Below are 56181 nucleotides of genomic sequence, written 5' to 3' on the forward strand. Positions count from 1 at the left end.
CGGGCAGGGGGGGGGGCGAGGCGGGGGGGGGGGACCTGTTCTCGGCGGGGAGGGGTTTGCCGGTCAGTCCTGTTGGGTTTGGGTGTTTTTTTCGCCGCCCCCCCCCCCCCCCCCCCGCGCCCAGCATCCCCCTCGACCTGATGTCGCAGGTGATGGCCACCGGAGTCACCCCGCTCGGCTACCTCGGCCCCGAGCACGCGCAGGCCCTCGACCTGTGCGGGGCACCCGTCCCGGTCGCCGAGGTGGCCGCCCAGCTCAGGCTGCCGGCGGTGGTCACCAAGGTGCTGCTGTCCGACCTGGTCGACTGCGGCGCGCTCACCACCAAGCCGCCCGCCTACCACCACACCCCCACTGACCGGTCTCTGCTGGAGGCAGTGCTCGATGGACTACGACGACAGCTCTGACCCGTTCCCGACCGCGCTGAAGATCCTCGTCGCGGGCGGGTTCGGGGTCGGCAAGACGACCTTCGTGGGCGCGGTCAGCGAGATCGCTCCGCTCAGCACGGAGGAGCTGCTCACCACGGTCGGCGTCGGCACGGACAGTCTCGACGGCATCGAGAACAAGACGGAGACCACCGTCGCCATGGACTTCGGCCGGATCAGCCTCGATCCGGACCATGTCCTGTACCTGTTCGGCACACCGGGACAGGAGCGGTTCTGGTTCATGTGGGACGAGCTGTCCGAGGGCGCGCTCGGCGCGGTGATCCTCGCCGACACCCGGCGCCTTCAGGACTGCTTCGCCGCCGTCGACTTCTTCGAGGAGCGCGGCCTCGCCTTCGTCCTCGCCGTCAACGAGTTCGACGGTGCCCACCGCTACGACCCCGAGGAGGTACGGGCCGCCATCGACCTCGACCCCGGGATCCCGATCGTGCGCTGCGACGCCCGGATCTCCAGCTCCGGAGTCCAGACCCTGCTCACCCTCGTCCGCCATCTGCTGGCCCTCGCCCCGGCGACCGCGCCCAGCCAGGGCGCCCACATGTGATCCCGACCCACCGTCCACGGAGTCCCTGTATGAGGTACGCCCACAGCACCGGAGCCCGGCGATGAGCTACGAGCCGCCCCGGCCGGTCCGGGGCCTGCTGCTCACCCCCGAGGACAAGGAGGCTCCCGCCCGTGTCCACCGGCTGCGCCGGCTCGGCCTGGCGGACCGGCCCGACCCGGCGCTCGACGCCTTCGCCGGCCACCTCGCCCGGCTCACCGGCGCGTGCTACGCCATGGTCAACTTCGTCGGCGAGGACCGCCAGTTCTTCGCGGGTCTGAGCGCCCCCCTCACCCCGGTCGTCCGCGAGGACGGCAGCAGGGCCGAGATGGGCCGGGTGCTGCCGCGCGACCACGGGTTCTGCCCCCATGTGGTGGTACGGCACAGGGCACTGGTCCTGGACGACGTCCGCGACTATCCGCGGTTCGCGGGCAACCCGGTCGTCGACGGGTTCGGCATCCGCTCCTACCTCGGGGCCCCGCTCATCGACAGCTCCGGCATGGCGCTCGGCACGGTGTGCGCCGCCGACACCTCCCCGCGTGCCTGGGGCAGGCCCGGTCTGGAGACCATCAAGGCGCTCGCCGCCGACCTCGTCGTACGACTCGAACGGAGCACGCCCGACGGGCCGCCCCGGTGAGGGTCCGCCGCCGGGGCCGGGCCCAAGGAAGGCGCCGCTCAAGGGACATGGGAAGCTCCGCGAGGCCTGAAGGAAAGCTGTGGCGCCGGTTAAGAAAAGCTCGATGGACCCCGGCGCGCGCATACGGCAGATTGCAGGGTGATTCCACCCCTCTGACCCGGTGCGGGCTCCTTCGGCGTGCCCGCGGGCCGGGCCTCACCCACAGGAGCCGTAGCGTTGAAGGCGCTGGTCAAGGAGAAGGCGGAGCCGGGGCTCCGGCTGACGGACGTCCCGGAGCCCGTCATCGGCCCCGGTGACGTCCTCATCAAGGTCATGCGGACCGGTATCTGCGGCACCGACCTGCACATCCGGGCCTGGGACGGCTGGGCCCGGCAGACGATCCGCACACCGCTCGTGGTCGGCCACGAGTTCGTCGGCCAGGTCGTGGAGACCGGCCGGGACGTGACCGACGTCCGCGTCGGCGACCGGGTCAGCGGCGAGGGGCACCTGGTGTGCGGCAAGTGCCGCAACTGCCTGGCCGGCCGCCGCCACCTGTGCCGGGCCACCGTCGGCCTCGGCGTCGGCCGCGACGGCGCGTTCGCCGAGTACGTGGCCCTGCCCGCGTCCAACGTCTGGGTGCACCGCGTCCCCGTCGACCTCGACGTCGCGGCGATCTTCGACCCGTTCGGCAACGCCGTGCACACCGCGCTGTCCTTCCCGCTGGTCGGCGAGGACGTCCTGATCACCGGCGCCGGACCGATCGGCCTGATGGCCGCCGCCGTGGCCCGGCACGCGGGCGCCCGCCACGTCGTCGTCACCGACGTCAGCGAGGAGCGCCTGGACCTGGCCCGCAAGATCGGCGTGAGCCTCGCCCTGAACGTCTCCGGGTCCACCATCGCCGACGGCCAGCGCGAACTGGGCCTGCGCGAGGGATTCGACATCGGCCTGGAGATGTCGGGCCGCCCCGAGGCTCTGCGCGACATGATCGCCAACATGACCCACGGCGGCCGGATCGCCATGCTCGGCCTGCCCGCCGAGGAGTTCCCCGTCGACTGGGCCCGGATCGTCACCTCGATGATCACCCTCAAGGGCATCTACGGCCGCGAGATGTTCGAGACCTGGTACGCGATGTCGGTGCTGCTGGAGGGCGGCCTCGACCTCGCCCCCGTGATCACCGGCCGGTACGACTACCGCGACTACGAGGCCGCCTTCGCCGACGCGGCGAGCGGCAAGGGCGGCAAGGTCATCCTCGACTGGACCGTCTGACCCCCTTCACCCGCGAGCACCTTCAGGAGCCCCCCATGTTCGACACCGTGCGCGACGACCTGCGCGCCACCCTCGACGAGATCCGCGCCGCCGGCCTGCACAAGCCCGAGCGGGTCATCGGCACCCCGCAGTCCGCGACCGTGAACGTCACCGCCGGCGGCCGTCCCGGCGAGGTCCTCAACTTCTGCGCCAACAACTACCTCGGTCTCGCCGACCACCCCGAGGTGATCGCCGCCGCCCACCAGGCCCTGGACCGCTGGGGCTACGGCATGGCCTCCGTCCGCTTCATCTGCGGCACCCAGGAGGTGCACAAGGAGCTGGAAGCCAGGCTGTCGGCGTTCCTCGGCCAGGAGGACACCATCCTGTACTCCTCCTGCTTCGACGCCAACGGCGGTGTCTTCGAGACCCTGCTCGGCGAGCAGGACGCGGTGATCTCCGACGCCCTCAACCACGCCTCCATCATCGACGGCATCCGCCTGTCCAAGGCCCGCCGGTACCGCTACGCCAACCGCGACCTCGCGGACCTGGAGACCAGGCTGAAGGAGGCGTCCGACGCCCGCCGCCGGCTGATCGTCACCGACGGCGTCTTCTCCATGGACGGCTACGTGGCCCCCCTGCGCGAGATCTGCGACCTCGCCGACCGCTACGACGCGATGGTCATGGTCGACGACTCGCACGCCGTCGGCTTCGTCGGCCCGACCGGCCGGGGCACCCCCGAACTGCACGGCGTCATGGACCGCGTCGACATCGTCACCGGCACCCTCGGCAAGGCCCTCGGCGGCGCCTCCGGCGGCTACGTCGCCGCCCGCGCCGAGATCGTCGCCCTGCTGCGCCAGCGCTCGCGCCCGTACCTGTTCTCCAACACCCTCGCCCCGGTGATCGCCGCCGCCTCCCTGAAGGTCCTCGACCTGCTGGAGTCCGCCGACGACCTGCGGGTGCGGCTGGGCGAGAACACCGCGCTGTTCCGCCGCCGGATGACCGAGGAGGGCTTCGACGTCCTCCCCGGCGACCACGCCATCGCCCCCGTCATGATCGGCGACGCGGCGAAGGCGGCCCGCATGGCCGAACTGCTGCTGGAGCGCGGGGTGTACGTGATCGGCTTCTCCTACCCCGTCGTCCCGCAGGGCCAGGCCCGCATCCGGGTCCAGCTGTCCGCCGCCCACACCACGGACGACGTCGACCGGGCGGTGGACGCGTTCGTCGCGGCACGCGCCGAGCTGGCGGCCTGACCAGGCCGTACGAGCTGGGATAATCGGGGACATGATCGAGGCACGGCGGCTCCACATCCTCCGCGCGGTGGCCGACCACCGCACGGTGACCGCGGCGGCCGCCGCGCTCTACCTCACCCCCTCCGCCGTCTCCCAGCAGCTGACGGCCCTGGAGCAGGAGACCGGCCACCGCCTCGTGGAGCGCGGCGCCAAGGGCGTACGGCTCACCCCGGCCGGCGAGATCCTGCTCGGCCACACCCACGTGGTCCTCGCCCAGCTGGAGCGGGCCGAGGCCGAGCTGGCCGCCTACGGCTCCGGTGAGGCGGGCACCGTCACCGTGGCGGCCTTCGCGACCGGCATCGCCCAGGTCGTGGCCCCGGCGGTGGCCCGCCTCGCCCACGGCGCGCCCGGCATACGGATCAGGGTGCAGGACGCGGAGGGGGACGCCAGCCTGCCCATGGTCCTGGACCGGCAGGTGGACGTGGCGGTCGCCGTCGAGTACCGGGGCGCCCCGTCCGCCGACGACCCCCGCCTGACCCACGTCCCGCTCTACGCCGAGCCGTTCGACGCGGTCGTCCCCCTCGGACACCGGCTCGCGGACGCGCCCGAGGTGCCCCTCGCCGACCTGGCGAAGGACACCTGGATCGGCCCGTACCCCGGCAATCCCTGCCACGACGTGGTCGTCCTCGCCTGCGAGAGCGCGGGCTTCCAGCCGCGCCTGGAGCACTCCTCCGACGACTTCCGGGCCGTCGTCGCGCTCGCCGCGGCCGACGCGGGCGTGGCCCTCGTACCGCGCTCCGCGCTGTGCGGCATGGACCTCGCCGGCGTGGTCGTACGCCCCGTCGACGGCGTCGCCCCGACCCGCCGCGTCTTCGCCGCCGTCCGCCGGGGAGCCGAGGACCACCCCCTGATCCGCCCGGTACTGGACGCGCTCGGCGAGGCGGGCACGGGTGTGAGGCGCCCGTAACACCGCCGTCTCACATCGGGGATAGCGTCCCGGATATGAGAAGCGAGGATCCCGTCGACCTCCTGATCGGTGCCCGGCTCGCCGAACTGCGCGCCCGGCACGGCTGGTCCCTGGGCGAGCTGGCGGAGCGCAGCGGAGTCAGCCGGTCCACCCTGTCCCGTGCCGAGCGCGCGGAGACCAGCCCCACCGCCGCCGTCCTGAATCGGCTCTGCCACGTCTACGGCCGCACCATGTCCCAGTTGCTCAGCGAGGTCGAGGCGGCCCCGGCGCCCCTGGTCCGGGCCGCCGACCAGCAGGTCTGGGAGGACCGCCGGGCCGGCTTCGTCCGGCGCTCCGTGTCCCCGCCGCACGCCGGGCTGCGCGGCGAACTGGTCGAGGGCCGGCTCGCCGCGGGCGCGGACCTCTCCTACGATCGTCCGCCCGTCCCCGGACTGGAACAGCACCTGTGGCTGCTGGCGGGGGCCCTGGAGGTCACCGTCGGCGAGCGGGCCCACCGGCTCGACGCGGGGGACTGCCTGCGGATGCGGGTGACCGGCGAGACCCGGTTCCGCTGCCCCGGTCCGGACACGGCGCGCTACGTCCTGGCGGTGGTACGGCCATGAGGGTGGAGCGCTGGAGCGGCGACCGGGTGCGCGGACGGGCCGACGGCCTGGCGGAGCTGCTGGCCGACACCGTGGCCTCGGGCGCCTCCGTCGGTTTCCTCGCACCGCTCGGGCACGCCGAGGCGGTCGCCTGGTGGCGGGAGCGGGCGGACGCCGTGGCCGCGGGCCGGCTCGCCGTCTGGGCGGCCCTGGACGCCCGGGACCGGATCACCGGCACCGTCGGCCTGGACTTCCCGGGCAAGCCGAACAGCCGGCACCGGGCCGAGCTGGTGAAGCTGATGGTGCACCGGAGCGCGCGCGGGCAAGGGCTCGGCCGCCGGCTCCTGGCCACCGCCGAACGGGCCGCCGCGGCCGACGGCCGCACCCTGCTCCACCTCGACACCGAGACCGGCAGCCCCGCCGAGCGGCTGTACCGTGCGGCCGGCTGGACCACGGCCGGCACCATCCCCGGCTACGCGGCGAACCCGGCGGGCGAACCGCGGCCGACGACGCTGTACTACAAGCGGCTCGGCGACTGAGCCCGCGGGCCGATTGTCAGTGGCGGGAGCTACCTTGCGTGGCATGCCCGACGCAGAAGACGTACGCCGAATCGCCCTGTCCCTGCCGGACACCACGGAGAAGGTCGCCTGGAGCATGCCCACGTTCCGGGTGGCCGGGAAGATGTTCGCGACCCTGCCCGAGAACGAGACGTCCCTCGCCGTGCGCTGTCCCAAGGTGGAGCGCGACGAACTGGTGCTGGCCGAACCGGAGAAGTTCTGGATCGCCGGCCACGAGGCCCAGTTCGCTTGGGTGAGAGCGAGACTCGCCGCCCTGGAGGACGAGGACGAGCTGCGGGACATCCTGGCCGACTCCTGGCGCCAGGCCGCCCCGACCCGACTCCTCGACGCCCACCCCGAGTTGGGGCTTCCGCCCGGGGACTGAAAATCCCGGTGGGCGGGGGCGGGAGGGTGGCATGATCCCGCGTCGGGGGGCACGGCGGGGAACACGCCCGGCCGGCCAGGCCGGTGGCGCGGTGACGTGACGACCCGGCGGAACCCCGCGGACGGGGGCGGTGAGGGGCCGCCGCGGAAGCCGGAGACGCCGGGGCCGCCGGAGGCGCCGGCGCCGGTGACAGGGTGACAGGGCGACAGGGAGGGGAGCGGTCGGGATGACCGGAGCGGATGCGCGGCGCGTTCTCGCCCCGCGGCGGTCGCGGGGAACGGGGGCCGGCGTCCCGGCCGTGTGGTCGCGGGACTTCGCGCTGTTCTTCACGGCCCGGGCCGTCGCCCGGCTCGGCGACACCATGCTGCCCGTCGCCCTCGCCGCGGGCCTGCTGGAGCACGGGTACGGCGCGGGCGCCGTCGGCCTCGCCATGGCCGCCACCGCCGCCGCGTTCGCCGGCCTGGTCGTCTTCGGCGGGGTCGTCGCCGACCGGTTCAGCACCCGCAGGCTGATGATCGGCGCCGACCTCGTCCGCCTCGGCACCCAGTCCCTCGCCGCCGGCCTGTTCTTCGCCGGGCACGTGGTGCTGTGGCAGATCTGTGCCGTCGGCGTCGTCAACGGCGTGGCCGGCGCGGTCTTCCAGCCGGGCGTGGCCAGCACCGTGCCCCGCCTCGCCACGGACGTGCAGGGCGCGAACGGCGCGATACGGATCGCCGAGTCCGCCGCCCAGCTCGCGGGCCCCGCCGTCGCCGGCGTCCTGGTCGGCCTCGCCTCGGCCGGCGGTGTCTTCGCCGCGCACGCCGCCACCTACGCGCTCAGCGCCCTGTGCCTGCTGCTGCTCCGGCTGCCCCCGCCGGCCGTGGGCGCCCGCGCCGCCACCGGCTCCGCCCCGCACCGCTTCCGCGCCGATCTCGTCGACGGCTGGCGGGAGTTCCGCTCCCGCACCTGGCTGTGGGGTGTGATCGCCGTCTGGTGCCTGTACATGATCGCGGTATGGGGCCCGACCGTCCCCCTGGTCGCGACGGAGGTCGTCCGGCACCACGGCCCCGGCGCCTACGGCCTGGTGAACTCGGCCCTCGGCGCGGGCACGGTGGTGGGCGGCCTGCTCGCCCTGCGGCTGCGTCCGCGCCGCATGCTCCGCGCCGGGGCGCTGTCCCTCTTCGCCTTCTTCGGTTTCCCGGCGACGGCCGGGGCGGGTCTCGGGGTGCCGGCCATGGCGGCGGGAGCCGCGCTCGCCGGCGCCGGCATGTCGTTCTGGGGCGTGATGTGGGCGACCACCGTGCAGACGCAGGTCCCAGCCGACGTCCTCAACCGCCTCCACGCCTACGACGTGGCCGGCTCACTCGCCATGATGCCCGTCGGCCAGGCCCTGGCCGGTCCGGCGGCCGGAGCGCTCGGCGCCGGACACGTCCTGCTGACCGCCGCCGCGGTGAGCCTGGCCGTGGCGGCGCTCCTGCTGGCCATACCGGCGGTACGCGACCTGCCCCGAGCCGAACCGCCCGCCCCCACCCGCCAAGGCCCGAGGGCACCGGCCCCCTGACACCCTCGGCGCACCGGGCCTCCCCTCGGCGCCTGGGCCTCCCCTCGGCGCACCGGGTCTCACCGGCCCGCCGGCACCCGCCCGGCCCCCACGAACCCGCCGATCCGCTCCCGCAGGCTCGCCGCGTCCAGGCCGTGCGCGGCCACGTGCTCCTCGATCGTGCCGTAGCGGCGCAGCTCGCGCCGGCCGACGCCGAGGCCGAGCACCCGGTGCGGCACGTCGGCCAGCGCCTCGGCGACCGCGGCCGTGGAGGTCCCCGCCAGACACGGCTCCACCAGCACGACGTCCGTACCGGCGGACTCGGTGGCCCGGCGCAGCGCGGCCGCGTCGAAGGGCCGTACCGTCGTGGCGTACAGCACGGTCACGTCCAGCCCCTCCGTGGCGGCGAGGACGGTGTCCAGCAGCGGGCCGACGGCGACCACGACGCCCGAGCGGCCCTCGCGGACCGTGCCGAAGCGCTGCCCGTCGACCAGCCGCCCGTGCCGGTTGGACTGCACGGACAGCCGTACGTACACCTTGTCGTCGCCCGCGGCGACCGCGTGCCGCAGCAGCGTCCCGGCCTCGTCCGGATGCCCGGGCACGTGCACGGTCCAGCCGTCCAGCGTGTCCAGGAGGGCCACGTCACCCGGCGCCATGTGGGTGAGGCCGCCGGCCGGCCAGTCGTAGGAGGCGGCGGCGCTCACCAGCACCGCGCCCGTGTTCTGGTGTCCCAGGTCCAGCTTGACCTGCTCGAACGGCCGCTCCACGAGAAAGCTGGCGAAGGTGTGCACGACGGGCCTGAGGCCGGTGAGGGCCAGCCCCGCCGCCGCCCCGACCAGCAACTGTTCGCGGATGCCGACGTTGATCACCCGGTCGGGATGGCGCCGCGCGGCGTCCCGGAAGCCGTCGAGGCCGATCTCGGCGAGGACGACGGCGACCCGCGGGTCCTCGTCCAGCAGCCGGGAGACGACGGGTGCGAAGCGGTCACGCATGGTGTCCATGACGGATGTGCCCTTTCGAGAAGCGGAGCGGGGGAGGGTCAGACGTGCTTCGGCTCGACGCGGGCCACGACGACGTGCGGCCGGCCCGGATGCGGCGCGGTGAACGCCGCGTACAGGGCGTCGTGGTCGCGGCCGTCCACGGTCACCGCGGACCAGCCGGCGGCCTCGAACCGGGCGGCGATGCCCCCGGGCAGCGCGTGGCTGGCGGAGGAGTTGTCGATCACGACGGTGTGCAGCCGGTCCAGCCCGGCGGGTCCGGCGAAGGCGATCGCCTCGTGGTTGCTGCCCTCGTCCAGTTCGGCGTCCCCGATCAGCACCCAGACCGCTGGATCGGTCCGGCCCTGGGCGCGCAGACCCAGCGCGCTGCCCACGCCGATCGGCAGCCCGTGCCCGAGCGAACCGCTGCCGATCTCGGCGCCCGGCACCAGCACCCGGTCCGGATGGTGCCCGAGCGGGGAGTCGTACGCCCCGAATCCCGGCAGCCACTCCACGGGCACGAAGCCCTTCGCGGCCAGCACGGCGTAGTAGGCCATGGGGCCGTGCCCCTTGCTGAGCAGGAAGCGGTCCCGGCCGGGGTCGGCGCGCCGCTCGGGAGTGACGCGGAGCACACGGTCGTAGAGCACCCACAGCACGTCGAGCGTGGAGGTGGCCGCCGGCCCGTGTTTCTCGTCGCCCGTCATCAGTCCCATCAACCGGGGCAGGTCGTCGTAGCCGTAGGTGCGGTGCTGTTCCGCTGCGATCGTCATACGGTTGATCGTGCAACCTCAACCAAACTTGAGGTCAACGCCGAAAGGGGCGCGCGATCACCGAGCCGAGTGCGGTATTGTTTCCCTGCGCGTTCGGCCGGGGAAACCCCAGGTCAGACCGCACCGGGACGTGGCGCAGCTTGGTAGCGCACTTGACTGGGGGTCAAGGGGTCGCAGGTTCAAATCCTGTCGTCCCGACTCGTGAGAGTCGCAGTTCAGGGCCGGGTTCGGAGGCTTCCGAACCCGGCCCTAGGTCATTTCCGGGGCCAGTCGGGGACCACCCCTTGCTTGACCGGTGTCAGCGGGTCATGACGATCGGGCTCGGGAGCGGGCGGGGGCGCGGATCGGGCTTCCGCCGCCCCGGGAGGCATCCACCCGCCAGTTGTCGGCGTCAGGCGAGGCGAGTCATTCCTGCAGGCAGGAGACGTGCAGCAGCCACGGCCCGCGGCCGCCGGCGGTGATCAGCGAACGCGCCAGCCGAACCGGGGCGTAGAAGCGGTAGACCACCCCGCCGCTCTTGGTGGGAGTGGCGGCGCCCGGTGCGGATGGTGTCACCGGTGGTGAGCACCCCGCTTCCTGGCAGGGCGACGGTGTGGCCGGAGGCCGGCTGTTGTCGTAGGTGCCCGTGCCGAGCTTTGGCAACGTGATCGTCGCAGCCGTATATGCTCTCCGGGTCTTCATGCCTTGACCAGCCGACCGGAGTGCACGATGTCCACAGCCCGGAAGCCCACAGGCATTTCGATTCTCACGGTCGTTGCGGCCGGCACGCTGCTCCTGGGCTGCTCGACTTCCGTCGAGGTCAAGAAGTCCACGCCGCCGAAGCTGTCTGCGGAGAAGCTCTCCAGCACCCTGTCCCAGAAGCTCGCCGACGCCACGGGGCAGCCCAAACCACATGTCTCTTGCCCCGAGGACCTCGTCGGCAAGGTGGGTACCACCTCGCGATGCACGCTCACGGCGGACGACGGCAGCACCCTGGGCGTGACGGTCAAGGTCACCTCTGTCAGCGGAGACCGGATCCACTACGACTACAAGGCCGATGACAAGGCGTCTCCGGCGTCCTGACGCGGTGTGCTACAGGGCGGACAGGACGTGCCGCTCGCAGTCGGTCGGTCCGGAGCCGTCCGCCGGTGACCACCGCGGCGCGCACCTGATGGCCCGGTTCGGCTCGTCGGCCCGTGCGCGGCTGCACGTCTCCGCCACGGCTCCTCTCCTTCTTCGGCCGTGCGCCGGTCGGCCGCAGCCCTGAACGCGACGGTCCGCCGCACTCATCGCCGAGGCCGGCCGCCCCGTACCTGACGAGTCATCGCCAGCCGCGTCCCGGCCGCGTCGTGAGTCGTTCCTCGATGCCGACCTCGTCGATACCATGCATGTCGTGGTCTCGTCGGCATAGCTCGGGTCCGGACTACGATTCCGGGAATCTCCCGATGCGCTGCGCGACCGGTTCCATCTGAACGTCGTGCCCAGCCAGAGTGGCGTGACGCACCACCTCTGAGGAAGGTGACGAGAGCGTCCACTCCGGTTCAGGCCGCGGTGGCGAGGGGGCGTGCGCCCCATCGGACGCCCTTCTGACTGCGGATGCGGCCGCGTTCCTTGCGCTGGGCGGCGAGTACGTTGGGGTGACGGGCGTTGATGCTGCGCCGCAGGGAGCGGTGCAGGGCCTCGGCCTGCGCGGGATGGGTGCGGTGGCGGGAGTTGGCCTGCGCTCCTCAGCCATCCCGTAGGGCGACCGCCACCTTGCCGTCGAGGTACTGGGCTGGAAGCCGTACACGTCGGTGTTGCGTTCTTCAGCCGTCCCAGCGCGTCAATACGCGTGGTCATGATGTTGCGATCCTCGGCGATGCCGTCGGCGCTCGGGAGCGGGCGGGGGCGTGTCGGCGCAGGCGCTCGGACCGTGGCGGGGCCGCCCCGTGCGCAGGCCGCGGCGGCCGAGGGGAGCACCCGGTGACCCCGGGGAACCAGCCCCGCGGGCGCGGAGACCACTACGTGTAACGCTCATGGATTTGGCCATCCATATGTGCCCCGGCGGTGCCCCCGCCGTTCGCCGGCCGTCCATGTCCTGCCGTGCCGGGACGGCTGCCACGGGCCGGATCCGCGAGTGTCCCGCGCACCGGGCGACTCGCCCGCCGACCAGGCCCGATGCCCGCGGACGCCGGGCGGCGCGCGCCGTACGCGCCGAGGCGGCCGGCCCGCCGTGCGGACACCCGGACCGGCGCGCCGTCCGGCGGCCGCACACCCCTGTGGTGCTGGCGATTTTGCATCGGCCGTAACAACCGTTATGGCCGACGACGCTGGGGAGTGGGTACGATCGGCGATCGTCAAGGCGTGAACGGCGCTCGTCAAGGCGCGAAAAAGAGCCACATCATGTCGGCAAGACAGCCCTGATGACACGTTGAACTCCCAAGTCGCCGGAGAATGTACCGTGCAATCGGCAGACCATGAGGAAGTCAAGAAAAAGCCCATTCTCGACCAGCTTCTCAGCCTTGCGACGAGATCACCGAAATCCCAGGCGGTGTCGGACGCCACGGAGTCCCTGTCGTACGCGGAACTGTGGGACCGCACCGAGGCGATGGCCCGGATGCTGCGCGCCGCGGGATGCCGGCCCGGTCGCCCGATCGGTCTGTGTATGTCACCGACGGTTTCCAGGCTGGCGGCCATGCTGGGCACCATGGGTATCGGCTCGCCGTATGTGCCGATCGACCCCAACTTCCCGGACAGCCGCATCCGCTCGATCATCGAGGGAGCCGGGGCGGACCGTGTGATCGTCGACGAAGTCACCGCGCGCAGGTTCTCCTCGATGCCGTACGAGACCGTGGACGCGTCCGCGCGTCCGCCGGCCGGGCCGGCGGATCCGGCAGGCCCGGCGCTGACCGAATTGAGCGACTCCGATCTCGCCTACATCCTTTACACCTCGGGATCGACGGGCGACCCCAAGGGAGTCGCCGTGGAACACGGCAGCGTGAGCCATCTCTTCCGTGCTCTCGACCGCGTGCTGCCGCGCTTACCGGAGCGGTCGGCCCCCTGCTGGCTGGCCGCGGCCAACTTCTGCTTCGACATGTCGATCGTCGACCTGTTCTGGCCGCTGACCCGGGGAATCCCCGTCGTGATCGCCGACATCGACTCCCTGGCCGGGAGGTCCCCGGAAGGCGCCGAGTTCCTGACCGGTGTCCTGGCCGGTGGCCGGGTCACCCACTTCCAGTCGACCCCCTCCCTGATCCAGCTGATGCTGCGCGATCCCGTGCTCGCCGCCGCGATCCGCGGACTGCACGTACTGGTCATGGGCGGCGAGATCGTGCATCCCGAACTGGTCGCCCGGCTCAGACCGGTGCCGCACGTCTACAACGGGTACGGGCCCACCGAGACCACCGTCTACACGACACTGCACGAGTGCTCCGACGAGGACACCGAACAGGTGCCCATCGGGCGGCCCCTGGACGGTGTGCGGCTGCGGGTCGTCGACGAGGCCGGGCACGACTGCCCGCCCGGCACCCCCGGCGAACTGCTGATCGGCGGCCCCGGGCTGGCCCGGGGGTACCTCAACGACGAGCGGCTCACGGCCCGGAAGTTCCCGGTGCTGGGGGAGGGGGCGGACCGTCGGCGCTGGTACCGGACCGGTGACCTGGTCACCATCGACGCGGACTCCACCGTGCGGTACCGGGGGCGCATCGACGGCCAGGTCAAGGTGCGCGGCTTCCGCGTCGAGCTGGGCGAGGTCGAAGCGGCCATCCGCGCGGTCCCCGGCGTCGACGAAGCGGCCGTGTTCCCGGTCCGCGACCCGAGCGCCCGGGTGACCGGACTGACCGCGGCCGTGAAGTCCACGGCCGCCGGGATCCGCGAGGCGGTCGTCATCGACGAGATCGCCCGGGCCCTGCCGTCGTACGCGATCCCGCACACGGTCACCATCCTGCCGGAACTGCCGATCGGCGTCACCGGGAAGCTGGACCGGAAGGCGCTGGAACGCCGGCTCGCCGACCGCGCGCCGGCCACCCCCCTCGTGCCCCCGCGAGCGGTGAACGGGGAACCGGACCACTCCCCTGGCGCGAGTCACGAGCGGATCGTGGCCGAGGCATGGAGTTCGGTCCTCGGCGAGGACGTGGCGGCCGACACCGACAGGAACTTCTTCGACATCGGAGGCAACAGCGCCCTGCTGGGCCAGGTCCTCACCCGTCTTCGTGAGCAATTCCCCGAAGCGAACCTGCAATTGGTCGAGATGTACCGGTATCCCACGGTTCCGGCGATGGCGGCACGGCTCAGAACGGGGTCGCCCGCAGCGCGCGCGGGGCACGCGGCGCCCGCTCCGCCCCAGCCGCCGGCCGGCGGCTCCCTCCGGACGGACGAGAGCCGGCGCACCCGGCTCGGCGCGGCGGAGCGCAGGCGGCTGGCCCGCCGAACGAAATAGCCGGGGCAACGTCACAGAAGGTAAGGATTCGCGACGTGAGTCAGCACGACGTGAGTGAAAGCGGTCGGCTGGAAGACATAACGCGGGACCCGTCCGACGAGTACGTTCACGGTGCCGCGCAGAGCGTGGCCATCATCGGCATGGCCTGTCGGTTTCCGGACGCGGACTCCCCGGCGCGGTTCTGGTCGAACCTGGTCGACGCGGTGGAGTCGGTCAGAGTCGAGGACGACGACCCCTCGGCCGGACGGCTGCGGGCCGGATCCACCCTCGACGGCATCGACCGGTTCGACGCCGAGTTCTTCGGCTACAGCCCGCGGGAAGCCGCTCTTCTGGACCCGCAGCACCGGCTGTTCCTGGAGGTGTGCTGGGAGGCGCTGGAGGACGGCGGCGCCGCCGGCCGGCGGCGCATCCCGGACATCGGGGTGTACGGCGGCAGCGGGACAAGCCTTTACCTGATGCACAATCTGAGCGGTCAGGCCAGCAGATCCCTGCCGAACTACCTCGATTCCGCCGACGACCTGCACCTGCTGATGGCCGCGGACCGGGACTACCTGACCAGCAGGGTGTCGTACAAGCTCGACCTCAACGGCCCCAGTGTCAACGTCCAGGCGGCCTGCGCCACCTCTCTGTACGCCCTGCACCTGGCGTGCCAGGCGCTCATGGCGGGGGAGTGCGACATGGCGCTGGCCGGCGGAGCGCATGTGCCCGTCCCGCAGATCGACGGCTACCGACCGGAACCCGGGCTGGTCCTGTCGCAGGACGGCCACTGCCGGGCCTTCGACGCGGGGGCCACGGGAACCGTCTTCGGCAGCGGCGTCGGCGTCGTGCTGCTCAAGCCGCTGGAACGGGCGCTCGCCGACAACGACCGTGTGTACGCGGTCATCCGCGGCACGGCGGTCAACAACGACGGTTCCGGCAAGCCCGGTTTCAGCACGCCGAGTGTGGCCGGCCAGGCGGCCGTGATCCGGCAGGCGCTCGCCGCCGCCGACGTCGATCCCGCCTCGATCTCGTACGTCGAGGCCCACGGCACCGCGACACCGACCGGCGACCCCATCGAGGTCGCGGCCCTCACCGAGGCCTTTGACGGGGTGCCGCCCGGCTCCTGCGCCCTGGGCTCGGTCAAGACGAACATCGGGCACCTGAGCTGGGCCGGCGGCATCGCCGGGCTCATCAAGGTCGCCCTCTCCCTGTGGCACCGCAAGCTGCCCGCCTCCTTGCACTTCCAGGAGCCCAACCCGGCGATCGACTTCGCCGGATCACCGTTCTACGTACAGGCGAAGACCACGGACTGGGAGGTCCACGACGGACCGCGCCGCGCCGGAGTCAGCGCCTTCGGGCTCGGCGGCACCAACGCGCACGCGATCCTGGAGGAGGCGCCGGCCGCGCTCGCCGGCCGGGACACCGCCGACCGCGACACGGCGCCCGGCGTCCATGTGCTCCCGCTGTCCGGACGCACCGAGTCCGCGCTCCGCGACCTGGCGGCACGCGTCGGCAGGACGCTGCTGGACGACGCGGCCCCGCGGGTCGCCGACGCGGCGTTCACCCTCGGGGAGGGGCGCCGGCACTTCGCCCACCGGGCGGCCGTCGTCGGTTCGGACCGCAAGACGCTCGCCGCGCTCCTGGAGGCCGTGGCGGACGGCGAGACGGACGCCTCCGACAGGTTCGAGGGCGAGATCGGCCTCGTCTCCGGGCGGGCGCCCGGGACGCCGCCCCGGCTGACCATGCTGTTCTCGGGGCAGGGGGCCGAGTACCTGGAGGCGTGCCGCGACCTGTATCTGACCGAACCCGTCTTCCGGGAGTTCCTCGACGGCGTCGACCCGGACTTCCACAAGCACACCGGCCACCGCGTCTCGGAGTTCCTCTACCAGGACAGCGCCCGCCGCGGCATGCCCATCACCGACATCCGCATGGCCCAGCCGGTCGTCTACGTCCTCCAGGTGGCGCTCGCACGCCTGTGGCGCGCGTGGGGAGTCACACCGGACACGCACATCGGCCACAGCCTGGGGGAGTACGCCGCCGCCCACAGTGCCGGAGTGTTCGACTTCGAAACCGGGCTGTACCTCGTGTGCGAACGCGCGAAGCTGCTCGGCACCCTGCCCGAGTCCGGTGCCATGGCGGCCGTCTTCACCGGCGAGCGTGACGTGCTCGACCTGCTCCGGGGCCAGGACCGGGTCGGGATCGCGGCGGTCAACGCCCCCCACCGCACCGTGATCTCCGGTGACCGGGACGCCCTGGACCGCGTCCTCGCCGCCGCCGGCCGACGCGGCATCACCTGCAAGAGACTGCGGATCAGCCGGGCCGGGCACTCGGCACACATCGACGCCGTCCTGGACGACTACACGGCCGTCCTGGAGTCGGTCGAGATGCGCCCGCCGACGCGGCCGATCATCTCCACGCTGACCGGAGCACCGATCGGCGAGGAGATCGCCACGCCCGGGTACTGGCGGCGGCAGCTCAGGGAGCCGGTGCGGTTCCTCGAAGCGGTCCGCGCCGCCGCCTCCGGCGGCTCCGGCGTGTTCCTGGAGATCGGCCTGTCCAACACGGTCGCCAACCTGGCCCAGCTGACACTGGGCGACGGCGGCGAGAACGAGCCGGTGTGCCTGGAGACACTGCGCTGGGAGCGCGACGACATCGCCTCCACCCGGCTGGCACTGGCCGGGGCGTACACGGCCGGCGTGGCGGTTGACTGGGCGGCCGTGACTCCGGGCGGCCGCACGGTCGGCCTGCCCACCTACCCGTTCCAGCGCGGTCGCCACTGGGTCGCCCCGGCCCGGCCGGCCGGCGAGACATCGGCCGAACGCGTCGACAGCGACTCCATGGGAGCCGTCGACACGGCTGCACCGGACGAGCAGCCGGGGGAGAGCGGCGTAGGCCCCTACGTGGTCACCTGGGCCGACGCCCCACCGGCCGAGCCGGAGCCCACCGCCCGGCTCCTGGCGGACGAGCGGTGCATGCTCCTCGTGCCGTCGGCCACCCCCGTCGCGGAACTGACCCGGGAGCTGGAGCGGCTCGGCGCCCGGGTGCTGGTCCACGTCCTGCCGGACCGGCCGGAGGCGGTGGCCGACGCCGCGCGGGCGATGGCCGGCTTCAGGCCCACCACGGTCGTCAACGCCGTACCGGCCCTGCGCAAGCGGTACGCCGACCTCGGTGGCCTGCCGCTCGCCACGGAGTCGGTGTCCGACGACGTGGCCGCCGCCGGCGGCCTGGCCACGTTGCGGACCTTCCAGGCGGTGTCCGCGGCGAACCTGCCCGAGGTCACCGTCTGCACGGTCACCTCGGGCGCGCACCGGGTCCTCACCTCGGACGACGTGATCCCGGCGCAGGGAGCCGTCGTCGGTGTCGCGCGGACCGCGCGGACGGAGTTCTCGACCATGCGCCACGTCCTCGTCGACCTCGGCGCCGCCGACACCAAACACCGGTGGGCCACGACGGCGGCACGGCTGGCGGCGGCCATCGGCGCGGCGGACGGCGGCGACAGCGAGCTGGCGCTGCGCGGCGACCGCGTCCTGCTCCCCCGGCTCCGCCCCGCGCGCGTTCCGGCCGGAGGCGGGCGCGTCCGCGTCTCATCCGACGGCTGGTACATCGTCACCGGGGGCCTGTCCGGGGTCGGCCTGGAGTGCGCGCACGCGCTGCTGGAACTGGGCGCGAGGAAGCTGGTCCTGTGCGGTCGCAGCGTCCCCGGACCCGACCGCGCCGCACAGGTGCGGCAACTGCGCGAGAGGTTCGGCGCGGACATCCGGACGGAGACGGTCGACGTCAGCTCGCGGCGGCAGGTCGCCCGGCTCTTCACCGACTACGGCAGCGGGGACCGGGTCGTGCGCGGCGTCGTCCACGCCGCGGGCATCATCGACGACGCCATCATCGACCGGACGGACTGGAGCCGGATGGCCCGCGTGCTGGCACCGAAGGCGCAGGGCGCGTGGAACCTCCACCAGTGCGCCACCGAGCAGGCGCCCCACCTCGACCTGTTCGTGCTGACCTCGTCCTACGGCGGCCTGTTCGGCAACCCCGGGCAGGCCGGCCACGCCGCGGCCAGCACGTTCCTCGACGCGCTCGCGGCCCACCGCCGGGCCGTCGGGCTGGCCGGCCTCTCCCTGGACCTCGGGTCCTGGTCGGACGTCGGGTACCTCGCCGGCAACGAGGCATTCCTGCGCGGGCTGGAGGAACAGGGCATCGGCACCATCTCCAGTGCGGAGGGCCGCCCCGCGGTCCGCACCGCGATCGAGGGCTGGCCGGCGGGACAGGTCGCCATCCTGCCCACGCACTGGGACGACCTCGACCCGGACCACCACCTGGCCTCGAACCCCGTCCTCGGCCCGGTGGCCGGCGGCGCGGCCGCCCCGCCGCCCGCCGGCACGGACCGTCCGGCACCGGCGTCCCCGGCCGACATCACGGCCTGCTGCCGGGACGTGGTCTCCCGGGTACTGGGCTACGCCGACGAGGAACTGGACCGGCTCGACCTGACCGAGGCCGGCATGGACTCGCTCAACGCGCTCACCATCAGGAACAGGCTCCAGCGCCTCCTCGGCGTGCCGCTGCCGGCCTCGATCTGCTTCGACAGGCCGACCCTGAGCGAGCTGGCCGCCGACATCGAGAAGCGGATGACGGAGATTCGGGACTGACATGACGATCACGGTGGGACCACGCGACGGCCATGACGCCGTGTACGCGGAACACGTCACCGGTACGGTGGCGGAGGAATTCCTGCCCCTGGCGCAGGAGTTCGACCGGATCCACCGGGAAGGGGCCGACTCCAACGCCGAACTGTGCGTCTACGTGGACGGCGAGGAGCGGGTCGCCCTGCGTTCCCTGGGGCAGGAGCCGGACCGGTTGCAGAACCTGCGCTCGGTCGGCAAGGCCCTGCTGTCGGTCGTCGCCCACGCGCTGCACGAGCGGGGCGTCATCGACATGGATCGTCCCATGGCCGAGGTCTGGCCGGAATTCGCCGCGGCCGGGAAGGAATCCATCACCCTGGCCACCTTCCTCAGCCACCAGGCCGGGCTGGTCGGCGTCGACCGGCGGCTCTCCGTCGACGACGTGCTCGACTGGTACCCGGCCGTCGAGGCACTCGCCGCCCAGCACCCTTACTGGGAACCGGGAACCGATCACGGCTACCACGATCTGACCTTCGGCTGGGGCGTCGGCGAATACCTGCGGCGGGCGACGGGTAAGTCGGTGGACGAACTCTTCCGGGACGAGTTCCGCAAGCCGCTCGGCGCCGAGGTGCGCATCGGCATCGACGCCGAGGACTTCGCCCGTTTCGTGCCCTTCCAGGAGTCCCGCCCGGCGGGCAGCGGAACGGCTACCGAGATCCTGCACCTGCTGGGAGACAAGTCCTCCCTGCTGAGCAGGTCCCAGATGAATCCGAACCTGCTGAACGCCGAGAGAACCCTGCGGTATCTCGGCGCGGAGGTTCCCGGCTGCAACGCCGTCTCCACCGCCCGGCCGCTGGCCAGGATCTTCGCCGCGACACTCGGTTCCGTCGACGGCGTACGCCTGTGGAAGCCACAGACCCTGGAGCGGGCCCGCCGGCTGCGCAAGCGGGGCACCGACCGGGTGTTCGCCCGGGAACGCGCCTACGCGGAAGGGTTCATGCTGCCCGACCACAACCTTCCTCAAGCCGGCCTGGACGTCGCCTCGTTCGGCCACTACGGGCAGGACTGCGCACTGGTCTTCGCCGTCCCGGAAGACGGTCTGGCCTTCGCCTACACGTCCGCGCAGCTCAACCACCGGCTCGACCAGTACACACCGACGGACGACCGTTCGGCCCGGCTCGCCCGGACAGCCGTCGAGTCGCTGCGCCGGGCCCGCTGAGGCACGCGAGAGCAATTCACCCAGCGACGAATGGGGTTCTTGTCATGACGGACACCCTCATAGAAGAAAATCCGCGTCTCCTCGACATTCTCGACCGGCTGAGCGCCAAGTCGATCGAGGACTACTACAACCCGTACCAGATGTTCCAGTGGCCGGACACACTGCCCGAGAACATGTGGTGGATGAGCCCCGAACTGACCACGACGTTCGGCACGGAGGTCGCCGGAGAGCTGACGCAGGAGCAGCTCTACGCGCTGTCGAAGTTCGAGAGCGTCAACTTCTACAGCCTGAACGTCCACGGCATCCGCGAACTGCTGATCGAGGTCACCAAGCGCATCCACACCCCCGACTTCGCCAGATCCTCCGAGTTCTTCCACCACTTCATCGGTGAGGAGAACGAACACATGTGGTTCTTCGCGGAATTCTGCGAGCGGTACGGCCGGAAGATCTACAAGCAGATACGCGGCGGGGCGGAGACCATCCCGGCGGACAACGCGGCGAGCCTGCTCGTCTTCGCGCGCATCCTCATCTTCGAGGAACTGGTCGATCACTTCAACATGCGGATGGGGGCGGACGAGCGGCTGCACGACACCATCCGGCAGCTCAACCGCATCCACCACCAGGACGAGTCCCGGCACATCGCGTTCGGCCGGGAACTGGTCAAGGCGCTGTTCGAGAGCTTCCGCACCCGGGCGACCCCGGAGGAACTGGAGCAGGTGAGCGGCTACATCAAGCGCTACATGACCTACAGCTTCGAGTCGCTGTACAACCCCCAGGTCTACCGGGACGCCGGCATCCCGAACCCCCTCGCGGTCCGGCGGCGGCTGCTCGAAGGGCCCAGGCGCCGCGAGTTCGAGGCCCAGGTGTTCCGCAAGACGCTTCCGTACCTGACCAGGCTGGGCCTGGTCGCGGACGACGCACAGTCCGCCGAGCCGTCGGGGAGGGCAGCGCGGTGACCCTTCAGGGAAGCAGCCGGATCGCCGGGGGCCTCGCCATCCTCGGCCCCTCGGAGACGGCGTTGCTCCGGCTCCTGGACGACACGTTCCGCAGCTGGGGGACCGACGCCGGCGCCGGTGAGATCTCCGCACCGCCCCTCTATCCGGTGGACGAGCTGGCGAACCTGGACCTGTACGTCAACTTCCCCCATCTCGCCCTCGTCGCCGGCGGGCTCCGGACGCCCGCCTCCGGGCCGGCCAAGGGACGGTTCACGCCGGAGCAGGTGGCCGAACAGCACCTCGGCCTGTCCACCGCGACCTGCTTCGCCGCGTATCTGCTGTACCAGGACACGCGGGTGGCCCCGGACACCCTGGTGACACTCGTCAACCGGTGCTTCCGCAACGAGAGCCGGTTCGAGGGGCTGCGCCGGCTGCTCAGCTTCCAGATGCGGGAGATCGTCGCGATCGGGTCGTTCGAGCACACCCAGGCCGTGATCGCCCGGTTCCGGGAGCGGATCGAGGAGTTCCTCGGCCGGCTGTCGCTCGACGTCGAGGTGCAGGCCGCCACCGATCCGTTCTTCCAGGGCGGGGCGCGCGCGCTGCTCCAGCGCCTGGAACCGGTGAAGTACGAGTTCCAGGTCGACGGCGTCGCCATCGCCTCGGTCAACACGCACCGGAACTTCTTCGGCGAGCGGTGCCGGATCACCGTGGGCGAGGACGACACGGTCGCGTTCACCGGCTGTGTCGCCTTCGGACTGGAGCGGTGGGTGGGGGTCCTGACCGACCGCTACGGCACCGCCGAACGGGCCTGCGAACGAGTCGAACAGGCGCTCCATGCGGCCGGCTCCGCCTAGCGCGCCGCGCGTGGGGGTGGACATCGTGCCGCTCTCCCGCGCCGAGGAACTCGTCACCCCGGAACACCGGGCGGTGCTGAGCCGCATGCTCCTGCCGGAGGAGATCGCGGCCTGCACCCGGCAGGGCCGCCTGGATCCCAGCTCCGTGGCCGGTCTCCTGGCGGTCAAGGAAGCGGTGTTCAAGCTCTTCCACGTACGGGACAGGCCGGTGCCGTGGCGCTCCATCCGGGTGGAGAGCGGCGCGGGCACCTGGCCGGTCGTACACCTCCACGGGGTGGCCGCGGAACTCGCCGAGGCCGCCCGGATGCATCCCGAGATATCGGTCAGCCTCGCCCACGACGGCGCGTACGCCGTGGCGGTCGCGGCGGCCGTCCAGACATGAGGCCACACACGAGGAAGGTGTCACTGTGACCGAGTCGCAGGCAGCGGGGATCGCCGTCATCAAGAACTGGATCCTGGCCAGACACGAGGACAGGACCGACATAGACCTCGACGAGGACCTGATAGAGAACCGTCTGGTGGACTCGCTCTCCTTCGTCGAGTTCGTCTTCCTGATCGAGGAGACCAGCGGCGTGGAGATCGACATGGACTCCCTGGACATCAACGACGTGCGCACCCTCGCCACCATCGAGAAGCGTTTCCTGTCCGCCTGAGCGACAAGAGGAAGACATCCGCGTGGACGACATCTCCTACACCGCCCAGTGGACCGCGGCCGCACGCGCGCTGGAGAGCGAACGCCCGGACGGCCTGTTCCGCGACGACTACGCCCGGCCCCTGGCCGAACCCCGGGGGTTCGAGCTGCTCGACCGGTACCGGGGCGCGGGGGTGAGCGACTTCATCGCCGTGCGCACCCGCTACATGGACGACGCGCTCACCCGCGTCCTCGGCCGGTCCGGAATCCGGCAGGTCGTCCTGCTGGCCAACGGCATGGACGTACGCACCCACCGGCTCGACTGGCCCGACGGCGCCGCCGTCTACGAGGTCGACCACGGCCCGCTGCTGGACGAGAAGCAGCGGCGCCTCGCCGCGCTCGCGGCCGCGCCGAGGGTGCCGACGGTGCCCGTCCGGGCCGACCTGGCCGAGGACTGGCTGGAGGCGCTGAAGTCGGCCGGGTTCGACCCCGCCCAGCCCACCGTGTGGGTCGCCGAGGGGCTGGTCTTCTTCCTCACCGAGGAGCAGGTCGCGCGGCTGCTCGAAACGGTGGCCGGCGCCTGCCCGGCCGAGAGCTGGCTGATCGTCGACATGACCAGCGCGACCCTGCTGCGCCACCCGATGACCCAGCCGTTCCTGCGCTCCCTGCGCGAGGACGGCACGCCGTGGCGGTTCGGCACGGACGAGCCGGAGGAGTTCCTCGGCCGGCTCGGCTGGACGGTGCGCGACCTCAAGCAGCCGGGTGAACCGGGCGCCGGCGAGGGACGCTGGCCGTACGCCGTCCCTCCCCGCGAGGTGCGCGGGGTACCCCGGAACTGGTTGATCAGCGCCGTTACGGCAGCATAGGTACAACTACCGTTGAAAGAACGGTAGTTACGGCGAAACGGCGAGGCGAAGAGGACAGGCGAGGATGAACGCGCCGCCGGTGGGCGACCGGGAACCCGGCACGCGCACCGATGGGACGCTCGCCGCCGCGGTGTGCGGGGGTCCGTCCTCGCCGGCGTCCCGCCCCCGCCGGCCGAGCCGCTCGCGGACGCCGGCGCGGGCACCGCCGACGCGCGGTGTCCCGTGCCGCGTCAGGCCGACGCGGCCCGAGGCACGTCCGTCGCAACATCCGGAACAACGGCAATCATGACAACCGGTTTGGAGATCGCTCACGGTGGCGGAAAACGACACGTCCGCAGGCACCGCTCACTGGCGTGTGCCGACCGCGATTCTGGCGCTCGGCGCGTTCGTGGTCGGAACCGACGGATTCATCATCGTCGGCCTCTTGCCCGAAATCCGTACGACCTTGCACGTCAGCACTGGTGCTGCCGGCCAGTTGGTGAGTTTGTTCTCCCTCGCGTACGCGATCCTGGGACCCGTTCTCGCGGCGTTCACGGGCACGTGGTCACGGCGCCGGGTCCTCGTGACCGGAGTCGCCCTGCTTGCGGTGGGCAACGCGGTGACCGCGTCGGCGCACCAGTACGGGCTGGTCCTGGTGTCACGTGTGCTGGCGGGGGCCGGCGCGGCACTGTTCATGGCCAGTGCCGTGGCCACGGCCGCGTATCTCGCCGGTGAGGAACGGCGGGGCAGGGCGATCGCCATGGTGACCGCCGGAGCGACGCTGGCCCTGGTGCTGGGTGCTCCGCTGGGCACCCTCATCGGCGGGGCATGGGGCTGGCAGGCCGCGATCTGGTTCGTCGCCGCGGTCGCCGCCGTGGTGGCGACCGTCGTCGCCGTCCTGCTGCCGCCCGTCCGGCTCGACCAGGGCGCGACGCTGCGGCAGCGCATCGCGCCGCTGACCGACCGGCGGGTCCTGCGGATCCTGGTGGTCACCCTGCTGGCGTTCACCGGCATCTTCCTGCCCTTCACCTACATGAGCGCGGTCTTCGCGCCGGCCGTCGACGGTGAGCAAGCCCGGCTCGCGCTGCTGCTGCTGGTGTTCGGCGTCGCCGCGACCGGCGGCAACCTGGCGGCCGGCACGCTGGCCGACCGGTACGACCCGCGGCGGGTCGTCGTCGGCGCCACGGTGGGTGTCACCGCGGTGTTCCTGATCATGCTTCCGATCCGGGAGACCTTCGTGCTCGTGGCGATCGCCACGGCGCTCAGCGGTGTGGTGTCGTACTCGGTCATCGGGCCGCAGCAGCACCGGATCATCACCTACGCCCCGCCCGGCGGCGCCTCGGTCGTGACGTCGCTGAACACATCCGCCGCGTACCTCGGCAACTTCCTCTCCAGCGCCCTCGGAGCCGTCATCCTCACCCGCTCCGCGGCTCTGGTGCTGCCCGTCGCGGCGGGCTTCGCGGCCTGCGCGGCCCTCCTGACCTGGCTGCTGCGGGAAGGCGGGGAGGCCGTCGACGAGCCGGGCGAACTGCCCGCCACCGCGAAGTGACCCGCCCGGCACCACACCTTCGAGAGAACGGGACGCAAACGCATGGTCAGCATGTCGAAGCACAGCGTCGATGTCGCCGGCATACCCGTGGGCTACTACCAAGAGGGCCAGGGGCCGGAGATCGTCCTCCTCCATGGAGGCACCGGGCATCCGGAGACCAGCTTCGCCACCCTCCTGGACGAGTTCACACCGCACCGGACCGTGATCGTGCCCGGCTACTCGGGCAGCGACCTCACGCCGCTGCCCGACGGTGAGGTGGACATCGACCTGCTGGCCGATCAGGTGCTCGGGGTGGTGAAGGCCGCCGCGAAAGGCCCGGTGGACCTCTTCGGCATCTCCACCGGGGCCGTCGTCGCCGCGGCGGCGGCCGGCAAGGAGCCGGACCTCGTCCGCCGCATGGTGGTCCTGGGCGGCTTCGTGCACTACCGCCAGCCCTGGCAGCGGTTGCTGATGCGGACCTGGCGCCGGCTCGCCGAACTGGACGCGAACGCCTTCGCCGAGTACACGCTCCTGCATGTGCTGTCGGACGGCTTCCTGGACTCCATGAGCGCGGGCGACCGCCTGCGGCTGCGTGCCGGGCTGATGCCGACCGAGGGAATGGTCGCACTGATCGACCTGGTGGGACGGGTGGACATCAGCGACTACGTGGGCCGGATCAAGGCGCCCACACTGGTCGTCGGGATGAAGCACGACCAGTTGGTGCCCGTGCGTTACGCACGGCAGTTCCACGCCGCCATACCGGGCAGCGAATACGTCGAGATCGACTCGGGCCACGCGGCGGCGATCGAGAAGCCCGCGGAGCTGCGCAAGCTCATCACGGAGTTCCTCGCGTGAGAACGGGTGTCTCCGGGACGGCGCCGCCGTCCCGGAGACACCCGTTACCCGGTCAGCTCCCGGCGAGGAGTTCCAGCGTGTCCACCACGCGGTGGGAGAAGCCCCACTCGTTGTCGTACCAGGCGACGACCTTGACGTAACGCCCGTCGACGCGGGTGAGGGCGGAATCGAAGACGGACGAGGCCGGGTTGCCGGTGATGTCGGACGACACCAGCTCGTCCTCGGAGTATTCGAGGATGCCCGCGAGCCGGCCCTGCGCCGCGGCGCGGTAGGCCTCCAGCACCTCGTCGCGCGTCACGTCGCGGCGCACGTGCGTGTTGAGCTCGACGATCGAGCCCACCGGGACCGGGACGCGGATCGAGTCACCCGACAACCTGCCGTCCAGGCCCGGCAGTACGCGGCCGATCGCCTTGGCCGCGCCCGTCGTCGTCGGCGCGATGTTCACGGCGGCGGCACGGGCGCGGCGGGCGTCGCGGTGCGGGCCGTCCTGGAGGTTCTGCTCCTGGGTGTAGGCGTGCACGGTGGTCATGAAGCCGTGCTCGATGCCGGCCAGGTCGTCCAGGACCGAGGCCAGCGGCGCCAGCGCGTTCGTGGTGCAGGAGGCGTTCGAGACGATCGTGTGCGCGGACGGGTCGTACGCGTCGCTGTTGACGCCGTACGCGATCGTGACGTCGGCGCCGTCCGACGGCGCGCTCACCAGAACCTTCTTCGCGCCCGCGTCGAGATGGGCGCTCGCCGCCTTCGCGGCGGTGAACCGGCCGGTCGACTCCAGCACGATCTCGGCGCCCAGCTCGCCCCACGGCAGGTTCGCCGGCTCCCGCTCGGCCAGCACCTTGATACGGCGGCCGTCCACCACGAGGGTGTCGCCGTCGACCTCCACCGGGCGGCCGAGCCGGCCCGCCGTCGAGTCGAACCGGAGCAGCCGGGCCAGACTGGCGGGATCGGTCAGGTCGTTGACGCCGACGACTTCGAGCGAGCTGTCACGTTCGAGTAAGACACGCAGCACATTGCGGCCGATGCGGCCGAACCCGTTGATGGCGATACGAGTCATGTGTCCAGTAGTCCCTTCGAGTGTCCACGGGGCCGTGCGATGCGTCGGTTCCCCCTCCGCACCACACGCCGGCACGATCCCCGTCTTTCCTCTTCGGGAACAGGCTAACCAGGGCCCCGTCACTCCGGCGACACCGCCTCTGGCCGTCGTCCCATCGAAGTAGCGTCGGGGAGGACGGAGTTGACGGCTTCCTGACGAACCGGGAGCCCCGCCGGACGACGGATCACGGACGTACCGCGCCGAGCGGATGCGGGAGCGCGCCCGCCCCCGCTACGGAGCGGGGGGCGGGTTCGGGGAGCGGAGGACGAGCAGGGTGATCTCGCTGGGGGCGAAGACGCGGAACGGCGGCCCCCAGAAGCCGGTGCCGCGGCTGGTGTAGAGGAGGGTGCGGGGGCCGTGGTGGCTGAGGCCGGCGAGGGCGGGCTGGTCGAGGCGGACGAGGTGGTGGAAGGGCCAGATCTGGCCCCCGTGGGTGTGGCCGGAGAGCTGGAGGTCGACGCCGGCGGCTGCCGCCCGGTCGACGAACTTGGGCTGGTGCGCGAGGAGCAGGACGGGGAGGGCGGGGTCGGTGCCGTGCAAGGCGCCGGCGAGGTCGGCGCGGTGGCCCGCCAGGCCGGAGGACGCGGAGGTGACGTCGTCCACGCCGGCGACCACGAGGGTGTCGCCGCCGCGTTCGAGCAGCAGATGGCGGTTGCGCAGCGGCTCCCAGCCCAGTTCGTCCATCAGGTCGACCCAGCCCTGGGCCTCGCTGTAGTACTCGTGGTTGCCGGTGACGTAGACCCGGGCGCGGGTGGCCCGCACGGTACCGAGCGGGACGGCTTGGGCGCGCCGGCGTTCGGCCGTGCCGTCCGCGATGTCGCCGGTGTGGCAGACCAGGTCCGCTTCCAAGGCGTTCACCGTCTCGCACACGCGTGCCGACCAGCGGGCGCGGTCCAGCGGGCCGTAGTGGGTGTCGGTGACGAGGACGACGCGCAGGCCGTCCAGCCCGGGACCCAGCCGCGGGAGCCGCACGTCGAGCCGGCGCACGCGTGGCACGCGGCGGGCCTCGGCGTACCCCCAGCCGAGCAGCACGGCGGTGACACCGAGGACGGCCCAGGTGACGGTCCGGGCCCGGTCCTGGCCCTCGCCGACACCGGCGACGGTCAGGACGAGCCTCAAGAGGACCCCGAGCAGAACGGACCAGGTGAACAGGATCCAGCCGGTGCCCAGCAGGGTGTCGCCGATGATCGCCGCCCGGTCCTGCCGGCGCCGTCCGTGGCCGCGCGCCATCGCGAGCGGCATGCCGACGAGACCGAGGGCGAACAGGGCGGTGCCGGCCAGGACGACGGGCAGCGGCCAGTGCTGCCCGCCGTGCAGCAGTACCCAGCAGGGCACGGCCCACAGGAGGACGGGTGCGATCAGAGGGACGTACCGCATCAGAAGGCGCAGCCGGCCCTGCCCCGGCGCTCGCGCCTCGCCCTCCGCGGGCCGGGTGTCGCTGGTATCGGTCACGCTTCCCCTCCCCGGCCGGGCTGCCGTCCCGCGCACTGTATCCGGTCGCCCCGGGGCCGGTTCGGAGGGGCATCACGGCGGGCGCGCGTCAACCCGCCCGCGCGCTGCCCGCGTCGGCCGGGGATCAACGCGTCGCGCCGCCCGCCGCAGGCCCCTTCACCGGCCGTCCCGCCCCTTCGCGCTCCCGGTCGAGACCTCCTCGGGTCCGCAGCCGCGTGGCCGCCGACAGGCGTGCGGTGACCGGATCACCTATGGTGGGAGGCGGTGAGCCGAGGGAGGCCCACCCTCCCGGGGCCGGCTGGTTCGCGGTCCCGGCACAGCACCCCGTCCCGTGGGGCCGTGAGTACGCCGGCCACGTCACGCATCCCAGCGCATCCCGCCGGCCGCCCCTGTTCCGACCGGCCGCCGGCACCGATCGCGCCGTCCGGCTCCGCACCGATCGCGCCCACGGGGCCCGGTGCACCGGCGAATCGACAAACGGAGGGACCATGGCAGCACTCCGCCTGACTCTGAAAGCCGTGTGGTGCGCGGCCGTCACCTTGCTGATGGCCGCCGTCTGGACGCAGCCGGCGAACGCGTACACCTGGGCCAGGATGGTGACCGTGTACAACGGTTCCGGCCTGTGCGTCCGCGGGGACGCGGGAATCGACCACCTGCGGCCCGGCACGCTGTCCGGCAACCTCGCGTACTCCCACACCTACGCGCTCACCCAAGGGTGCGGAACCGGCCTGTCCCGGCCCGACGGCTGGGCCGCCACGCGGGTCACCGTCTACCGGTGGAACGGCTCCGCCTGGGCGGTGTGCCGCACCAGCGACTGGAAGTACGGCGCCACGGGCCAGACGGGCGGCGAGTTCCCCGGACCGTACGGGCCGGAACTGGTCTACGACTGGGGCGGGTGGCAGTCCTGCGGGCAGGGCTACTACGGGACCCTCGCCTCGGCCTACGTCTGGGACGGCTCCGCGTGGCGCGGCGGCGGCGTCTGGTCGGGCTCCGAGCAGGCCTCGCCCGCCGGGTTCCGCGGCGGCCGGCTGAAGGCGCCCGAGAAGGCTCCCGCGCGGCACGCCGCGCCGCCCGCCGTCCACCCGCCGGCGCAGCAGCGGACGCACTGACCGCCGCCCGCGGGCGACGGGCGGGCGTTCCGCCCCGGTGGCGGTGCGGGGCCGGTCCCGGAAGTGTCCGGGACCGGCCCCCGTCCGTACGGTGAACCCGGCACGACGCGCCCGGTGTTGTGGGAAGCGCGCTTTGCGGGCAGACGGAAGTGATCTTCATGTTCCGTCAGGGGAAGGGGGCGTCACCTCGTGACCATGCCCGCACGCCGCATACGACCACGCACCGGCCGCCGGTCGTTCGACCTCCGCGCGACCGCCCTGTTCTTCGTGCTGCTCGCCCTCGCCGTGTGTGTCCTCGGTTTCGCCGTCCGCACGCTGGCCGGAACCGCCGAACGGCGCCCCGCCTGGGTGGCCGTCCTGTGTCTGGTCGGTCTCGCCGCCGTCCTCGCGTGGGGGCGCCGGCGGCACCGACTCTCCGGCGCCCGGACCGCGCGCCGGGCCGCCGCGGCGCTGCAGGAAGGCGTGCACACGGCGCTGGAGGAGTGGGAGGCGCCCGCGCCGGCCGTCCCGGCCGCCGACGACCGGTACCCCGCCGGCGTCCCCGCGTACGACTACGACACCCTGGACGCCGACGAGTTCGAGCAGGCGGTGGCCGTCCTGTGCGAACGGGACGGCTGCACCGGCGTCGAAGTCGTCGGCGGCGCCGGGGACTTGGGCGCCGACGTGCTGGCCGTGGCGCCCGACGGGCGGCGGATCGTCATCCAGTGCAAGCGCTACGGCGACGGGCACCGGGTCGGCTCCCAGGACCTGCAGCGCTTCGGCGGCACCTGTTACACCGTGCACGAGGCCGATGTCGCGGCCCTCGTCACCACCAGCGACTTCACCGCGCCGGCCGCCGAGTACGCCGAACAGTGCGGGATCGTGTGCTTCGACCGGCCGGCCCTGCGGGCCTGGCACGAGGGCACCGGACCGGCGCCCTGGATGGTCGTGGACCTCACCGGCGGGTGCTGAGGTCCTCCGCGCCCGTGCCGCCGCCCGGTCACGGGCACCGCCGCCCGCCGGCCCGAGGTCAGGACACCACCCCCACGTGCGCCAGCGCCTGCTTCAGCAGGACCCCGTGGCCGCCCGGCATCTCGCTCTGGACGGCCGGGGAGGCGGCCTCCTGGGGACTGAACCAGACGAGGTCCAGGGCGTCCTGGCGGGGGCGGCAGTCGCCGGTCACCGGCACGATGTAGGCCAGGGACACCGCGTGCTGGCGCGGATCGTGGTACGGCGTGATGCCCGCCGTCGGGAAGTACTCCGCGACGGTGAACGGCTGCAGGGACGTGGGGACGCGGGGCAGGGCGACCGGCCCGAGGTCCTTCTCCAGGTGGCGCAGCAGCGCGTCGCGAACCCGCTCGTGGTGCAGCACCCGGCCGGAGACCAGCGCCCGGCTGACCGTGCCGTCCGGGCCGATCCGCAGCAGCAGCCCGATGCTGGTGACCTCACCGCTGTCGTCCACGCGCACGGGCACGGCCTCGACGTACAGGATCGGCATCCGGGCCCTGGCCATCTCCAGCTCGTCCGTGGTCAGCCAGCCGGGCGTGGTCTCGGTCATGTCAGACATTGCTTGATCATACTTTCCGGGTGGGGCGCCCGCCGGGATCGCGGGCCGGTTCGGATACGGGCGGTCCGTACAGCCGGCGGGCGTTGTCACGGCCCGTCCAGTCGGCGATCCGCAGGGCGTCGGCCAGACTCAGCTCGTCGGCGTCCACCCGGTCCTGGAGCAGACCGGCGAGGCCCCGGCGGAAGCACAGGGCGCCCAGGTGGTGGAACTCGGCCACACCGTAGGCGTCGGAGCTGTACAGCAGTTTGCGGAACGGGGTCACCTCCAGGGCCTCTTCGAGCACCGCCCGGCAGCGGGCCGGGCCGGTGTGGTGCAGGGCGAGACCGACGTCCAGGTACACCCGCTCGAACACCGCGGCCAGGTACGCCGCCTGGCGGTGGTACGGCCAGCAGTGCAGCAGCAGGACCGGCACCGTGCCGGCCGTGCGGTGCAGCCAGTCGGTGAGCAGGGCCGGGTCGGCGCGGTGCAGCCGCAGGTCCGCGTCGCCGAAGCCGGTGTGCAGCTGCAGCGGCAGCCCCAGCTCGACGGCGGTCCACAGCAGGTGCCGTACCAGCACCGGGTCGGCGAGGCGTCCGCCGCGCGCCAGCCAGCTCCCGGCCGCCCGGGTCACCTCGGTGTCCGTGGGGCGCCCGGGGTCCAGGGCGAAGCCCGTGCGGTAGGCCGCGACCGACTTCACCGCCACCACACCGGGCCGCCGAACGGCCTCCTCGGCGGCGGCGCGGAACGCCGCCGCGTACGCGCCCGCCGCCACACCCCGCGCGGCCACCGCCTCGGCGACCCGCTCCAGCCGGACGACCTCGCAGGCGGTGGCGCCGGCCGCCGCGGCCAGCTCGGCGGGGGTGGTGACCGGGTGCGGGGCGAAACCGGTGTCCACGCAGAACACCCCGGCCCCGGACGCCGCCAGGAAGCGCCGGTTGACCTCCCGCCAGCCCAGCTCCGCGCGCCGGGCGACGTAGTCGGCGGGCGGGGCGTGCCGGGGCAGGTCCAGCAGGGGAGCGCAGTGGCGGCGCACGGCCACGCCGGCGGGGGTGTCGAAGGGGGAGACGCCCGGCCAGGCCGCGCCCTCGGTGAGCAGGGACGCGAACTCCCCGGCGGCCAGATCGGCGGTCACCGCGCCGTGGCAGTGGTGGTCCACCAGCGGCAGCGCGGCGAGGGCCTCGTGGACCGGTCCCGGTGCGGCCACGGTCAGTACGCCCACCGGTAGGCCGCGGCCAGCGCGGTGGGGGCGAGTCCCTCGACGGCCGCCGCCTCGCCGAGCCGTACGGCGCTCACCGCGTCCGCGAGGACCGGGCCCAGCGCGGCCCGCAGCACCGGATCGGCGCGGAACTCCTCGACGGCCTGTGGCAGCGACCGCGGCAGCCGCCGTACGCCCAGGGCCGCCGCCTCCTCGGGGCCGTAGCGGGCCGGGTCGCCGGTGACCTCCCCGGGCAGCGGATGCCCGGCCGTGATGCCGTCGAGTCCCGCGGCGATCACACAGCCGAGCGCCAGATACGGGTTGGCGGCCAGGTCGACGGGTTTGACCTCCATGTTGGCGTCCTGGTCCCGGCGGCCCGCGGTGCCGGTGACGATCCGCACGGCGGCCTCGCGGGTCTCCCGGCCCCAGGCGGTGAACACCCCCGCCCACTGGGAGGGCTGGAGCCGCAGGTAGCTGGCCGGGCTCGGCGCGGTCACCGCGGTCAGGCCGGGCAGGTGGGCGAGGACCCCGGCCAGGAACGACCGGGCCGTGGCCGTCATGCCGTACGGGCCCTCGCCGCCGGAGTGCAGGTTCACCCCGTCGCGCCAGCACGACAGGTGGAGATGGCCGCCGTTGCCGACCCCCTCGGGGAGATAGGCGGGCGCGAAGGAGACCCGCAGCCGGTGCCGCCGGGCCACCGCCCGGATCGTCTGCCGTACCAGCACGCTGCGGTCCGCCGCCGCCACCGGGTCCAGCGCGCCCACCGAGACCTCGAACTGCCCGGGCGCGTACTCGGGATGGATCTGGTCGACGTCCACGCCCTGGGCGGCGAGCGCGGCCAGCAGCTCGGCGGTGTAGTCGCTCAGCTCCACCTGCCGGACGGCGCCGTAGGCCGGACCGGTGGTCGCGGGGACGAACTCGTCGGCGGGCGCCGTATCCGAGCCCACGGCCCACTCGATCTCGATCGCCGCCTTGAAGGCGAGGCCGTGGCGGCCGGCGGCGTCCGCGACGGTCCGGCGCAGGAAGGTCCGGGCGCAGCCGGGGTGCCGCTCGCCCTCCTGGGTGATCCGGTCGACCGGCGCCCACGCCCAGCCGGGCTGCCCGGCCAGCGCCACGAGGTGGTCGAGGTCGGGGTAGAGGCGCAGGTCGCCGTCGGGGGAGCCGAGGACGTCGGTGGTGACGACGGAGTCGTCGGCGAGGAACGTGTCGAACACCGGCGACATGCCGACCCCCCAGGCCACGGCCGCCTCCAGCCGTGCCGTCGGGATCGTCTTGACCCGGCACACGCCCGCCGTGTCCACGTACGCCAGGACGATGCCGTGCACGCCCCGGGCCGCCAGGTCCGTGCCGAGGGCGAAGGCCCGCTCCAGGTCGCCGGGGCGGCCACCGGGGCGGGGGTCGGCGAGCGTGGTCATGCGTCCTCCTCGACGGGCCCGGCCGGCGGGGGGGCGGCCGGGGCCGGGGTCAGGGTTTCACGGCCACCGCGCCGTACTGCGGCACCACGGCGGCCTCCGGCCCGGAGCGCCACCGCGAGCACGGCACCAGTCCGGGTTCGACCGGCTCCAGGCCGTCGAGGAAACCGGCGATCTCGTCGCGGCTCCGGGCGGTGATCGGCGGAGTGGCGTGGGCGTTCCAGAACTCCATCGCGGCGACGTTGCCCGCACCGCCCGCCTCGGCGTCGTAGGTCGGATGGGTGAGCACCAGATGGCTGCCGGAGGGGACGGCCGCCATGATCCGGCGTACGACCTCCCGGGCCTGGCCGGTGTCCGGCACGAAGTTGAGGATGCCCAGCATCATCACCGCGACCGGGCGGTCCAGGTCGAGGGTGGCGGCGGCGCCCCGCACGATGACGTCCGGGTCGCGCACGTCGGCGTCGATGTAGTCGGTGGCGCCCTCGGGCGAGCTGGTCAGCAGCGACCGGGCGTGCACCAGCACGATCGGGTCGTTGTCGACGTACACGATCCGCGACTCGGGCGCGACCCGCTGGGCTATCTCGTGGGTGTTGTCGGCCGTGGGCAGCCCGGTGCCGATGTCGAGGAACTGCCGGATCCCGCGCTCGGCCAGGTAGCGCACCGCGCGGCCCAGGAAGTCCCGGTCCGCGCGGGCCACCGCACGGATCACCGGGAACATCCCGGCGATCTGCTCGCCCACCCGCTGGTCGACCTCGTAGTTGTCCTTGCCGCCCAGCCAGTGGTTCCAGACCCGCGCGTTGTGCGCGACGCTGGTGTCCAGCCGTGCCTTCCCGGTCGCCGGGGAGTGGCCGTTGCTCACCTGATGTGCCCTTCTCACGTGCTGTTCTCCGCGGTCATTGTGCCTCCCGGTGATCGCGCTGTCCCGGGAAACGGGACACCGGCCGGTTCGGGGCCCGCCGGGCGGATGAGGAACACTGGACCGGTAGCCCCGCACCCGACCGGAAGCAGCACATGCCCGCCATACCCACGCCCCTGCCCGGCACCGCCGCCCTGCCCGCCGGCCCCGCCGACATCCGGCTGATCGTGACCGACATGGACGGCACGCTGCTGGACGACGCCAAGCGGATCCCCGACGGGCTGTGGCCGGTGCTCGACGGGCTGCGCCGCCGCGGGGTGCTGTTCAGCCCGGCCAGCGGACGCCAGTACGCGACCCTGTACCGGCAGTTCGAGCAGGTCGCCGAGGGCATGGTGTTCATCGCGGAGAACGGCACGTACGTGGTCCGCGACGGTGTGGAACTCTCCTCCGACCCGCTCGCGGGGTCCGTCGCCGCGCGGATCGCGCGGACGGTACGGGGGCTGGCCGCGGGCGGCGCGGACGTCGGCGCCGTCGTCTGCGGCAAGCGGGCGGCGTACGTCGAGCGGAGCGACGAGGCGTTCCTCGCCGAGGTGCGCCAGTACTACGCCGAGCACCGGATCGTGGAGGACGTCACCGCCGTCGAGGACGACGTGATCAAGGTGGCGGTGTTCGACTTCGGGCCCGCCGAGCACACCGTCGCCCCGGCGCTCGCCGGGTTCGCCGCCACCCACCGGGTCGTCGTCTCCGGCGAGCACTGGGTGGACGTGATGAACCGCACCGCCGACAAGGGCACCGCCGTGCGCGGCCTCCAGCGGGCGCTCGGCATCTCGCCCGCGCAGACCATGGTGTTCGGCGACTACCTCAACGACCTGGGGATGCTCGACGCCGCCGAGTGGTCCTTCGCCATGGCCGGCGCCCACCCCGAGGTGATCCGCCGGGCCCGCTACCTGGCCCCGTCCAACAACGACGACGGCGTCCTGCGCACCATCGCCCGCGTGCTCGGCCTGTAGCGGCCGCCGGGAACCACTCGTGGGGCCCGGACCGGCGGACGCGGCCGGATGGTGTCCCGGCTGTCCGGTCCGGTCTCCGCCGTGCGGCCGCTCCCCCCCCCGTCCGGTGCCGGCGGCCGGTCCGGGACGCGCCGGGAGCGGTCCGGCGGGATCATTCGGCTCGGCGCAGGCAGTCCTCGACCACCCCTTTGTCCAGCGCGGCCCGGACCAGCGCGGCGGCCAGTACGGCCGACGGGGTGTCCCCGGCCAGTCCGGTCAGCTTCCCGGGGTCCTCGGGCAGGCCGAGCCGCCCGGCGCCGGACAGCGCCTTGCCGTCCAGGTACGGGGCGACGTCCGGCCACACCCGCTGCGCCTCGCGCAGGAAGATCCCGGCACCGGTCGGCCCGATGCCGGGCTCCTCCTGGAGCAGTTCCCGCAGCGTGCCGACGTCGCCGCCGGCCTCCCAGTGCAGCCGGCGCAGATCGCCGCCCCAGCGCTCGTCGAGCAGCTCGGCGCCGTCCCGGAGCCGGGTCGCGGTCCGCTCGTCGTACCGGCGGTAGCCGGCCCGGCCGAGCGCGTCGAGTCGCCGCCGCCGGTCGGACCCGGCCATCCGGCGCGGGCTGTCCAGGCGCTCCTCGTGCAGGGCCCGGGCGGCGGCCACCGCGACCGACGCCCGGATCCGGGCACTGAGCAGCAGGGACAGCACCAGCAGCCGGTACAGCGGCTGCGGGGTGTCCGCCAGCCGGATGCCCGCCTCCTCGGCGAACGTCCGCCCGTGCGCGGACACCAGCTCCCGCAGCACGCGTGCGTCGCGGTCCATGGGCCTACGGTTTGAGCGGGTCGTGGCCCAGGGTCATCAGCCGGTGCCGGCGGCCGGTGTCCCGGGCGCTCTCCGGCGCGGGCTCGTCGTCCACGTCCACCAGCTCTCCGACCGTGTCCACGACCTGCCGCATCACCCGGACGTCGTCGTGGGTCAGGTCGGTACGGCGCTTGCGCAGGATCGCCAGGACGTGCTGCCCGGTCTCCGTGCCCGCCGCGTCCGGCAGCGGTTCGGTCTCCTCGCCGGCGTCCCGGACCTTCAGCCAGGCCGCGAGTTCCGCCGAGGTCATGTTCACCACGCGGTGGAAGTCGTCCCACAGCGCGTCGAGTTCCAGGGAGTCGGCCATGGGTTCCCCCTTCCGTGTTCTGCCCCGCCGGGGGCGGGGCGGCGTACGGGGCGAGCGGCCGTCTCTCAGTCGGCGGCGTTCTCGCGGGGGTGGTTCTCCGCCTCGAACATCCAGCGCTGCTTCTCCAGGTCGGCGGTGATGGCGATCAGCAGGTCCTGGGAGACGGGGTCGGCCTTCTCGGTCGCGGCGATCCGCTCCCGCAGCCGGCCGATGGCCGTCTCCAGCGAGGACACCATCAGCTCCACGACCTCGGTGTCGCGCAGCCAGCCGTCCTTGGTGCCGGGCAGCGCGAAGGTCGCGGCGATGGTCTCCGGGCGGCCGTCCGGAGACACGCCCAGCGCGGCAGCGCGTTCGGCCACCGTGTCGGAGTGGGCGCGGGCCGTGGCGACCACCTCGTCCAGCTGGAGGTGGATCGACCGGAACCGCGGGCCCACGATGTTCCAGTGCGCCTGCTTGCCGACCAGCGACAGCCCCAGCAGGTCGACCAGGGTGTCCTGCAGGGCGGTGCCGGTGATGCCGAGCGCTTCCTCGGGCAGTGTGCTCTTGACCACGGTCATGGTGCGCTGGTCCCCTTTCCTGAACTTTTCCTCGGCCATGTCCGAAAGGGCGGGTGCCCCCGGCACACGCAGACAAACCGGCTGATCAGCGGGGGAGTCACCGGGTGTGCGGACCACGTCCTCGATGGCGTCGACCGGCGCCCGTCCCCTGGCCGGCCGGCCGTGGCCGGCATGGGTGTGGCCGGGGCCGCAGACGGCGGGGACGTGCCCGCGGACGTGGCGCATGTCTCCTCCCGTTGCCCCCGGCGAAGCCCCGGGTGAGCTTCCCAGCGGGGCGGCCGGAGGTCTATAGTCCAAAACTAGCAGTGCTAATTAACGAGTGCTGCACACATCCGTGATCCACAGTGTCGTAGGTCAGGAGTCCCGCCGTGCGTCCCGTCCATTTCGCGACCGCCCGCCGCACCCCCATCGGCAAGGTGCGCGGTGCCCTCTCCTCGGTCCGCCCCGACGACCTGGCCGCGACCGTGATCCGCCGGCTGGTGGCCGACGTGCCCGCGCTCGACCCCGCCCGCGTCGACGACGTCTACTGGGGCGCCGCCAACCAGGCCGGCGAGGACAACCGCAACGTCGCCCGCATGGCCGCCCTGCTCGCCGGACTGCCCGACTCCGTGCCCGGCGCCACCGTCAACCGGCTGTGCGCCTCCGGGCTCGAAGCGGTCACCGCCGCCGCCCGCGCCATCGCCGCGGGCGAGGCCGACATCGTGATCGCCGGCGGCTCCGAGTCGATGAGCCGCGCCCCCTTCGTGCTGCCCCGGCCCGACGAGGCCCTGCCGCACCGCATGGAGACCTACGACACCCGCCTCGGCTGGCGCCTGGTCAACCCCGCCATGAAGGAGCTGCACGGCCTGCTCTCCATGGGCGAGACCGCCGAGGAGGTCGCCGCCCGCCTCGGCATCTCCCGCGCCCGGCAGGACGAGTTCGCCCTGCGCAGCCACCAACTCGCCGCCGCCGCCCGCAAGAATGGCCACTTCGACGACGAACTCCTGCCCGTGGAACGCCCGGACGGCGTCACCGTCGAGCACGACGAGTGCGTCCGCGAGGACACCTCGCTGGAGAAGCTGGCCCGTCTCAAGCCGGCCTTCCGCGCGGGCGGCACCGTCACGGCCGGGAACGCCTCGCCGATGAACGACGGCGCCGCCGGTCTGCTGCTGGTCAGCGAAGAGGCCCTGGACGAACTGGGTCTGGAGTCCCTCGGCCGGTATGTCGCGGGCGCCTCCGCGGGCGTGCACCCCGACGTGATGGGCCTCGGCCCGGTCCCCGCCACCCGCAAGGTGCTCACCCGGGCCGGCTGGGGGATCGGCGACCTCCAGGAGGCCGAGCTGAACGAGGCGTTCGCCGCCCAGGCCCTCGCCTGCGTCGACCAACTGGGCCTCGACCCCGACCTGGTGAACCCCACCGGCGGCGCCATCGCCCTCGGCCATCCCCTCGGCTGCTCCGGCGCCCGCATCCTCACCACCCTGCTGCACCGCATGCGGCGCACGGGCGCCCGGCGCGGCCTCGCGACCATGTGCGTGGGCGTGGGGCAGGGCACCGCGATGCTGGTCGAGCGGCACTGAGCCGACGTCAACGGGGGCTCCCCGCAAGGGGATCCGGTAGCACGAGCCGCAGCAAGGAAACGGAGCAGCACTCCATGGCAACCCTGTCCGTCGCCGCCATACTCGCCGAGAACGCCCGGCGCCGCCCCCGGAAGACCGCCCTGGTCGAGGGCGATGTGCGGCTCACCTTCGCCGAGGTGTGGCGGCGGGCGCTCGCCCAGGCGGGCGCGCTCACCGGCCTCGGCGTACGGCCCGGCGACCGGATCGCCCTCATGGCCCCCAACACCGCCGAGTTCCCGGTCGCCTACTACGCGATCGCCGCGGCGGGCGGTGTCGTCGTCCCCGTCCACCTCCTGCTGTCGGCCGACGAGGTCCGGCACGTCCTGAAGGACAGCGGGGCCACCGTGCTGCTCGTCCACCCGGCCCAGGCCGTGACCGGCCGGGCCGCGGCCGAGGCGGCCGGCGTCCGCGTGATCACCCTGGGCGGGGAACTGGACAAGCTGGCGGCCGACGCCGAGCCGCTGCCGGCGTACGTGACCCGGGCCGCCGACGACCCCGCGGTGGTCTTCTACACCAGCGGTACCACCGGTGTCCCCAAGGGCGCCGTCCTCAGCCACTTCAACCTGGTGATGAACGCGACCGTCAACGCCTTCGACGCCCACGACATCCGCGCCGACGACATCGCCCTCGGCGCGCTGCCGCTGTTCCACGCCTTCGGCCAGACCGTCTCCATGAACTCCACCTGGCGGGCCGGCGCCACGCTCGTGCTGCTGCCCCGCTTCGACGCGGCCCGGGCCATCGAGCTGATGGTGCGGGAGGACGTGAACACCTTCCACGGCGTGCCCACCATGTTCGTCGCCCTCGCCGCGGCGGCCGCCGGCGCCGAACGGCTCCCCGGGCTGCGGGTGTGCATCTCCGGCGGGGCCTCGCTCCCGGTCGCGGTACTGGAACGGTTCGAGGCCGCGTTCGGGGCGGAGGTCTACGAGGGCTACGGACTGTCGGAGACCTCGCCGGCCGCCACCGTCAACCAGCCGGTGTTCGGCAGCAAGGCCGGCACCATCGGGCATCCGCTGTGGGGCGTCGACGCGGAGATCGCCCGCGCCGAGGTGGAGGACCGCGTCGAGCTGCTGCCGCCCGGCGAGCTGGGCGAGGTCGTCATCCGCGGCCACAACGTCTTCTCCGGCTACCTGGGCCGCCCCGAGGCCACCGCCGAGGCCCTGGTGGACGGCTGGTTCCGCACCGGCGACCTCGGCGTCAAGGACGACGAGGGCTTCCTGCGGATCGTCGACCGCAAGAAGGACGTCATCATCCGCGGCGGCTACAACGTCTACCCGCGCGAGGTCGAGGAAGTCCTGACGCGGCACCCGGACATCGCCCAGGCCGCCGTCATCGGCCTGCCCGACGAACTGCACGGCGAGGAGATCTGCGCCGTCGTCGTCCCGGCCCCCGGCACCACCCCGGACGCCGCCGCCCTCACCGAGTGGTCCAAGCAGCACCTCGGCCGGCACAAGTACCCGCGCCGCGTGGAGTTCACGGACACCCTGCCGCTCGGACCGAGCATGAAGGTGCTCAAGCGGGAGCTGCGGGTCCGGTACACGGCCCGGTAGCGCGCCGCGCGGGCCGGGGCGCCGTGGACCGGCCCGCGAGACGGTCCTTACGCGCGGCCTATGCATGCGCATAGCATCGGTCCCCGCATGAACACGATGACGCTCTGGCACCTATCAGGCTGGGAGTTCGCCGCGCTCGCCTTCGCGGCCCTGCTCGTCGGCTTCTCCAAGACCGCGGTCAGCGGGGCCAACACGGTCAGCCTCGCGATCTTCGCGGCGGTCCTGCCCGCCCGCGCCTCCACCGGCATCCTGCTGCCCCTCCTCATCGCCGGGGACGTGCTCGCCGTCCTCACCTACCGGCGGCACGCCCACTGGCCCACGCTGTGGCGGCTGTTCCCGGCCGTGGCGGTGGGCGTGGTGGCCGGCACGCTGTTCCTGGTGTGGGCCGGGGACGGGATGGTACGGGTCTCGATCGGCGCGATCCTCCTGCTGATGGCCGGGGTGACGGTGTGGCGCCGGCGCACGGCCGACACCCCGCCCGCACCGGAGACGGTGACGACCCGGGCGGGCCGGATGAAGGCCCGCTCCTACGGCGTGCTCGGCGGGTTCACCACGATGGTCGCCAACGCGGCCGGGCCGGTGATGTCGCTGTACCTGCTCTCCGCGGGCTTCCGCAAGCTCGGCTTCCTCGGCACCTCCGCCTTCTTCTTCCTCATCGTGAACGTCTCCAAGGTGCCGTTCAGCGTGGGCCTCGGCCTGATCGACGGACGGTCACTGCTCCTCGACGCCGCGCTCGTGGCGTTCGTCGTGCCCGGTGCGCTGATCGGCAAGCGGGCTGTGAACCGGATCAACCAGCGACTCTTCGAACAACTCGTGATCGCGGCGACCATCGTGGGCGGCGTGCAACTGCTCCTGCCCTAGCCCCTTCCGCACGCCCGACCGCGGCGACCCGCACGCCCGACCGCGGCGACCCGGCCGGCCGGCCGCCGCCCGGCACCTCGTACGCTCACCCCATGCCCGCGCACGTGCTGATCCTCGGCGGCACCACCGAGGCCCGCCGCCTCGCAGCCGACCTCGCCGCCCGGCCCGGCGTCCGGGTCACCACCTCGCTCGCCGGCCGGGTCGCCCGCCCCGGGGCACTGCCCGGCGAGGTGCGGGTCGGCGGCTTCGGCGGCCCGGAGGGCCTGGCCGGCTGGCTGCGCGAGCACCGGGTGGACGCCCTGGTGGACGCCACCCACCCCTTCGCCGGGACGATCACCGCCCACGCGGCCCGCGCGGCGCGGGCCACCGGAGTCCCCGCGGTCGTCCTGCGCCGCCCCGGCTGGCGGCCGGGCCCCGGCGACCGGTGGCACGACGTGGCGTCCCTCGCCGCGGCCGCCGAGGCGCTGCCCGGCCTCGGCAGCCGGGTGTTCCTCAGCACCGGACGCCTCGGCCTCGCCGCCTTCGCCTCCCTGACCGGCCTGCACTTCCTCGTCCGCTCGGTGGACCCGCCCGAGCCGCCGCTGCCGCCGGACGCCCGGGTGATCCTGGCCCGCGGTCCGTTCACGGTCCCCGACGAGACGGAACTCCTGCGCGCCCACCGGATCGACGTCCTCGTGACGAAGGACAGCGGGGGACAGGCCACGGCGGCGAAACTCACGGCCGCGCGCGACCTGGGCCTGCCCGTGATCGTCGTACGCCGCCCCCCGCTGCCGGACGGCGTCAGCGCGGTCCCCGACGTGGCGAGCGCCCTGGACCGACTGGGCTTCGGGGCGGACGCGGCGAACGGGACGTGGCGCGGACCGGACGCCTGACCTGTACCGCGGGCACCACGCGGCTCGGCGCCGCGCGTCGCCGGCGCCCCGCCGCCCGGCCCCGCACCGGCCGTCGGCGCGGCCCCGGCTCCGCGCGGGTCAGTCCTGCGCCGGATGCCTGCGCAGCAGGTACGTGTCCATGATCCAGCCCTTGCGCTCCCGGGCCTCGGCGCGCAGCCGCTCGATGCGCGGGCCGGCCTCGGCGATCGGGCCGGAGACGAGGATCTCGTCCGGGGTGCCTATGTAGGCGCCCCAGTAGATGTCCATGTCCTCCTCGGCGTACCGCCGGAAGGCCTGGTGCGCGTCCAGCATCACGACCACGTCGTCCACCCCCTCCGGGAAACCCTCGGCCAGCCGCCGCCCCGTGGTGATCTGCACCGGCCGGGCGACCCGGTTCAGCCCCGTGCGATGCCGGGCGACCAGGGCGGAGACACTGCTGACGCCGGGGACCACGTCGTACGTGAACTCCACCGCGCCCCGCTCCAGCACCTCCTGGAGGATGCCCAGCGTGCTGTCGTAGAGCGCCGGGTCCCCCCAGACGAGGAACGCGCCGGTGCCGTCCTCGTCCAGCTCGCCGGCGATCAGCCGCTCGTAGATTCCGGCGCGGGCGGTGCGCCAGTCCTCGACGGCCGGTGAGTAGGCGGAGCCGCCCGCCGAGCGGTCCCGCTCCGGGTCACGGGCCTGCACCACCCGGTAGGACCCGGCCGGCAGATGCGCGTCCAGCATGTCCCGGCGGAGCTGGGTCAGATCGCTCTTCACCTCGCCCTTGTCGAGGAGGAAGAACACGTCCGTGCTCCGCAGCGCCTTGACCGCCTGCAGGGTCAGCTGGTCGGGGTCGCCCGCGCCGATACCGATGACATGAATCTTTCGCACGCCCCGAGTCTGCCGCATGCCGCGGGGCGTGCGCCCACCGCCTCCGCACGCCGTCGACGGCACTCGGCCCGCGCCCGCAGGGAGCGGACCGGTCAGGGGCCCAGCCGAGGCGCCTCGGCGCGCGCGTCGACCGGTGCGCAGCCGCGCTCCACCCGTCCCGCCAGCTCCCGCGCCCACCGGGCGAGCCCGGGCAGGTCCAGTCCGTGGGGCCGGTCCTCGCCCCGCACCGCCGCCCACTCCTCGATCGCGCCGGCCCCCCGCCGCAGCAGCCGGGCCCCGCCGACGGCGTTGCCCCGGGCCGCGTGGGTGAGCCCCACGGCCAGCTGGGCGAGACCCCGCCACAGCGGGCGCTCCTCGGGCGGGCCGGACTTCCAGGCGTCCTCGAACACCTCGTGCGCGTGGAAGGGCCGCCCGGCGGTCAGCAGGGCCTGTGCCTCGCCCGCGGTCTCCTCCGGCGTCCGCAGGATCCCCTCCGGCTGCCGGGGTACGCCCTCGGCGCCGTACGGCAGCGGGCGCCCCAGCCCGTCCCGGGGCCGCGCGTTGCGGGCCCGCCCGTCCGTGTCCCGGTCCCGGGCGTCCGATGCCCCCACGTTCGTCATACCGCCGATTGTCCCCCGCCGCGTTCCCCGCCGCGCGCCACCGCCTCTCCCGCTTCGTCCCATCCTGTCCGGCGTCCCTGCCACCCGTCTTCGGCACACCCGCCGGTGTGGGGTAAAGTGCTGTCCGCACGATCGCGCGGAACACCGCGCGCTGGTGCGACGGGACGTGGCGCAGCTTGGTAGCGCACTTGACTGGGGGTCAAGGGGTCGCAGGTTCAAATCCTGTCGTCCCGACTCGTGAGAGTCGCAGTTCAGGGCCGGTTTCGGAGACATCCGAGACCGGCCCTCGGCTGTTTCCGGGACCGGTCGGGGATCAGGCTCCCTTGGCGGGTGTCCGGCGCTCTGCGTCTACTCGAAAGTTTCGAAGTCTCTGCATGGTCTTGCGTCGCGATCTCCCCTCTCCTCGTTGCGCCTCTCGGGACGGTTCACGTCAGGGGTGGCGTGATCAGCCAAGACGTACTCGTCACGTCCTCTTCGGGTTACAGGGATGTTTCCGAAAGGATGTCGAAACTGTTGACAGGGTCATGGCGTTCTCCGAAAACTGTGGGCCACCGAACGGCACGGCCACGGACGGCCCCACGCCGTGTTCCGTGCCAGGCCACGGGCGGCAGCAGCCGCCCGCCCCCCACCAGCCTTCATCGGGAGGACGCATGCAGCAGAACGGCCCGCAGCAGCACCAGACCCCGCAGAGCCCCGCTCCCCTCGGCGGCTTGAGCCGCCGAGGCTTCCTCGGCGGCGCCGGAACCGTCGCGCTCGCCACCGCGACCGGACTGCTGCTGCCCGGCACCGCCCACGCCGCGACCACCATCACCACCAGCCAGACCGGCTACGACGGCATGTATTACTCGTTCTGGACCGACGGCGGCGGCTCCGTCTCCATGACGCTCAACGGCGGCGGCGGATACAGCACCCGGTGGACCAACTGCGGCAACTTCGTCGCCGGCAAGGGCTGGAACACCGGCGGGCGCAGGACGGTCCGCTACACCGGCTACTTCAACCCGTCGGGCAACGGCTACGGCTGCCTCTACGGCTGGACGTCGAACCCGCTGGTGGAGTACTACATCGTCGACAACTGGGGCAGCTACCGGCCCACCGGCGAGTACCGGGGCACCGTCACCAGCGACGGCGGCACGTACGACATCTACAAGACGACGCGGTACAACGCCCCCTCCGTCGAGGGCACCCGCACCTTCGACCAGTACTGGAGCGTCCGGCAGTCGAAGGTGACCAGTGGCTCCGGCACCATCACCACCGGCAACCACTTCGACGCCTGGGCGCGCGCGGGCATGAACCTGGGGCAGTTCAAGTACTACATGATCATGGCCACCGAGGGTTACCAGAGCAGCGGGAGCTCGACCATCACGGTCAGCGGCTGATCCCTGTCCGGCGAACGGCCGACCGCCGCGCGCCTGCCCTGTCCCGCCTCGAAGCATTTCGGACGAAGAACTGAGATTTCCCCTGCGGGAGAGGTTGACGGTCCACCGTCAAAACCTCAATCATCCCTGTCTGGGAAACCGGTCGTAGTTCGAAATGTCGAACCGTCTCACTCCGTGCGATCCGACCCGCACGGCAGACCACGTACGCCGCCCCGGTTCCGACCCCACCCCGTCCGCGCGCCGGGTGGGAACGGGGCGGCGCGTCCCCTCGTGATCCAGTCCTTCCAGATGTCCACCTTGGAGGCACAGTCATGGGCTCCTATGCCCCTCCCGGACAACTCCTCGTCCGCCGGAAGATCCGCAACCTGCTGGGGGCGCTGGCCGTCGGCGTCCTCGGTACGGTCTCCGCACTGGCCGCGCAGCCGACCGCACACGCCGCCGAGAGCACGCTCGGCGCCGCGGCGGCGCAGAGCGGCCGCTACTTCGGCACCGCCATCGCCTCGGGCAGGCTGGGCGACTCGACGTACACGTCGATCGCGAACCGTGAGTTCAACATGGTGACGGCCGAGAACGAGATGAAGATCGACGCCACCGAACCGCAGCGGGGCCAGTTCAACTTCACCGCCGGCGACCGCGTCTACAACTGGGCCGTGCAGAACGGCAAGAAGGTGCGCGGCCACACCCTGGCCTGGCACTCCCAGCAGCCCGGCTGGATGCAGAGCCTCAGCGGCAGCACCCTGCGCCAGGCGATGATCGACCACATCAACGGCGTGATGGCCCACTACAAGGGCAAGATCGCCCAGTGGGACGTCGTCAACGAGGCCTTCTCCGACGACGGTTCGGGCGGCCGGCGCGACTCCAACCTGCAGCGCACCGGCAACGACTGGATCGAGGTCGCCTTCCGCACCGCGCGCGCCGCCGACCCGGCGGCCAAGCTCTGCTACAACGACTACAACATCGAGAACTGGACCTGGGCCAAGACGCAGGGCGTCTACAACATGGTCAAGGACTTCAAGTCGCGCGGTGTGCCGATCGACTGCGTCGGCTTCCAGTCGCACTTCAACAGCGGCAGCCCGTACAACAGCAACTTCCGCACCACGCTGCAGAGCTTCGCCGCCCTCGGCGTCGACGTGGCCGTCACCGAGCTGGACATCCAGGGCGCCTCGTCCTCGACCTACGCCGCCGTGACCAACGACTGCCTGGCCGTCTCGCGCTGCCTCGGCATCACCGTCTGGGGCGTGCGCGACAGCGACTCCTGGCGGTCGGGTGACACGCCGCTGCTGTTCAACAACGACGGCAGCAAGAAGGCCGCCTACACCGCGGTGCTCAACGCGCTCAACGGCGGCTCCACCACGCCTCCCCCCACGGGCGGCGGCGGGCAGATCAAGGGCGTCGGCTCGGGCCGCTGCCTGGACGTGCCCAACGCCGGCACCAGCGACGGCACCCAGGTCCAGCTGTGGGACTGCAACAGCGCCACCAACCAGCAGTGGACGCTCACCGACGCCGGTGAACTCAAGGTCTACGGCAACAAGTGCCTGGACGCCGCCGGCACCGGCAACGGCGCCAAGGTCCAGATCTACAGCTGCTGGGGCGCCGACAACCAGAAGTGGCGCCTCAACTCCGACGGATCCATCGTCGGCGTCCAGTCCGGCCTCTGCCTCGACGCCGTAGGAGCCGGCACCGCCAACGGCACCCTGATCCAGCTCTACTCCTGCTCGAACGGGAGCAACCAGCGCTGGACCCGCACCTGATGCGACCTGCCACGAAGGAAAGGGCCAGCCGATGAGGACCTGCGACGCGGCTCCTCCCGCCCCTTCACGGACGCACCGCTGGTGGTCCCGGGTCGCCTCCGTGGTGGCGACGGCGCTCGCGGTCGGCATGCTCGCCGCGGTGCATCCGACGCCCGCCGAGGCGGCGACGGTGGACACCAACGCCTGGTACGTGCTGGTCAACCGCAACAGCGGCAAGGCGCTGGACGTCTCCGGCGCCTCCACCGCCGACGGCGCGCGCGTCAGCCAGTGGGCGCGCAACGACGGAACCAACCAGCAGTGGCAGTTCGTGGACTCCGGTGACGGCTTCTACCGTCTCAGGGCCCGGCATTCGGGCAAGGTCCTCGACGTGGCCGGCGCCTCGGCCGCGGACGGTGCCGCGATCCAGCAGTGGACCGACCACAACGGGGCCAACCAGCAGTTCCGCCTGGCCGACTCCGACGCGGGCCACGTCCGGCTGGTCAACCGCTCCAGCGGCAAGGCGGTGGAGGTGCAGGGCGCCTCCACCGCCGACGGCGGCAACGTCGTCCAGTACTCCGATTGGGGCGGCGCCAACCAGCAGTGGCAGATGGTCAAACTGTCGTCCGGTGGCGGTGGCGGTGGCGGTGGCGGATGCGGCAGCGCGCCGACTCTGGCGAGCGGTACGCACACGATCCAGAGCGGTGGCAAGAGCCGCAGCTTCATCCTGAGGGTTCCCGCCGGCTACGACAGCAGCCGGCGCTACCGGCTGATCTTCGCGTTCCACTGGCGGGGCGGAACCGCCGGCGACGTCGCCTCGGGCGGCACGAGCGGGAGCGCGTGGTCCTACTACGGCCAGCAGGAGCAGTCGGACAACAGCGCGATCCTCGTCGCCCCCCAGGGCCTCGGCAACGGCTGGGCCAACTCCGGCGGTGAGGACGTCACCTTCGTCGACGACATGATCCGGTACATAGAGGGCGGCCTCTGCGTCAACCCGGCACAGCGCTTCGCCACCGGGTTCAGCTGGGGCGGCGGCATGAGCTACGCCCTCGCGTGCAGCCGGGCGAACGTCTTCCGGGCCGTCGCGGTGATGTCCGGCGCCGAGATCAGCGGGTGCGGCGGCGGGACCCAGCCCATCGCCTACTTCGGGATCCACGGCATCAGCGACTCCGTGCTCAACATCGCGCAAGGACGCTCGCTGCGCGACAGGTTCGTGGGCAACAACGGCTGCACCCCCCAGAGCCCGCGCGAGCCGGCGCCGGGCAGCCGGACGCACATCACCACCACCTACTCGGGCTGCCGTGCCGGATACCCGGTCCAGTGGGCCGCGTTCGACGGGGACCACATCCCCGGTCCGGTCGACGGCTCCTCCGGTGAGAGCGGGGTCACCACCTGGACCAAGACGGAGATCTGGAGGTTCTTCGCACAGTTCCAGTGACACGCCGCGGGGCCGGGCCAGGGGGCACGGTTTCACGGGTCGGGGCCGGTTCCGGAGGTGTCCGGAACCGGCTCTCGGCATGTCGGGGAGCGGTGCGGTCAGCCGGTCGTCAGGGCCGTGTCGTCGATGACGAAGCTGGTCTGGAGGCCGGAGTCCTCGGTCGCCGTGAAGGTCAGCGTGATCTGCTGGCCGGCGTACTGGCCGAGGTCCAGGGTGCGTTGGGTGTACCCGGTGGCCGCGTCGGCGTTGGAGTACGTCTGCTTCGCGGTGCCGTTCACCTTGACCTGGAAGGTGTCGTACGCCGTCGTGCCCGACTCGGCCGTGTCGATGTGCAGCCAGTACGTGAGAGTCGCCTTCGCGCAGCCCGCCGGGACGGTCACCGTCTGGCCGACGCTGTCGCTCGCGGCGTAGCCGTAACCCGCGAGCCAGGCGTACCGGGACCCGGAGTGCGCGGACTGGCCGCTGAACGTGCCGATCGCGCCGGTGTCACCCGCCCACGGCGTCGTACCGTTCTCGAAGCCGCCGTTGGAGATCACCTGGGACGGTGTGCAGCCGCCGGCGCCCTTGACGGTCAGCGTGTACGTCGCGGTGTGCGTGGCGGTGCCGGTGCCGGTGAGGGTGAGCGGGTACGTGCCCGGCGGCACGGAGGCGCCGACGGAGACCGTCGCCGTGGACGAGGCGCCGGAGGTCACCGAGGCCGGGCTGAAGGAGACCGTGACGCCCGCCGGAGCGCCTGAGGCGGACAGGTTCACCGTCTGCGCCGAGCCGCTGGTGGTGGCCGTGGACACGGTGGTGGTCAGCGAGGTGCCCGGGTTCGTGCTGCCGGTGGCGGGGTTCACCGAGACCGAGAAGTCGTTCGCCGGGGCGGTGTCCGAGACCGCCTGCTTCCACAGCGTGTAGGCGACACCGTCCGCGCTGCGGTTCAGCCCGGTGGCGTTGATGTTGCTCGTGGTGTCGCACGAGGAGTGGTAGCAGCCGTCGTACGCGGCGCCCGCCGTGCCGCCCCACTTGGCCGCCTGCGCCGAGGTCTTGCGGGCGCTCGCGCCCATGGCGTAGCCGGAGGTCGGGATGCCGTAGTTCTCGAAGGAGTAGTCGTCGGAGCGGCCCGCGCCCTCGGTGTTCTCCTCGGGCTGGAGGTTCAGCGAGTCCCAGTACGCCTTCATCGGCGCGGCGGCGGCGGAGGTGATGTGGTTGATGAAGTAGCCGCCGTTGGGCGAGGCGACCATGTCGAAGTTGTAGTACGCCTTGATCGCCGAGCGCTGCGCGGAGGTCAGCGAACGGGCGTAGAAGTCCGAGCCGTTCAGGCCCTGCTCCTCGTCCGTCCACCAGCCGAAGCGGACGCGCGCCCCCATGGACGGATCGGTCTGGGCCAGTTTCAGCGCGACCTCCAGGAGGGTGGCGCTGCCGGAGCCGTTGTCGTTGATGCCGGGCCCGGCGGACACACCGTCCAGGTGCGCGCCGAACATGTACACCTTCGACGCGTCGCCGCGGGGCCACTCGGCGATCAGGTTGGGACCGGCGCCGCTGGTGCAGCCGGAGGTGCAGGCCTGCTCGGTGACGGTGTAACCGGCCGCCTGCAGCTTGCCCTTCACGTAGGCGACCGAGTCGCGGTACCCCTGGCCGGTGGACCGGCGGTTGCCGCCGTTGCGGCTCGCGATGGCGTTCAGCTCGGTGAGGTGTGCCTGCACCTTGGTGACGTCGATGTCGGGCGCGGCGGCGGCCAGGACGGGGGAGTGGGTCGCCGTGGCCGGGTGGCCCGCGGGGGCCGCCTCGGCGCTCGCGGGCAGCAGGGTGAGGCCCGCGGCGGCCGTGGCCAGTGCCAGGCCCGCCAGGGACAGTCTTCGTGGTCGTAGCACCATGTCTCCTTGTGGGGTGGAGGAAACGCCGGGTGTGCGGTGGACTCGGGTGAGCCGCACCACGACACCCTAATGAGCATGCGCATGCCAAGCCCTCGGCAAGCATGGGCGTGCGAGACCGGCCGGATCAACGGCTCCCGCCCGCCCTCCCGGCAGGCACCGGCACGGCACGGGGGCCGGACGGGCGTGCCGGGGCCGCGAGGAACCGGGCGGGCGGCCACGAGGTTAACGGCCCCGGCCCGTCTTCCACCCCTGGCCGAAACCGGCACGTCCGCTCCCGGCCAGACCCACCACCGGCCCGTCCGCTCCCGGCCGGGCCCGTCGCCGGGCGTGCGCCCGCGGCCGGACGTCGCCGGCGTGTGTGGCTTCGGCCTGTCCTGCCGTGGGCGTGTGAGCTTCCGGCCGGACCTGTTGCCGGGCGTGTGCTCGTGGCCGGACGTCGCCGGCGTGTGTGCCTTCGGCCGGTCCTGCTGTGGGCGTGTGTGCCTTGGGCCGGTCCCGCTGTGGGCGCGTGTGCTTCCGGCTGGACCCGTCGCCGGCCCGTCCGCTTCCGGCCGGGCCCGTCGCCGGGCGTGCGTTCCCCGCCGGACGGCCGTCGCGACGGCCGGGTGCGGGGGGGCCCGCTCTGGTCTCCGGTGCGAGCCGCCCGTATCGTGCGCGCATGCGTGCGCGGGAGAACCCTTCGCGGGGTCGGCGGTTGACGGACTCCGAGGCGAGGGAGGCCTACCTGGCCATGGTGGAGCGGATCGAGGCCTCGGGCGCCCGGCACGCCGCCGAACAGGAGGAACTGCGGGACCTGTCCGCCGAACTGACGCGCTGGCTCGCGGAGCGGCGGCTCCTGGACCCGAGCGGGGCACGGCTCAGCCCCCCGGAGCGCGCGCTGCGGCACGTCGTCTCGGAGCACCGGCGCCGGCTGCGCGAGACGGTCGAGGGCCTCGGCCGGGACGCCCGGGCACTGGACGACGTCCTGTCCCTGCTGGCGGCCCCCCGGCCCGGCACCCGGGAAACCGTGGAGACGGAGTTCTTCACCGACCGCGAGCGCACCCGGCGGCGGCTGGAGGAACTGGACGCCCTCGGCCGGGAGGAGTTCCTGGCGATGCGCAACACCTTCCCCGGCGCGCGGGTCCTCGACGCCAGCCTCGTACGGGACCTGGAGATGGCGGCCGACGGCGTCCGCATGCGCGTACTGACCTCCCAGCAGGCGGTGCGCTCGGCCGCGCCGGCCCGCTACCTGCACGCGCTGACCGACGCCGGGGCCGAGGTGCGGGTCGCGGCGACGGTGCCGCTGCACATGAACATCATGGACCGCGCGGTCGTCGTCATCGGGGTGGGAGCCGGCCCCCGGGGCGAGGGCGGGGACGTCATCCTGCACAGCAGGCCCGTCGCGCAGTGCTTCGCCCGGGTCTTCCTGCACGCCTGGGAGCTCGCCCGGCCGCACACCGAGTCCCCCGCCGGGCCGGGACCCACCGGTCCCGAGCTGTCCGCGCTCGAACGCGAGGTGCTGACGCTGCTGGCCACCGGCGCCAAGGACGACACCATCGCCCGCCGGCTGGACTGCTCGGACCGCACCCTGCGCCGCCTGATGCGCCGGATCATGGGGAAACTCGGCACCTCCAGCCGGTTCGAGGCGGGAGTGGCCGCCGTCCGCCTCGGCCTGGTGGACTGAACCGGCCGCGCGGGCCCGGCTCGCGGGGGCCGCCGCCCGCTCACCGAGGGCGTACGACCACTCCGAGGACGGCGTCGGCGGGGAAGAAGCCCAGGCGGCGCGAGTCCTGGCTGACGTCCGGGTTGTCGCCGAGCAGGACGAGCCTTCCTCCGGGCACGAGATCCTCCGGGGCCGCCGCCAGTGCCGGGCCGAGGGCGCGGGGGACCGGGTCGCCCGGCACCGCCGCCACCCGCTTGATCAGCCAGGTGGGGCCCGGGCCCGGCTGCCCGGGCGGCGCGGGTCGCCGCCCCCCGAACGGCAGGCGCTCCACCACGACCACCTGGCCCCGGGCGAGCGGACCGCCGCGCCGCACCAGGACCCGGTCGCCGTCGCGGTACGCCGGTTCCATGCTCCGGCCGCGCACGGTCACGGACACCAGGGTCCGGCGCATCCGGCGGGCCGCGGCGGACAGCGCCGCCACGGCGAACCCGCCGAGGACGCAAGCGAGTACGGCACGGTTCACGATCCGCCTCCGGTGAGCGCGGCGGCGTCGTCGGACGCGCCGCGGTAGCCCCGGGCCTGCAGCCCGAACAGCCGGGCGTACGCGCCGCCCCGGGCGAGCAGCGCGGCGTGCGCGCCCTGCTCCACGACCCGGCCCCGGGCGAGGACCACGATCCGGTCCGCCTCCCGCACCGCGCCCAGGCGGTGGGAGATCAGCAGGCTGGTGCGGCCCTGCCGGGCGCGGCGCAGCGAGGTGTGGACCTCGTGCTCGGCCTCGGCGTCGAGACCGGCCGACGGCTCGTCCAGGATCATCAGGTCACGGGCGTCACGCAGGAACGCGCGGGCGAGCGCCACCCGCTGCCACTCGCCGCCGGACAGCAGCACGCCGCTGGCCGGATCGTCCTTCTCCGTGTCCATGAAGAACATGCGGGACAGCAACGTCCGGTAGCCGTACGGCAGTCGGGCGAGACGGTCGTGGATCCCGGCGCGGTGCGCGGCGGCCCGTACCCGGTCCTCGTCGTCGAGTACGGCCAGGTCGCCGAGGGCGATGTTCTCGTGCGCCGTCAGGTCGTAGTGCATGTAGTCCTGGAAGACCGCGCCGATCCGCTCGCGCAGCCCGGCCACGTCCAGCTCGCGCAGGTCCACGCCGTCCCAGAGGACCGCGCCCTTCGTCGGGTCGTAGAACCGGCACAGCAGCTTCACGAGCGTGGATTTGCCCGCGCCGTTGAGGCCCACCAGGGCCAGCGAGGTGCCGTGCGGGATGCGCAGGTTCACGCCGCGCAGGACCCAGGGATGGTCCGGCGAGTAGCGGAACCAGACGTCCCGCAGTTCGATGCCCGTCCGCAGCGGCGGCACCGCCGCGTGCGCCCGCACCAGGTCGGGGCCGGCCGAGGCGATCGCGACGTGGTGGTCGAGCAGCAGCAGCGCCTGGTGCGCGGTGGCGGCCTCGGCGGCCAGCGACGCCAGGGCGCCCTGCACCCCGGCGACCGCCGCCACGAAGACCGTCACGTCCCCGGGCGTGAGGGCGCCGGTCCGCGCGGCGGCGACGGCCCACAGCAGGCCGCCGCCGGACACCGTCGCGGCGAGCAGCACGAGCAGGCCCTGGGTGCCGGCCTCCCTGCGGTCCAGGGACCGCTTGGCCGCGTTGGCCGTGCGCTTCTCCCGGGCCATCCGCTCCCGGAAGAAGCGGCCGGTGCCGAAGAGCCGGATCTCCTTGGCGGCCTCGACGGTGGACAGCAGGTCGCCGTAGAACATCTCCCGGCGTTCCACCGGCCCGAGGTCCCACAGCATCCGGGCCCGGCGCCGGGACAGCAGCACCTGGGCGAGCAGCGTCGGCGCCCCGGCGCACAGGACCACGGCCGCCATCGGCGGGCTGAGCACCAGCAGCGAGCCGAGGAAGCCCACCACGGTCACGGTGGCGCGCACCGCGCCGAGCAGGCCGTCGAGGGCCTGGTTCGCGTACGGGGAACCCCCCGGGCGCTGGGCGAGGCGCAGCCGGTCGAGGAAGGCGGGATCCTCGAACCGGCGCAGGCCCGCGAAACCCTCCACCGCCCGGAACAGTTCGTCCTGCGCCAGCAGACCGATCCTCCTGTCGAGTTCGGCGCGCAGGTACTGGGTCGCCTGGGGCTGCACCCCGGCCGCCATTCCGGTCAGTGCCAGGGCGGTGCCCAGAGCGAGCAGGTGTCCCGGGGCGGCCGTGCCGACCAGCCCGTCGAGCAGCAGCTTCGTCAGCCAGGTGGCGGCCACCGGCAGGCCGGCCGCCAGCAGGGTGAGCGCCAGATGCAGGCCGAGCGTGCCGGGCGCGGCGCGCCGGGCGAGCGAGGCCGCGACGGCGAGGCGGCGGCCGACGGGGCTGGTCGCGGTGGTCATGCGGCGACCGCGGCCCGGTCCAGTGCCACCTGGTCGCGGCGGACCACGACCCGTCCCTCACGGTCCGCGCCGACCGCGAGCACCAGCGGGTAGGCCCGGGCCTTGAACGCGGCCCCGAGCACCCCGTCCGGGGTCTCGCGGACCACGCGGGCGACGGGGCTGAGGGCGTCGACGAACCCGGCGCTCTCCTCCGGCTTGCCCACCACGACGGCCACGGCGCGGTCCCGGCCGCCGGGCAGCGCGCTCACGTACTCCACGAACTTCGGCATCTTCTCCTGGCACGGCCCGCAGGTCGGCGAGAAGAAGGCGACCAGGGTCTCGTCGGAGAGCCCGGCCCGGGTCAGGGCCTCGCCGTCGACGGTGGCCGCGGTGAACTCGCCCACCTCCTCGCCCTGTTTGATCGAGGCGGGTCCGCCGTTGAGGTCGGTGAGCAGCGCGGTGTGCTCGCGCAGCCGCTTGATCACACCGAGGGTCAGGGTCAGATCGAGCAGACAGAGCAGCCCGAGGAGGGCCAGGGCCGCGATCACGAATGCCATCGTGCTTCTCCTTGAGGACGGTGGGGGCGGGGGACCGGGTGGCGGGGCAGGGCGGCGGAAGCCGGGCGTGGTGGTGCCGGGACGGGCCGGAAGAGGGCCACGAGGTCGTCGAAGAGCGCGACCAGCGCGCCGAGCAGCAGTCCCGCGCACACCGCCACGACCAGGCCGCCGGGCCGCAGCGGGCCCTGCGCGGGCAGCACGGCCGCCAGGGCCGCGGCACCGGCGAGCAGCAGATTGCGGACGACGTGCCAGGGGCCGAGCGGCGTCGTGGCGGCGCCGAAACAGTGGCAGGGCACCTGCGCGCCGCGCCGCAGGGACAGGGCGATGCCCGCGGCGAACACGGTGAGCAGCCCCGCCGCGACGCCGAAGCCGGCCGTACGGGCGACGGACGCGGGAACGACGAGCAGAATCCAGACGGCCACCTCGGCGGCCAGGACGACAAAGGCGGCCGGCCCTGCCGCCGACGCCGGAAGAATACGCAGCCGGCGCAGGGAGGCGGTGAATTCCCGGACGGAATCGCGGCTTTTCATTTTCCCGGCCGACGAGACCAGGAAAACCACGACGAAGAGGCTCTGAACGGCCAGGACCACGTAATGCACCGAGCGTTCCTCTCCGTGCCGGCCGGCGCGGCGCTGGTGCACCGCGCCGGCCGCACGATCGAGCGGATCGAGAGAGCGGACGTCAGCAGAAGCAGCTGTACGAGGCGCCGTTGTTGCAGGTGGAGCAGGGCGCGTTGTAGCCACACGCACCGCCGTACGCCTTGTTGCACTGCCAGCAGGCGGACCACGACTGGCACGCGGCCGAACCCGCGGCGGCCTCGACCCTGGGCACGAACAGGCCGAGCAGACCGCTGCCGAGCGCTTCGATCTTCTTGAGCATGACGATCCTCCTTTTTGGCGGTTCTTGTGTTCCGGATCCGGTTCCTCGCGTGCATTCCTGCCGCGTTTCCGGCCCGTGGAACAACTATCGCAGCGGAGTCACCGAACGGTCTTGGAGAAATTCGGCGACTTCTGCGGGGCGCACGGCGATCCGGCCCGGGCCGGTGATCGCGGAGGCGTGCGCGCGGAGGCGGAAGCCCCGGGGCGAGATGCCGGTCATTGCCTTGAACTCGCGGCTGAAGTGCGCCTGGTCGCAGTAGCCGGTCCGCAGCGCCGCGTCCGCGGCCGGGCAGCCGCCGGCCATCAGGCCGAGCGTCCGGCGCAGCCGCACGATGCGCGCGGCGGCCTTCGGGGTGACCCCGACCTGCTCCAGGAAGCGCCGTACCAACTGACTCTGGGACAACCCCACTTCGCGGGCCAGCTCGGCGACGGACGGGACCGCGGCGGCCCGGGTCAGCGAGCGCCAGGCCCGGGCCACGGGTACGGCGGGCGCGGGGCCGCGGGCGAGCAGGGCGCCGAGTTCCGTGTCGAGCAGGCGGAACCGTTCGCTCCAGTCGTCCGCCGCGCCGAGTGCGCGCAGCAGGGCGGCACAGCGGCCGGCGGGCAGCAGCGGGTCCAGCTCGACGACACGGTGCGAGAGGCGCCGTAGGGGTACGCCGAAGAGCCGGAAGGCGGCCCACGGCGCCAGGGCCACCTCGACGCCCGTCACCGCCGTACGGTGCTCGAAGTGCAGGCCGCTGGTGCGCAGTCCGCGGACGCTCGCCCGCCGGGCGACGAACGGGCCGTGGTGGTCCGGCGGTTCGCCGACGCGCAGTTCGCCCTCGGTGATCAGGGTCAGGATCACGGCGTCCGCCGGGGGATCCAGGCGCCGGCACGCTTCGGCGGCGGCGAGCCGGAATCCGCGGTAGCCGAGGACTCCGGGGTGGGACGGGGCGCCGGACAGGTGCGGGAGGGCATGCGGGCACGCCGAGAACT

At 73.0% G+C, this 56181-nt stretch carries 53 protein-coding genes, 2 tRNA genes and 2 pseudogenes (1 of these 57 only partly in view); 35 read left to right on the forward strand and 22 right to left on the reverse strand.

Translation table 11 applies throughout. The features are described from left to right. The first annotated feature begins 35 nt into the window (after positions 1–35). The 10 genes from ACZ63H_RS28075 to ACZ63H_RS28120 all read left to right on the forward strand — a co-directional run bounded on the left by ACZ63H_RS28075 (position 36) and on the right by ACZ63H_RS28120 (position 8098). Positions 36–404: a DUF742 domain-containing protein gene (locus ACZ63H_RS28075; RefSeq protein WP_469869803.1), complete on the forward strand. Its 369-nt coding sequence runs from the start codon at positions 36–38 to the stop codon at positions 402–404. After that, the gene (locus ACZ63H_RS28080; RefSeq protein WP_469869685.1) at positions 382–981 is read left to right on the forward strand and encodes a GTP-binding protein; all 600 of its coding nucleotides are present in this window, start codon (positions 382–384) and stop codon (positions 979–981) included. The genes ACZ63H_RS28075 and ACZ63H_RS28080 overlap by 23 nt, the downstream gene beginning before the upstream one ends. 61 nt (positions 982–1042) lie before the next feature. Then, positions 1043–1615 (forward strand): GAF domain-containing protein, encoded by a 573-nt coding sequence (locus tag ACZ63H_RS28085; protein ID WP_469869687.1) that lies wholly within the window; start codon positions 1043–1045, stop codon positions 1613–1615. 216 nt (positions 1616–1831) lie between these two features. Next, entirely contained in the window at positions 1832–2860 is a 1029-nt protein-coding gene (gene tdh / locus ACZ63H_RS28090; RefSeq protein WP_469869689.1) for an L-threonine 3-dehydrogenase, read from the forward strand. Positions 2861–2895: 35 nt separating this feature from the next. Continuing rightward, entirely contained in the window at positions 2896–4089 is a 1194-nt protein-coding gene (locus ACZ63H_RS28095) for a glycine C-acetyltransferase (protein ID WP_469869691.1), read from the forward strand. Between the two features lie 31 nt (positions 4090–4120). Next, positions 4121–5035 carry a LysR family transcriptional regulator gene (locus ACZ63H_RS28100; RefSeq protein WP_469869693.1) on the forward strand — a complete coding sequence of 305 codons (915 nt, stop codon included), beginning with the start codon at positions 4121–4123 and terminating at the stop codon, positions 5033–5035. A 35-nt stretch (positions 5036–5070) separates the two neighbouring features. Further along, positions 5071–5637 carry a helix-turn-helix domain-containing protein gene (locus ACZ63H_RS28105; protein WP_469869695.1) on the forward strand — a complete coding sequence of 189 codons (567 nt, stop codon included), beginning with the start codon at positions 5071–5073 and terminating at the stop codon, positions 5635–5637. After that, positions 5634–6155, forward strand: coding sequence for a GNAT family N-acetyltransferase (locus tag ACZ63H_RS28110; protein ID WP_469869697.1), 522 nt, complete (start codon positions 5634–5636; stop codon positions 6153–6155). Before ACZ63H_RS28105 ends, ACZ63H_RS28110 begins: the two co-directional genes overlap by 4 nt. 43 nt (positions 6156–6198) lie before the next feature. Continuing rightward, the gene (locus tag ACZ63H_RS28115) at positions 6199–6558 is read left to right on the forward strand and encodes an MmcQ/YjbR family DNA-binding protein (protein ID WP_469869699.1); all 360 of its coding nucleotides are present in this window, start codon (positions 6199–6201) and stop codon (positions 6556–6558) included. Positions 6559–6784: 226 nt separating this feature from the next. Beyond that, a complete protein-coding gene (locus tag ACZ63H_RS28120; protein WP_469869701.1) occupies positions 6785–8098 on the forward strand; it encodes an MFS transporter in 1314 nt (437 codons plus the stop codon). A gap of 59 nt (positions 8099–8157) precedes the next feature. On the opposite strand, the gene ACZ63H_RS28125 is transcribed toward ACZ63H_RS28120, so the two are convergent. Both ACZ63H_RS28125 and ACZ63H_RS28130 read right to left on the reverse strand, forming a co-directional pair. Further along, positions 8158–9078, reverse strand: a complete 921-nt coding sequence (locus tag ACZ63H_RS28125) for a transketolase family protein (protein WP_469869703.1) — start codon at positions 9076–9078, stop codon at positions 8158–8160. Positions 9079–9116: 38 nt separating this feature from the next. Beyond that, entirely contained in the window at positions 9117–9824 is a 708-nt protein-coding gene (locus ACZ63H_RS28130; RefSeq protein WP_469869705.1) for a transketolase, read from the reverse strand. 124 nt (positions 9825–9948) lie between these two features. Between ACZ63H_RS28130 and ACZ63H_RS28135 the strand changes: the two genes are divergently transcribed. Next, positions 9949–10022: transfer RNA gene (locus ACZ63H_RS28135), tRNA-Pro, on the forward strand. Between the two features lie 207 nt (positions 10023–10229). On the opposite strand, the gene ACZ63H_RS28140 is transcribed toward ACZ63H_RS28135, so the two are convergent. Beyond that, entirely contained in the window at positions 10230–10379 is a 150-nt protein-coding gene (locus ACZ63H_RS28140; protein ID WP_469869707.1) for a hypothetical protein, read from the reverse strand. A 153-nt stretch (positions 10380–10532) separates the two neighbouring features. Here ACZ63H_RS28140 and ACZ63H_RS28145 point away from each other — a divergent pair, with 153 nt between their 5' ends. Next, complete coding sequence (locus tag ACZ63H_RS28145; protein ID WP_469869709.1) at positions 10533–10886, forward strand: DUF4333 domain-containing protein; 354 nt, start codon at positions 10533–10535, stop codon at positions 10884–10886. Positions 10887–11160: 274 nt separating this feature from the next. After that, positions 11161–11316: pseudogene (locus ACZ63H_RS28150) on the forward strand (dihydrofolate reductase family protein); the annotation flags it as partial. Positions 11317–11344: 28 nt separating this feature from the next. Here ACZ63H_RS28150 and ACZ63H_RS28155 read toward each other — a convergent pair. Beyond that, positions 11345–11491: pseudogene (locus ACZ63H_RS28155) on the reverse strand (IS630 family transposase); the annotation flags it as partial. A 752-nt stretch (positions 11492–12243) separates the two neighbouring features. Between ACZ63H_RS28155 and ACZ63H_RS28160 the strand changes: the two are divergent. The 10 genes from ACZ63H_RS28160 to ACZ63H_RS28205 all read left to right on the forward strand — a co-directional run bounded on the left by ACZ63H_RS28160 (position 12244) and on the right by ACZ63H_RS28205 (position 25682). Next, positions 12244–14220, forward strand: coding sequence for a non-ribosomal peptide synthetase (locus ACZ63H_RS28160; protein ID WP_469869711.1), 1977 nt, complete (start codon positions 12244–12246; stop codon positions 14218–14220). 125 nt (positions 14221–14345) lie between these two features. Continuing rightward, the gene (locus ACZ63H_RS28165) at positions 14346–18842 is read left to right on the forward strand and encodes a type I polyketide synthase (RefSeq protein WP_469869805.1); all 4497 of its coding nucleotides are present in this window, start codon (positions 14346–14348) and stop codon (positions 18840–18842) included. Between the two features lies 1 nt (position 18843). Further along, entirely contained in the window at positions 18844–20034 is a 1191-nt protein-coding gene (locus tag ACZ63H_RS28170; RefSeq protein WP_469869713.1) for a serine hydrolase domain-containing protein, read from the forward strand. A gap of 44 nt (positions 20035–20078) precedes the next feature. Continuing rightward, positions 20079–20990: a diiron oxygenase gene (locus ACZ63H_RS28175; protein WP_469869715.1), complete on the forward strand. Its 912-nt coding sequence runs from the start codon at positions 20079–20081 to the stop codon at positions 20988–20990. Beyond that, entirely contained in the window at positions 20987–21823 is an 837-nt protein-coding gene (locus tag ACZ63H_RS28180; protein ID WP_469869717.1) for a class-II aminoacyl-tRNA synthetase family protein, read from the forward strand. The genes ACZ63H_RS28175 and ACZ63H_RS28180 overlap by 4 nt, the downstream gene beginning before the upstream one ends. A 10-nt stretch (positions 21824–21833) precedes the next feature. Further along, the gene (locus tag ACZ63H_RS28185) at positions 21834–22205 is read left to right on the forward strand and encodes a holo-ACP synthase (RefSeq protein WP_469869719.1); all 372 of its coding nucleotides are present in this window, start codon (positions 21834–21836) and stop codon (positions 22203–22205) included. Positions 22206–22230: 25 nt separating this feature from the next. After that, on the forward strand, positions 22231–22476 hold the full coding sequence (locus ACZ63H_RS28190) for a phosphopantetheine-binding protein (RefSeq protein ID WP_469869721.1): 246 nt from the start codon (positions 22231–22233) through the stop codon (positions 22474–22476). Positions 22477–22498: 22 nt separating this feature from the next. Then, the gene (locus ACZ63H_RS28195) at positions 22499–23320 is read left to right on the forward strand and encodes a class I SAM-dependent methyltransferase (protein WP_469869723.1); all 822 of its coding nucleotides are present in this window, start codon (positions 22499–22501) and stop codon (positions 23318–23320) included. A gap of 355 nt (positions 23321–23675) precedes the next feature. After that, on the forward strand, positions 23676–24848 hold the full coding sequence (locus ACZ63H_RS28200) for an MFS transporter (RefSeq protein ID WP_469869725.1): 1173 nt from the start codon (positions 23676–23678) through the stop codon (positions 24846–24848). A gap of 51 nt (positions 24849–24899) precedes the next feature. Beyond that, positions 24900–25682, forward strand: coding sequence for an alpha/beta fold hydrolase (locus tag ACZ63H_RS28205; protein WP_469869727.1), 783 nt, complete (start codon positions 24900–24902; stop codon positions 25680–25682). A gap of 52 nt (positions 25683–25734) precedes the next feature. Here ACZ63H_RS28205 and gap read toward each other — a convergent pair whose 3' ends face one another. After that, a complete protein-coding gene (gap, locus tag ACZ63H_RS28210; protein ID WP_469869729.1) occupies positions 25735–26733 on the reverse strand; it encodes a type I glyceraldehyde-3-phosphate dehydrogenase in 999 nt (332 codons plus the stop codon). Between the two features lie 270 nt (positions 26734–27003). Next, positions 27004–28224, reverse strand: a complete 1221-nt coding sequence (locus ACZ63H_RS28215) for a metallophosphoesterase (RefSeq protein WP_469869731.1) — start codon at positions 28222–28224, stop codon at positions 27004–27006. Positions 28225–28712: 488 nt separating this feature from the next. Between ACZ63H_RS28215 and ACZ63H_RS28220 the strand changes: the two genes are divergently transcribed. Next, entirely contained in the window at positions 28713–29333 is a 621-nt protein-coding gene (locus ACZ63H_RS28220; RefSeq protein ID WP_469869733.1) for a hypothetical protein, read from the forward strand. Positions 29334–29522: 189 nt separating this feature from the next. Further along, the gene (locus ACZ63H_RS28225) at positions 29523–30284 is read left to right on the forward strand and encodes a restriction endonuclease (protein ID WP_469869735.1); all 762 of its coding nucleotides are present in this window, start codon (positions 29523–29525) and stop codon (positions 30282–30284) included. A gap of 58 nt (positions 30285–30342) precedes the next feature. Here the strand turns inward: ACZ63H_RS28225 and ACZ63H_RS28230 are convergent, their stop codons facing one another. From ACZ63H_RS28230 to ACZ63H_RS28245, 4 genes are read right to left on the reverse strand one after another with little or no spacing between them, the layout of a single operon-like run. Then, positions 30343–30870, reverse strand: coding sequence for an NUDIX hydrolase family protein (locus ACZ63H_RS28230; RefSeq protein ID WP_469869807.1), 528 nt, complete (start codon positions 30868–30870; stop codon positions 30343–30345). A 16-nt stretch (positions 30871–30886) separates the two neighbouring features. Continuing rightward, positions 30887–32062, reverse strand: coding sequence for an amidohydrolase family protein (locus ACZ63H_RS28235; RefSeq protein ID WP_469869737.1), 1176 nt, complete (start codon positions 32060–32062; stop codon positions 30887–30889). Positions 32063–32064: 2 nt separating this feature from the next. Next, positions 32065–33468, reverse strand: coding sequence for a type I glutamate--ammonia ligase (locus tag ACZ63H_RS28240; RefSeq protein ID WP_469869739.1), 1404 nt, complete (start codon positions 33466–33468; stop codon positions 32065–32067). Between the two features lie 49 nt (positions 33469–33517). Then, positions 33518–34324, reverse strand: a complete 807-nt coding sequence (locus ACZ63H_RS28245; RefSeq protein WP_469869741.1) for an SAM-dependent methyltransferase — start codon at positions 34322–34324, stop codon at positions 33518–33520. A gap of 152 nt (positions 34325–34476) precedes the next feature. Here ACZ63H_RS28245 and ACZ63H_RS28250 point away from each other — a divergent pair, with 152 nt between their 5' ends. Beyond that, a complete protein-coding gene (locus ACZ63H_RS28250) occupies positions 34477–35331 on the forward strand; it encodes a Cof-type HAD-IIB family hydrolase (protein WP_469869743.1) in 855 nt (284 codons plus the stop codon). A 151-nt stretch (positions 35332–35482) separates the two neighbouring features. Here ACZ63H_RS28250 and ACZ63H_RS28255 read toward each other — a convergent pair whose 3' ends face one another. The 3 genes from ACZ63H_RS28255 to ACZ63H_RS28265 all read right to left on the reverse strand — a co-directional run bounded on the left by ACZ63H_RS28255 (position 35483) and on the right by ACZ63H_RS28265 (position 37033). Continuing rightward, positions 35483–36130: an endonuclease gene (locus ACZ63H_RS28255; RefSeq protein ID WP_469869745.1), complete on the reverse strand. Its 648-nt coding sequence runs from the start codon at positions 36128–36130 to the stop codon at positions 35483–35485. Between the two features lie 4 nt (positions 36131–36134). Then, positions 36135–36476, reverse strand: coding sequence for a DUF3140 domain-containing protein (locus ACZ63H_RS28260; RefSeq protein ID WP_469869747.1), 342 nt, complete (start codon positions 36474–36476; stop codon positions 36135–36137). Between the two features lie 65 nt (positions 36477–36541). Continuing rightward, complete coding sequence (locus ACZ63H_RS28265) at positions 36542–37033, reverse strand: Dps family protein (RefSeq protein ID WP_469869749.1); 492 nt, start codon at positions 37031–37033, stop codon at positions 36542–36544. Between the two features lie 368 nt (positions 37034–37401). Between ACZ63H_RS28265 and ACZ63H_RS28270 the strand changes: the two genes are divergently transcribed. The 4 genes from ACZ63H_RS28270 to ACZ63H_RS28285 all read left to right on the forward strand — a co-directional run bounded on the left by ACZ63H_RS28270 (position 37402) and on the right by ACZ63H_RS28285 (position 41908). Next, complete coding sequence (locus ACZ63H_RS28270) at positions 37402–38589, forward strand: thiolase family protein (protein ID WP_469869751.1); 1188 nt, start codon at positions 37402–37404, stop codon at positions 38587–38589. A 74-nt stretch (positions 38590–38663) separates the two neighbouring features. Continuing rightward, positions 38664–40175, forward strand: a complete 1512-nt coding sequence (locus ACZ63H_RS28275; protein WP_469869753.1) for a long-chain-fatty-acid--CoA ligase — start codon at positions 38664–38666, stop codon at positions 40173–40175. Positions 40176–40262: 87 nt separating this feature from the next. Next, positions 40263–41036, forward strand: coding sequence for a sulfite exporter TauE/SafE family protein (locus ACZ63H_RS28280; protein ID WP_469869755.1), 774 nt, complete (start codon positions 40263–40265; stop codon positions 41034–41036). A gap of 92 nt (positions 41037–41128) precedes the next feature. Further along, complete coding sequence (locus ACZ63H_RS28285; RefSeq protein ID WP_469869757.1) at positions 41129–41908, forward strand: cobalt-precorrin-6A reductase; 780 nt, start codon at positions 41129–41131, stop codon at positions 41906–41908. 99 nt (positions 41909–42007) lie between these two features. Here the strand turns inward: ACZ63H_RS28285 and cobF are convergent, their stop codons facing one another. Together cobF and ACZ63H_RS28295 are read right to left on the reverse strand one after the other, a co-directional pair. Beyond that, positions 42008–42781, reverse strand: a complete 774-nt coding sequence (gene cobF, locus ACZ63H_RS28290; protein WP_469869758.1) for a precorrin-6A synthase (deacetylating) — start codon at positions 42779–42781, stop codon at positions 42008–42010. Between the two features lie 92 nt (positions 42782–42873). Then, complete coding sequence (locus tag ACZ63H_RS28295) at positions 42874–43380, reverse strand: DUF309 domain-containing protein (protein WP_469869760.1); 507 nt, start codon at positions 43378–43380, stop codon at positions 42874–42876. 160 nt (positions 43381–43540) lie between these two features. Between ACZ63H_RS28295 and ACZ63H_RS28300 the strand changes: the two genes are divergently transcribed. The 4 genes from ACZ63H_RS28300 to ACZ63H_RS28315 all read left to right on the forward strand — a co-directional run bounded on the left by ACZ63H_RS28300 (position 43541) and on the right by ACZ63H_RS28315 (position 47921). Continuing rightward, positions 43541–43614, forward strand: a tRNA-Pro gene (locus ACZ63H_RS28300). 416 nt (positions 43615–44030) lie between these two features. Further along, positions 44031–44756 (forward strand): glycoside hydrolase family 11 protein, encoded by a 726-nt coding sequence (locus ACZ63H_RS28305; RefSeq protein WP_469869762.1) that lies wholly within the window; start codon positions 44031–44033, stop codon positions 44754–44756. A 311-nt stretch (positions 44757–45067) separates the two neighbouring features. Further along, a complete protein-coding gene (locus ACZ63H_RS28310) occupies positions 45068–46507 on the forward strand; it encodes an endo-1,4-beta-xylanase (RefSeq protein WP_469869764.1) in 1440 nt (479 codons plus the stop codon). Positions 46508–46538: 31 nt separating this feature from the next. Continuing rightward, positions 46539–47921, forward strand: coding sequence for an RICIN domain-containing protein (locus ACZ63H_RS28315; protein WP_469869766.1), 1383 nt, complete (start codon positions 46539–46541; stop codon positions 47919–47921). Positions 47922–48019: 98 nt separating this feature from the next. Here the strand turns inward: ACZ63H_RS28315 and ACZ63H_RS28320 are convergent, their stop codons facing one another. Then, on the reverse strand, positions 48020–49780 hold the full coding sequence (locus tag ACZ63H_RS28320) for a M28 family peptidase (RefSeq protein ID WP_469869768.1): 1761 nt from the start codon (positions 49778–49780) through the stop codon (positions 48020–48022). A 694-nt stretch (positions 49781–50474) separates the two neighbouring features. On the opposite strand from ACZ63H_RS28320, the gene ACZ63H_RS28325 reads away from it, so the two are divergent. After that, complete coding sequence (locus ACZ63H_RS28325) at positions 50475–51443, forward strand: helix-turn-helix transcriptional regulator (protein ID WP_469869770.1); 969 nt, start codon at positions 50475–50477, stop codon at positions 51441–51443. 40 nt (positions 51444–51483) lie between these two features. Here ACZ63H_RS28325 and ACZ63H_RS28330 read toward each other — a convergent pair whose 3' ends face one another. The 6 genes from ACZ63H_RS28330 to ACZ63H_RS28355 all read right to left on the reverse strand — a co-directional run. Further along, positions 51484–51945, reverse strand: coding sequence for a S26 family signal peptidase (locus ACZ63H_RS28330; RefSeq protein ID WP_469869772.1), 462 nt, complete (start codon positions 51943–51945; stop codon positions 51484–51486). Continuing rightward, on the reverse strand, positions 51942–53792 hold the full coding sequence (locus ACZ63H_RS28335; RefSeq protein ID WP_469869774.1) for an ABC transporter ATP-binding protein: 1851 nt from the start codon (positions 53790–53792) through the stop codon (positions 51942–51944). The genes ACZ63H_RS28330 and ACZ63H_RS28335 overlap by 4 nt, the downstream gene beginning before the upstream one ends. Further along, entirely contained in the window at positions 53789–54328 is a 540-nt protein-coding gene (locus ACZ63H_RS28340) for a TlpA family protein disulfide reductase (RefSeq protein ID WP_469869776.1), read from the reverse strand. The genes ACZ63H_RS28335 and ACZ63H_RS28340 overlap by 4 nt, the downstream gene beginning before the upstream one ends. Next, positions 54316–54927 (reverse strand): MauE/DoxX family redox-associated membrane protein, encoded by a 612-nt coding sequence (locus ACZ63H_RS28345; protein WP_469869778.1) that lies wholly within the window; start codon positions 54925–54927, stop codon positions 54316–54318. The genes ACZ63H_RS28340 and ACZ63H_RS28345 overlap by 13 nt, the downstream gene beginning before the upstream one ends. Positions 54928–55009: 82 nt before the next feature. Beyond that, positions 55010–55207 (reverse strand): hypothetical protein, encoded by a 198-nt coding sequence (locus ACZ63H_RS28350; RefSeq protein ID WP_469869780.1) that lies wholly within the window; start codon positions 55205–55207, stop codon positions 55010–55012. Positions 55208–55291: 84 nt separating this feature from the next. Then, positions 55292–56181, reverse strand: partial view of a helix-turn-helix domain-containing protein gene (locus ACZ63H_RS28355; protein ID WP_469869782.1) — the 3' portion only. The gene runs 4 nt beyond the window's last position; the window shows 890 of its 894 coding nt (coding positions 5–894); its start codon lies beyond the right edge, outside the window; the stop codon is at positions 55292–55294.

It is taken from the genome of Streptomyces sp. NPDC104831, assembly GCF_055583025.1.

Excerpts from the sequence above, each read along its gene's own strand:
- ACZ63H_RS28080 (WP_469869685.1), top strand. The coding sequence starts at position 382 with ATGGACTACGACGACAGCTCTGACCCGTTCCCGACCGCGCTGAAGATC.
- ACZ63H_RS28335 (WP_469869774.1), bottom strand. The coding sequence starts at position 53,792 with ATGACCACCGCGACCAGCCCCGTCGGCCGCCGCCTCGCCGTCGCGGCC.
- ACZ63H_RS28085 (WP_469869687.1), top strand. The coding sequence starts at position 1,043 with ATGAGCTACGAGCCGCCCCGGCCGGTCCGGGGCCTGCTGCTCACCCCC.
- ACZ63H_RS28340 (WP_469869776.1), bottom strand. The coding sequence starts at position 54,328 with ATGGCATTCGTGATCGCGGCCCTGGCCCTCCTCGGGCTGCTCTGTCTG.
- ACZ63H_RS28250 (WP_469869743.1), top strand. The coding sequence starts at position 34,477 with ATGCCCGCCATACCCACGCCCCTGCCCGGCACCGCCGCCCTGCCCGCC.
- ACZ63H_RS28120 (WP_469869701.1), top strand. The coding sequence starts at position 6,785 with ATGACCGGAGCGGATGCGCGGCGCGTTCTCGCCCCGCGGCGGTCGCGG.
- ACZ63H_RS28110 (WP_469869697.1), top strand. The coding sequence starts at position 5,634 with ATGAGGGTGGAGCGCTGGAGCGGCGACCGGGTGCGCGGACGGGCCGAC.
- ACZ63H_RS28125 (WP_469869703.1), bottom strand. The coding sequence starts at position 9,078 with ATGGACACCATGCGTGACCGCTTCGCACCCGTCGTCTCCCGGCTGCTG.
- ACZ63H_RS28310 (WP_469869764.1), top strand. The coding sequence starts at position 45,068 with ATGGGCTCCTATGCCCCTCCCGGACAACTCCTCGTCCGCCGGAAGATC.
- ACZ63H_RS28130 (WP_469869705.1), bottom strand. The coding sequence starts at position 9,824 with ATGACGATCGCAGCGGAACAGCACCGCACCTACGGCTACGACGACCTG.
- ACZ63H_RS28100 (WP_469869693.1), top strand. The coding sequence starts at position 4,121 with ATGATCGAGGCACGGCGGCTCCACATCCTCCGCGCGGTGGCCGACCAC.
- ACZ63H_RS28175 (WP_469869715.1), top strand. The coding sequence starts at position 20,079 with ATGACGGACACCCTCATAGAAGAAAATCCGCGTCTCCTCGACATTCTC.
- ACZ63H_RS28115 (WP_469869699.1), top strand. The coding sequence starts at position 6,199 with ATGCCCGACGCAGAAGACGTACGCCGAATCGCCCTGTCCCTGCCGGAC.
- ACZ63H_RS28230 (WP_469869807.1), bottom strand. The coding sequence starts at position 30,870 with ATGACCGAGACCACGCCCGGCTGGCTGACCACGGACGAGCTGGAGATG.
- ACZ63H_RS28255 (WP_469869745.1), bottom strand. The coding sequence starts at position 36,130 with ATGGACCGCGACGCACGCGTGCTGCGGGAGCTGGTGTCCGCGCACGGG.
- ACZ63H_RS28205 (WP_469869727.1), top strand. The coding sequence starts at position 24,900 with ATGTCGAAGCACAGCGTCGATGTCGCCGGCATACCCGTGGGCTACTAC.
- ACZ63H_RS28105 (WP_469869695.1), top strand. The coding sequence starts at position 5,071 with ATGAGAAGCGAGGATCCCGTCGACCTCCTGATCGGTGCCCGGCTCGCC.
- ACZ63H_RS28220 (WP_469869733.1), top strand. The coding sequence starts at position 28,713 with ATGGCAGCACTCCGCCTGACTCTGAAAGCCGTGTGGTGCGCGGCCGTC.
- ACZ63H_RS28350 (WP_469869780.1), bottom strand. The coding sequence starts at position 55,207 with ATGCTCAAGAAGATCGAAGCGCTCGGCAGCGGTCTGCTCGGCCTGTTC.
- ACZ63H_RS28145 (WP_469869709.1), top strand. The coding sequence starts at position 10,533 with ATGTCCACAGCCCGGAAGCCCACAGGCATTTCGATTCTCACGGTCGTT.
- ACZ63H_RS28320 (WP_469869768.1), bottom strand. The coding sequence starts at position 49,780 with ATGGTGCTACGACCACGAAGACTGTCCCTGGCGGGCCTGGCACTGGCC.
- ACZ63H_RS28285 (WP_469869757.1), top strand. The coding sequence starts at position 41,129 with ATGCCCGCGCACGTGCTGATCCTCGGCGGCACCACCGAGGCCCGCCGC.
- ACZ63H_RS28240 (WP_469869739.1), bottom strand. The coding sequence starts at position 33,468 with ATGACCACGCTCGCCGACCCCCGCCCCGGTGGCCGCCCCGGCGACCTG.
- ACZ63H_RS28260 (WP_469869747.1), bottom strand. The coding sequence starts at position 36,476 with ATGGCCGACTCCCTGGAACTCGACGCGCTGTGGGACGACTTCCACCGC.
- ACZ63H_RS28170 (WP_469869713.1), top strand. The coding sequence starts at position 18,844 with ATGACGATCACGGTGGGACCACGCGACGGCCATGACGCCGTGTACGCG.
- ACZ63H_RS28280 (WP_469869755.1), top strand. The coding sequence starts at position 40,263 with ATGAACACGATGACGCTCTGGCACCTATCAGGCTGGGAGTTCGCCGCG.
- ACZ63H_RS28275 (WP_469869753.1), top strand. The coding sequence starts at position 38,664 with ATGGCAACCCTGTCCGTCGCCGCCATACTCGCCGAGAACGCCCGGCGC.
- gap (WP_469869729.1), bottom strand. The coding sequence starts at position 26,733 with ATGACTCGTATCGCCATCAACGGGTTCGGCCGCATCGGCCGCAATGTG.
- ACZ63H_RS28095 (WP_469869691.1), top strand. The coding sequence starts at position 2,896 with ATGTTCGACACCGTGCGCGACGACCTGCGCGCCACCCTCGACGAGATC.
- ACZ63H_RS28295 (WP_469869760.1), bottom strand. The coding sequence starts at position 43,380 with ATGACGAACGTGGGGGCATCGGACGCCCGGGACCGGGACACGGACGGG.
- ACZ63H_RS28315 (WP_469869766.1), top strand. The coding sequence starts at position 46,539 with ATGAGGACCTGCGACGCGGCTCCTCCCGCCCCTTCACGGACGCACCGC.
- ACZ63H_RS28305 (WP_469869762.1), top strand. The coding sequence starts at position 44,031 with ATGCAGCAGAACGGCCCGCAGCAGCACCAGACCCCGCAGAGCCCCGCT.
- ACZ63H_RS28265 (WP_469869749.1), bottom strand. The coding sequence starts at position 37,033 with ATGACCGTGGTCAAGAGCACACTGCCCGAGGAAGCGCTCGGCATCACC.